This window comes from Alkalihalobacillus sp. BA299, from assembly GCF_017745675.1.
GTDB lineage: Bacteria > Bacillota > Bacilli > Bacillales > Bacillaceae_F > Alkalihalobacterium.
The window spans coordinates 173,015-230,685 of the sequence record NZ_JAFLJM010000001.1; the positions used below are offsets into that span (position 1 = coordinate 173,015).

Consider the following 57,671-nt stretch of genomic DNA (forward strand, 5'->3'; position numbering starts at 1 on the left):
AAAACACCCGTTACACCAGGATCAAAGCCACTTCCTAAAAGAGCAGTTATTCCTGCTTTTTCAAAGCGCTCACGATATTCCCATTGCCACTTATATTCAAATTTTGCCGTATCTTCCGGCTCATAATTTGCCGTATCTAAATAGTTCGTTTTCGTTGCAAGGCAAGCATCCATAATCGTTAAATCTTGATATGGTAACGCTAAGTTCATAACAACATCTGGCTTAACTTCTTCAATTAAAGCAATAAGCTCATCTACATTATCTGCATCAACTTGTGCAGTACTAATTTTTGTTTTTCCGCCATCTAGTTTCGCTTTTAGGTCGTCACATTTTGACTTTGTACGACTTGCGATACAAATTTCTTCAAATACTTCACTGTTTTGAACGCATTTGTGGATAGCTACAGAAGCTACACCACCACAACCAATAATAAGTGCTTTTCCCATTTCACATAACTCCTAACTAAATAAATTTTGCAATATTAGAGGGTTTGTCACAACCAAAAGGGGTGAATAACTACTTAAGGCAATACCCCATAAAAAAGTTTTAAAACAAACAAAAAAGCAAGTGTACACGCAGCACTCGCGCACAACACTTGCTTAAGACATAATCAATCATATTAAAAAGCATAAGTATACCATGATATAGACATATGTATGCGTTTATCTTAATAGTCCAAATAATAGTATAATAAAAAGCTTTTAATATTCAAAATATATCATAATAGGCTCAGAGTCTATATAGCAAATAATTACTTTTAGCACTCTTATTGACCGTTTCACAAGTTGTTGTGCAAATGCACTGGTTATAAAGTAACCAACTTATAAAATTTGAGCTTTTAACTCAATCAATAAGGCAACTAAGTTGCCAATCGGCATTAGACCCGGCTGTCCGTATGGCCTTAACTTCCTAAAGGAAGTGGTCAGTATTATCTGCATGGAAAGAAATGATATATTGAATATTTTGCTTTCCAATAACGCTCCTATAGAGTATCAACTAATACTAAAAATTTCAATAGGAAAATTAAAAAAAATTTTACAAACTTTGATTCAAGGAAAAATTCTTCAACTTCTCCTTCACATGTCTAGCTGTTGGTGAAGAAATTTCTGAAAGTTCTCCATTGGTCTTTTTGATCGTAGTTTAGCTAATCTTGTTCTAGTAAGAGCCTTGTTTCATTAGTCAGGGACAGGGTTTTACTAATTTTGTTTCTTGTTTGATGTAACCAGCCGTACGAAACGGCTGGTTTAAATCTTACTATGGCTTTATTTTAAAATCGATTAGGAGGCATTACCGTTACACGCTCATTTTTTCAAAACTCCAATAGTTTGAGTGAATCTTAATTACGTCATCAACTAGTTTCTTTTGTCCTTCTGTTACAATATAGGAAGTAGGAGGAGTGTTAATTTGATAAGGATCTTCTACAGGAGTATTAATCTCACTCATTGCTTCTACTATTCGTAATGTGCAAAATGGTACGTAATCTGCACTGTAACCACCTTCATGACAAGCGATTAATTTTCCATCACAATGCTTTTCAGCTAACTTCTTCATGAATTCGGCAAGTTGATAGTATCCTTCTGCATCGACCATCATTCTGCCAAGGGGATCATAATTGCTAGCATCTTGGCCAGCTGAAATATAAATTAACTCAGGTTGAAATTCATCGGCAATCGGACCTATGATTTGTTCAAACGCGTGCATATAACCAGCATTTCCAGTCCCTGCAGGAAGTGGAATATTGATGTTGTATCCTTCTCCTTTTCCTTCACCTATATGTTCTATAAGGCCACTGTTAGCAGGGTAATTTAACTCTTGATGCAAGGAGACAAAAAGTACGTCAGGATCATCATAGAACGCTTGCTCTGTTCCATTCCCGTGATGAACGTCCCAATCTACAATGAGTATACGTTTTAGGTTGTATTTCTTTTTTGCATATTTTGCTGCGATTGCGACATGATTGAAGATACAAAATCCCATCCCGCGATCACGTTCAGCATGATGACCACATGGGCGGATCAGCGCATATACATTTTCAACATCTCCATTCATTACAGCGTCTGTTGCTGTAATAGCACCACCCGTTGCTAACTTGGCAATTTCAAAAGATCCTTTCCCAAAAAGAGCTAATTCACCAGCATCTCCACCTGTTAGGTCACTTAATTCCTTAATTTTATCGATGTATCGAGGGGTGTGGAAATATTCCAGTTCTTCTCTTGTAGCTATTCTCGGGGAGATTTTTTCTAACTGATCGTATAAACCGCTTAGTTCTAATAAGTTTTTAAATCTTCTCTTCGTTGCTGGATTTTCAGCGTGGATATTGGGTTCAACCCAACCTCCTGGTGGAAGAAATAAAGAACCATTCCCTGTGTTATGCCAAAAAAAGCTTTCATGACTTATGAATCCAGTTTTTTTCATGCTTTTTCCCTCCAGAAAAGAAATTTTAAGTGTAACAAAAATAAAGATGCATGCTACTTGATGATCAAAAATGTAACGCAACCTTACTGTTTGACTTCTTCTGATGGAAACCTATGAAACCTATTTACACTTTTTATCCGACCATCAGTGAAGGAAGAGGAATACCCTCACTGATGGAAGTTTCATTGTATCCTCCTTTTCCAAGTATTTGAAACTTATTCCGAATGATAATTGTTGTTTTTATATTTGTAAATAGACTTGTTCCGTTTCTTACAATAGTTCTTAATATAGAATTCTTTCAATACCGAACCTAAATTCAACACCACTTTAACCGTCAAAAAATAGTGTCGAGTAGAACGTTTTAAGAAAGAGAGTGAGAATTTCTGACTAGTTTATTGTAAAAATGGTAGGATTGGGATAATTTTGGTTAAGACAAGCTATCAAGTAAAGGAGGTTCTAAATTTGATTAAACTTCTTAATTGCAAAAGAGATTTTTTGCCTTCTCAACCCTTACTTATAGTTGATAGAGAGTGTTATAAAGAAATTAAGCCTATTAGTAGTGATATAGCATTGTTTTATCAATTTAAAACGAATAGACACTCTACTAAAAGCCTTTCAATTGTTCCTGATGGATGTTTTGACGTGTTATTTTGTTGCAATCCTGCAGCTCCTTCTGCGATCGTTTGGACTAGTCCGTTAAAGCACAGTAAACATGATCAGCCTAATTTCTATTTGAATTGTGAATACTTTGGGGTGAGATTTTTACCTGAACAGAATTTTATGAAATTAAATTACTCAATGAAAGAGATCCTTAATAAACAAATTCCGTTATGTGATGCTGTATCTATTGACGAAAGGATTATTGAGGTAATTGCGGCTGCTACATCGTTTGAAGAAAGAATTAGACTTTTTAAAAAACATATGACAGTCCCAAGGGTTAGCGCTAGGTATGACCAGAATATCATTAACTTTACATTGCATGAAATCTATTCATCCAAGCGTCAATTAAACATGAAAAGATTGTCAGAGCAATCAGGCTACTCTGACCGTTATTTACGAAAGAAGTTTGAAGAATACATTGGTTTTTCACCGAAACAATTTAGTCAGATCGTAAAGTTTCAAAGTGCGATGAAAAAAATACTATTGTCGGAAGATTTTGTTCTTTTGGAGGTCGTTCATGAAAATGATTACTATGATCAATCTCATTTAATTAAAAAGTTTAAGAAATATACTAATTTGACTCCGTATCAATTCAAAGAACTATACGAAACAAAGATACGTAATAAAATAATGTCTCACTCAGTGAGATAAAGACAACTTCTAAAAGATGAATGAATTAAAAAGAAGGGTGGTAAGATTAAATGGAGCTTAATAAACTTATTAACGGAACCGAGGATCGTTCATTTACTATTGAGGAAGCTACAATTGTTGAATTACAGGAAGCGTTGGAAAAAGGAAAACTGACTTCCGAAGAGTTAGTAACATACTATCTTAAAAGGATTGAGATGTATGATAAAAAAGGGCCTGCTCTTAAATCTATTATTTATATTAATGATCAAGCATTGGAAACAGCTCGTTCATTAGATGAAGAAAGAAAAAGAAAAGGAAAAAGGGGTTTATTGCACGGGATACCAATCATCTTAAAAGATAATTATGATACGTTTGATATGCCAACATCGGCTGGTTCTAAAGTTCTAAAGGATTCCATTCCATTAGAGGACTCTTTTATAGTTAAGCAATTGCGGGAAGCGGGGGCTATTATTATAGCTAAATCTAATTTACATGAATTTGCTTTCGGACTGTCAACAAACAGTTCACTTGGAGGTCAAACATTAAACCCATATGATCTGAGAAAGCATGCAGGTGGTTCTAGTGGAGGAACAGGTGCTGCTATCGCAGCGAATTTCGCAGCTGTTGGGATGGGGACAGATACAGGTTGTTCCATTCGCTACCCTGCCTCTCAAAATAACTTAGTAGGTTTACGTGCAACATATGGATTAACGAGTCGTTCTGGAATTGTTCCTATTTCAACTACACAAGATGTGGGAGGACCTATTGGCAGAACGGTTTCAGATGTCGCAGCTATAATGGATGTGATTTCTGGAAAACTAGATTCTCGTGATCCTATTACGGAATTTGGTGTTGGTGAAAAACCTAAAAGCTTTCTTGCCCACTTAAAAGAAGATGCATTACAAGGGACAAAAATTGGTGTGTTCAGAGACTACTTTGGGCAAGGTGAAGAAGCCGCGGGTACTAATTCACTGCTAGAATCGGTCATCGAAATGATGGAAACACTAGGTGCTGAAATGATTGATATCACAATACCAGAGATATTTGATTTCGACGCATCTGTTTATCCTTGGGAATTTGAATCCGCATTAAATGACTATTTTCATTCATTGGGAGAAAATCGTCCTGTCGCTACATTAAAAGAGTTAATTGAAAAAGCACAGCATATTGAGGGAATAGATGGACAATTAAAAGAAGCGGTCGGTAAATCATTAGAGGATCTTGAATATAAATCTGCATTAGAAAATAGAGGGAAATTGCGTAAGGGAATATTAGAACAAATGAAGGTACATGGTCTTGATGCTATTTTTTATCCAACTTTTAAAACGTCTACCTCGTTGGTTGATGAACAACGTTGGGAAGACAACAATGGTTTCTTGAGTGCAAACTCAGGATTACCAGCAATTAGTTTTCCAATTGGGTTTACAGATGATGGATTTCCGGTTGGAGCAGAATTTTTAGCAGGAGCTTTTGAAGAAGCGAAATTAATTGAACTTGCTTATTCTTACGAAAATGTAACTAAACATAGGACACCTCCATCCCTAACTCCTTAATGTTACTAATTATTGTAGTATTTTGTTAACATAGTAGAAGACATAATATAACAAAGGAAAGGAGCAATTAGGGCTTCCTTTCCTTTGTTAATGTTGATGTCCATCCAAATGCTGTTCTATGTGTTCCATATGAATATGATCTAAATCACCTGTCTCAAGTACTGCAGAAAACAAAATGATGAGCAAGGATAGAGTGGTTGTGATAATTTTCGGAAAAGGAATGCTATTGCTTGGTTGGGGGCTGTGTGAGCTCAATTCTTGATCAATAAGATGAAAGACCACTAGGACGGACATGATAAAAATAAGAACCATAAAAGTTACCATTAGAATAAAATTTGTAGTTGGGAGCATATCACCGAGCATAGCTCCCATCATCCCTCCCATAATACCAGCACCAGCCCCTTCAATCATGGTTAAAAAACTTATTGGTAGTCCAATAGCCATGGCAATGAGGATCCCAAACGTGACACTAATTATAGTAGAGAAAGTCAAGTCTCTTATGATGACACCTAATATGACACCGACTGTCACACTAGACATCATACTAATTACCATTGCAGATATTAGTCCTTTCATATTTTCAAGGCTTTTACGATGACGATAAACTTTTCTAATACTTACAAGTGTATATATGAAGACGATTGAAGTCATGATCCCAAAAAACATAGATAAGCCCTCCTAATCCTATAGAGAATAATCAAAATGCCTGCCCATCATTAGGACAGGCATTTCGTTTGTCATTTAACCTTCGTTTACGATGAACATGAGGTATGACAACTTGAACCGTGTTTTGGTACAGAAGGGGGGACATCTAAAGCTGGATTACGGTCAAAAAATCCTACAGGCTTTAACATGAAGCCCATATATGCAGTCGGCATGACAGGCCAATCTTCAGGACGGGTAATATGATGGTGGCCCATCGTATACCAAACAACGATATCCGTGTTATCAATCGAGCGATTAGCTTTCGTATAAGCAGGTAATCCATCGCCGCCAGGATGTTGGTTAGGGTATCTTCCAGAAGCATATTTTTCTTCAGGATCATACGGTGTACAGACAAAATGATTTTTGAGAAAACCTGCACGTTTCAGTAAGCTAGAGTCTTCATGGGCAAAAGGTAGGCAATTTTCTCCTGTAAATAATTTATAGCCGACTGGCTCATTGACGAAATTATTACTTGATTCATTGACAATCTTCCAATACCGAGCAGTTTCAATGTTCAAATTTCTTATGGAGTCTTGTTCCGTTTTAAATTTAGTAGATACTGGATAAAATGCATTGTTAAACGGATTATCAGGACCAGGTGGCGCGCCTTCTGTATTGACCTCGTGTACTGAGTTATTTACACCATCCACCATCATATCGAGACGAACATTAAAGAAATGTTGATGGTGAGGTGCATATAATTGTGGAGCGATGAGATTACCATATTTTGATTTTTCTCCTGGATACATCGCACCTGTATGTAAAATACCAGTCAGCTTCACTTCATACTCGATAGAACCATCTTGGTAAAAGTACCAGAAAAATCCATACTCATAGTTTCCAACGGTTGAAATGCTAGAAAGAACTAATCTTCTTGAGCGCCGCACTTCGACTTTGTCTGTACGCCAGTCAGTATGTTTCCAGCCAATTCCATAATCTTCTTCATGCAAACAAATCGCATTTGGAATCGTTACAACATTTCCGCTACTATCTACTAAATTGGCATCAAAATATTTTATTTCACCAAGGCAGTCGCAACCTAAAGTTAATGGATTGGCAACCATTCCGATCCCATACTCTCCTGCGTCAAAGGCATTATTGCGATTGTAAGGTTCATTCGGGTCCCCATAAGGAACGACCATCTCTGAAAGGGAAGCACGGTATAGTATTGGACGGTCCTCGCCTTTATCATGGTATGTAACAGTATGAAGAACAAGTCCTTCCCGTGAAGTAAAACCAAAGCGGATTTTCCATTTCTGCCACTCAATTTGGTGTCCTTTGACTACAAAACTTGGGCCCTCTGGCTGAATAATATCTAGAGGTTTAATATCCGTTCGTAATTCCCCCACTAAATCTGGAGTGTAATTCCCGTCTAAAGGCGGAAGAGGTACAATTCCATTGTCAATTATTTTCATAACTTCCATTTTGCCTAAATCCACAAGAGCATATAAGCCTGAGATTGGTCGTGCATATCCATTATCATCGGCAAATGATCTTAACCAACAAATGGCACGAGCGAGTCTCAAGCCATTTTCTTCTTCTATACCGAAATTCCCTGCAGACCAAGGATCGACCATAACTAAGTCAAAATCTTTTATTCCACGTTTTAGTAGAGCTGATTGAAATTCGGGGTTTCCTTTTATCGTTTGTTCACATTCTAAAAATTCATCAAGCATAATTGACGGTTGCACATCAGGAATGCATGTCCATGAACTGATCGTTTTTTCATTTAACGAAACGACAGCCTCATATGTTTTGCCCACAGAACAATCTAATAGAATACAAAACGCTTCACGGTTAATTAAATCACCTTCCTTAAATTTCAAAACTACTTCTTTTGGAGGTTCTAGTAAAGTAACGGATACATAGCGAAAAACAGAAGTTGTTTTTTCTTTCTTTAATATATCAATAGCTAGAGATAATTCTTCTGAAGTTAATGGTTCAAGCGGGTGATTAACAATTACACTTTCTTTAACATCTTTTGACATTTCAAAACCTCCTATGTTTGATAGTTTAAGAATATAAGATTGAGTTTGCTCAGTATTGTAAAAATTGGAACTTTGTTATCATTTCTGACAATGAATTTAAATTAATCTTTTGAAAATGGTATTAACACTTCGTTAAAAGAGCAAGGCTATACATTTCTAACAGTTAAAGAGCTATTAGAATACGCAAATCAAGAATGATGCTAGGATAACGTCATAGTAGGACGGAGTATTATCCTCAAATAACAAGTGGCTTCCTCAAGTAACGTTTAAGTTATTTGAGGAAGCCAACAATTAATTAAAACTAGGTAAGGGATCGGTGCCTTTTAGGGAACAATCATCTGAATTAATCATCTCTATCTTCTTTATCAATTTTAAACATGTAATCATTTTCAAGGCCATCAGGTAGGATTTCAAATTCACCTAATTTTTTTTGATCTTCTAATTTATTCATCCCTTCATCGTGTAGATTATAATTATATTGAGAACGGTCAACTGGAATAAAATTCTTAGGAGTATAGAAACGCAACAAATCTCCATTCACAACCATATCTGAAAATGCTAGTTTTTGTACCGCTTTTTTCTGTAATCTTTTTGCTTCCTCTAATCGGTCTTCTTCTAGCAGAACCCCAGTCTTTGAATCATAAAATTTTCCCTCAGTAAAAGTGATCGTCGAACTCACGAAGTCGCCATTTCTAAATGGAATAAGATCATCATGCCGTTCAGACAAAAGGTCTGTTCCAAAATGCAAGTATTTTTTAGTATTGATGCCTAGTAAGTGAAGAAGTGTAGGAAGAAGATCAACTTGACCCGAGTATTCATCATTAACTCCACCTTCCATTCCAGGCACACGGATGAATAAAGGAGTCCGCTGTAAGCCAGCACTTTCAAAAGGTGTAACCTCTTTTCCAATCACTTCTTTCATTGCTTTATTATGAGTTTTTGAAATTCCATAATGGTCACCGTACATAATAATAATTGATTGATCATATAATCCAGATTGCTTTAGATAAGAAAAGAATTGTTCTAGCGCTTCATCCGCATAGCGGGCTGTCTGAAAGTAATGATCTACTGTTTTATTGCCTGTTGAATGAGGTGCAATTGAAGCCTCATCTTCATCAATTGTAAATGGATAATGATGAGTAACCGTAATAAAATTGGCATAAAACGGCTGAGGCAATGACTTTAAATAAGGCATAGATTGTTTAAAGAACGGTTTGTCCATTAAGCCATAATCGGCCAAATCTTCTAGTTTCATATCATAATAATTAGAATCGTAAAACTTGTCATAACCCAATGATTTATATATTTCATTACGGTTCCAAAAGCTGCCTGTATTCCCATGAAATACAGCTGAAGTATATCCTTTTTGGCCTAAAATTGCAGGGGCAGCCTGATATGTGTTTAAACCCTTTGTTGTAAATGCGGACCCTTGAGGTAATCCATAAAGAGAGTTTGTTATTAAAAATTCAGCATCAGCTGTTTTCCCTTGTGCTGTTTGATGAAAGAAATTGTTAAAGTAAAGCGTATTTTCTTCACTCGTTAAAGAATTTAAAAACGGTGTTACTTCTTCACCGTGCAGTTCGTAATCAATAAGGAAATTTTGAATGGATTCCATGTGTACATAAATGACATTCAACCCTTTTCCCGCACCAAAGTATTTTGGATTTGGTTCAGCGTAATTTGATCTTGTAAAATTGAGAACCTCTGTAATATCATTGCTGTCTGCAAAAACCCTTTGTGTAGATGCTCTTGTACTTTGAACAGCATCATAAATCGTATAATTGTACATACCTAAATATTTTACAATGTAATTACGGTCAAATCCCTTTGTTAATAATTCAGGATGTTCTGATTCTGCGATTGCCAGGTTTATGCCTGAGATAATTAAAGCAGTTAAGAACAGGGCTTTAACTTTTTGTGGAGAGATTTCCTTCATTTCAATTCTTTTAAAATTAAACGTTAGAATGACTAGAAGGATAATAACATCAACAAAAAATAAAACATCCCAAGGCTTTAAAAGAGTCGTAATACTGCTATTCACATCTCCAAAGTTTTGGGTCTGTGCTAAATTCGGCAAAGTTATAAAATCATTAAAAAAACGATAATATAATACATTGGCATATAAAAGAGAAGTCATTAGAAAACCAATGATGATAAGTGAGATATATTTTTTATGACCAGTAAATAATAAAGAAAGGCCTAATAATAATAAACACGAACCAAGTGGATTTAAAAATAATAAAACTTGTTGAGATGTATTTTCGGCCCCTAAATTAAATTGTGTTAATTGAATAAAATAGGTCTTCAACCATAGAAGACCAACAGAACTGAAGAAATAAAATGCATGTTTATTAGTTATATTTTGGCTTCTTTGAAGTGTTTTCATTTTTATCCTTCCTTTTGATTAATTGCTAGAAGTTTCTTCTTCGTTTTAATAGAGTTCGAGAGTTTGACCATAATAAGAAGCTATTGTTATCCAAGTTGCATAAACAATAAAGTGAGTTTATCATGAACAGTCCTTAAAAGGAACAATATTGAACACTAAATCTATTATATGCCAACCTAGTATCCTCTAGAATATCAATCCATAAAATTTCGTAAAAGTTGTTTCATTTTTTCTCCTTATAAATTCTCGAAGTCATCTATAGAAAGTGTTGTTGATATAAATACTAATCGTATATGATAAAAGAAATAATAAAATTGGATAATATTGTGGAGTGAAGAAAGTGATTAGGGATACATTTCCATATATAGATAGTGAAGGTCGTTTCGGTGAATCATTACCAGAACAAATCGCCAAACATATATTAAAAAAAATAATGAAGGGTGATCTAGTACCTGGGGATAAAATAGTTGAAGAATATATCGCCTCAGAGCTTAATACCAGTCGAGCCCCGGTACGGGAGGCTTTGTATTTATTACAAGTAGATCAAATCGTGGAAAGAATACCGAGAAAGGGGACCATTGTTAAGTCTTTCACTAACTATTAGGACGTGATAGTTTATTCTCTAATTGCTGGTAGGTTTTGCTTCATAAGGAATGTAAGTGATTTTTTTAGCTACTAATTTCAACATGCCAAACACTTCTTGTTGCTGTGCACCTTCAATACGACCAAGCTGCCCTTTGATTGTGATAATATCTAGCTTCATGTCTTTAATGTCACGACATTCGGTGTAGTCTAAGGGTGGTCAGTATTTCCCTATTTTTTACAGATGCTTTCTCCTCGTTTATGCTAAAATAATGAAGTCTAATCATCAATTAAGAAATAGAGGAGTATGTAAATGAGTGTAAGTCGTAATGAACCATGTCCATGTGGTAGTGGAAAAAAATATAAAAAATGCTGTATGCAAAAACAAAATGTCATTCAAATGCATGAAGTGATAGAAGAACGCTTTAGGCAACAAAAACATAACTTAGTGAAAAAACTAGAGGCATTTGTTGATAATAACATACCTTATCAACAACGGGTTCGGTTGGAAGCAGAGTTTAATCAACGAAGTAACTATCAAATCGACCCGAATGTTAAGCATTCAGTCTTTCGTTTCTGGTTGTATTTCTTTTATATATGTGAAAATGGACTTCGGACGATCGAATGGTTTTACAATGAAAGTCAATCTGCTGATCTCCAAATGATCAAAACTTGGGTAGAATTAGAGCCGAAATTAGTACAAGCCGTGGAGTGGAAAGAAGACGTTGTCATTTTTGAAGATATGTTAACGAAGGAACGCTATCAGGTTTCTGCACATTCTGAAAACATTTCAACGCCGATTCCCTGGTATGGTACATTAGGTTTACTTGAATTATTTAATGATACATATTATTTCAATGGCGTTAAAATATTTGTTGGCCCAACGCAACTAAGTCAAGTAGCAACTAAAATAAAAGACCTTTGCAAGCACACAAAGCTTTCGCATAAAAAAGTGATGATGTCTTATTATCCTGAGCTATTAGGTGAATTGCTATCAGCTCCTAACATAACAGGTGAACGGCAAGAAAAAGAACTCACTCAATATAAGGCACATTATCAAATTGAAAATAATGAAAAGGAAGTTATTTCGTATTTGTCGGAACAGTTCGAGGTGGATCATCACAAACCAAATGATCATCAATTCAGTTGGGTTGGGGAATGGCAAGTTTACGAGGATAGTGAATTAGTTCAGCCGATTCGTCTTGGTAAAGTCTATGGAATGATAACCTTAAAAAATCGAAAACTGACCTTTGAAAGTTTGTTACGAGATCGTGTGTCTGAATTTCAATCGTTACTTGAGAAAAATGTAGTCGTAAAGCTTATAAATGTGGAAGAAACCACGATGAAAATTCCATTTCATGCAGAAGTATTAAACATGGTCGTATCGATGGACAAGAGTGTACCACCCTACTTTTCAGTTTACGCACAAAATTGTGTGTTGACTGATGTCGATGCACCCATTCCAATGTATGATCATCATTCGTTACGTTCCTTAATGGAAACAGGTCAGGAGCATGTAGCCAATGTTTGGTTAAAGCAATCAGAATATGATTTGTATAAAACTGTATATCGCCAAATGGGTGAGGTAGACGTTACAGCTGATTTTAATACGGTTCGAAAACAACTCAATTTACCTTTATCCCCGTTTGTGGCTGGTGGCATAAGCAGGAGCTCATCGATTAAAAAAATAAACACCCTTGTTCAAGAAGAAGACATTCCGTTTTTAGAAGAGCTTGGCTTCACGCCAACTAGCGTAAATAGCTTTTTTGCAAAGGACTTTCTGAAGTTTTATAAGGAAAAAACGGTAGGTAAAAGTGATTCGACTGTTCGAAAATATCGGAGTAGTTTATATGATTTACGGTATCTATTTGAACAATCGTCTGTAACAAGCTGGGAAGAGTGTAGTCCTACTTTTTGGGACGAATTAATATCGGTTCGTTACGTGCAAATATATGAAACAATGAGTAAAACCCAAGTAAAAGATTTATTTAGCACATTAAAAGCATTTGCTAAATGGTTAAATGAGCGTTACGAAACCGATCCAGGAAAAAATATCGTGACCGCTATTCAAAGAAAAGAACCAGACGACCTGTTAGCAGTAGGAGCAAGTCATTCCTAATGACAGGAACCAATGATATCAGAATCATTCCTCAAGTAGAGGGATGGCAAATCGTTATCTTAATCAGCCTACGGAACCCATGGAACAGAACGAAAGAGACGAAAGGCAGTTTAAATATGGAATAAGGATTATGCCACCGCAGTTGGTTGCTTAGGCGAATAAGGTGGTTTAAATACATTTAATCAAATATTTGTGAAATAATAATGGGTGTATGAATAGAAAGGAGAATGAACAATGGAAAAGAATGATTTTATTGGAAAAATGAAAAGTAATGAAACGAATTCAAAACCTTTTACTAAGGTAAAACAGCCAGAAAATGTTGTTGATTCTAAAATAGAAAATAATCCGAATCAAACCGATTATATCAACATTTATTGGGACGAATGGCAAAATTAATATTAAGGATGTAGGGTCTGTTACGCAATTTGTTAAAATATTAACTTATTGGGGGACAGACCTCTTTTGCTGTGAAAACAAGGTTTGTCGGGAAACACTATGACAATAAAAAAGACCACCAATTTACTTTGGGACTCTGATATTTTAATATAGCAATTATTGATCATATTTCAACTTAATTAATTGAGATCGTCTTGAGTTTTTCGATTTCAGCAGAAGTAAGCCCCGTTAATTCACAAATATCCTGTATAGAAAAACCTTTCAAGAGCATCTGTTTTGCTACTTTCTCGATTCCTTTCTCAAACCCTTTTTCTCCCAGGAAATCATCAGTTCCATAATATGAGGTAACCATTGACATGAAAGGCCTTTCATAATGTACACTATACAAATAACTGGAAGGAAGGAGAGTAGGTATCCTTTTCTTTATGATTTATTAGTATCTTAAATTTTTGAAAGGTACAATAGGAACGATCCAAATATACCAAACAAAATATACTTCGAAAGTAGGAATGAAAATGACAAACCAAAGCGTTATTTTTTTTGATATTGACGGAACATTGCTTACTCATGAAAAGAAATTACCCCCTTCAACAAAAGAAGCAATTTTTAAACTAAAGGAAAATGGACATATGGTAGCCATTGCGACAGGACGAGCTCCGTTTATGTTTGAGGAGTTGCGAGAAGAATTGGATATTCGTACATTTGTTAGCTATAACGGTCAATTCGTCGTGTTAAATGGGAAAGTATTACATACAAATTCATTAAATGTTTCAATGCTTGAAAAATTAACAGAAACTGCTCTTCAGAATAACCATCCTGTTGTCTTCATGGACCATGAAGATATGAAAGCGAATGTCCCGGAACATGATTACATTAAAGAAAGTATTGCTACCTTAAAGATTAGTCGTTTTCCTGCACACGATCCACATTATTACAAAGGGCGTGAATTGTATCAATCTCTACTATTTTGTCCAAATGGGGAAGAGCAACAATACGAACGGGATTTCCATGACTTTGATTTTGTGAGATGGCATCCTGTTTCTGTCGATGTTCTTCCAAAGGGTGGATCAAAAGCAAGAGGAATTGAAAAAATAGTGAAAAACCTTGGTTTTCCTGATGAACGTATATATGCATTTGGAGATGGGCTCAATGATATTGAAATGCTCTCAACAGTAAAAAATAGTGTGGCAATGGGAAATGCGGAAGATAAGGTAAAAGAAGTTGCAAAATATGTCACAAAATCAGTTGAAGACAATGGGATTATTCATGGTTTAGAAATGGTAGGTTTGTTGTAAATAAAATAGAGTAAGGATAGAGCTGTCGTTTTGGAAGCTCTTACTTCTATTTAATAGCAAGTTTGTACCAAAAGCGATGCTATTTGAAATACACGAAAGTGAAGTACGCTATAAAAAGAAGAGCTTTAATTGGTATAAGGATGTTATTGCTACAAATGGGGAAAAATTAGACTAATTCTATTCTATCGAGCCCAAAGAATTAGGATGATACCTTGTTCTTTTGGGCTTTTTTACCGAAGTGGAGGGAGAAAATGAAGCTCATTGCATCAGATTTAGACGGAACTCTATTAAATGAAGTTGGTGAAGTTAGTTCTGAAAATACGGCAGCCATTAGAAGAGTACAACAACAAGGGAAAACATTCGTTGTTGTATCAGGAAGATCGTATGAGTATGCCCGGAAGCCTCTACAGGATGTCGGCATCACCTGTCCGATCATTTGCTTAAACGGCGCAGAGATTTATTCGAAAGAGGGCAAGCTGGTTAAAAAATCTCCCTTAGCGAAAAGTATTTCAAAGCAGGTACTCTCTACTTGTTTAGGAGAGGATCTCTATATTGAAATTTTCACCAATAAGGGTGGCTATTCCACAAGCTATGAACGATATTTACAAGTGGTATTCGATATTTTTCAAACAGCGAATCCTAATATAGACAAAGGAACGATCCTTCAATTTGCTAGGAAACGCTTTGTGGAGGAAAAAGTACATTTGATAAATGATTTTCAAGAAGTTATCGATAACGAAGAAGTTGAAGTTTATAAAATGCTTGCGTTTTCAAGAATACACGAGCTGCTTGAGTCCATTAAAGCTACTTTAACACCTATTGAAGGACTAGTCATTACCTCTTCTGCAAGCGGGAATCTTGAGTTCAATGACCTAGAAGCCCAAAAAGGAATAGCATTAAGCTACTTTGCAGATTATTTAGGAATCGAAATGGGGGACGTCATGGCTTTAGGGGACAATTATAATGATGTTACGATGTTAAAAATGGCTGGCATCGGTGTTGCAATGGGAAATGCAGATGAGGAAATTAAAGCGTTAGCTGACTTTACGACAAAAACAAATATTGATCACGGCGTAGCATTCATTATAGATAAAATGGTAAAAAGATAAAAATAAAAACACCATCATAGCAATCAAGTATTTGCAATGATGGTGTTTGCTCATCTTGTATATTTTGCACTAAAATATAGGTTAATTAGTAATCTTTTAGATTATCTTTAGTAATGCCAAAATATATCGAATATGAGCTAGAAAGTAGGAATCGTAATGTTTAAAATCGCACTAGTTGGCCCAAAACCTTCCGTTAATAGGATTTTAAAGCAAACAGAAGATTATAAAGGAGATGTTGAATTTCTTCCTTTACCTTATACCGAGATATATGAAATTGAGGAGATCGTCAAAAAACATGAGTTCCATGTAGACGCATGGTTATTCTCGGGTGCAGTACCATACGAAGTCGCGATGAGAAATGTTAAAATAAATAAGGATAATATTTTCATTCCGGTTTCCGATTCTGCTTTTTATAAAGCTTTCTTAGAATTGACTTATGAAAAAAAGACAATGATTAACAGGGTAAGTATAGATATCATTGGGGAACATAAAGATTTAAACGAATTATTACAACAGTCTAATGTTGTTTTAGATGAATGCTTCATAAAGGAATTTGATGCGGATATTACACCAGAAGAATTATTTCATTATCATGTTGATTTGTGGAATAAAGGAAAAACGGAAGGGGCATTAACTTGTTTGCCAACTGTATGTGAACAACTTAAGAAAGCTGGAGTACCAGCTGCTTGGATGACCCCTACCCCTATTCAAATTCGAGAAACTCTCAAGATCTTAATGGAAAAGTTAAGAGCTTCCTACTTTAAAGAAACCCAAATTTGTACAGTGATTATTGATATTATCAATTTTGATACAAGTAATGGAAATATAAAAACTCCTTATCGTTTACAATATTTAGAACTGCAATTAAAAGAACTAATCATTAAATTTTGTGAAAAAGTAAAAGGAACAATCGTGGAAGAAGGTAATGGAAGGTATCTGATCTTTAATACTCGTGGAGAAGTCGAACGAGAACTTGTTTCATTACAAGAAACCATTACCCATTTATCACTGTTATCTACTTGTAAAGTGGCAGCAGGAATCGGGTTTGGAAAAAACGTGTATTCAGCAGAAGAAAATGCGCGATTAGCGAATCATCAATCGAAAGAAAACGGTTCAAACAAGATGATCATCATTCAAGATAATGGAGAAGCAATCGAATATGATGAGAATCAGAACGAATTAAAATATTCAGTTCGAACGATCGATGAGTCATTGATTTATAAATTAAAAAAGGGAAATTTAAGTGTTAAGACTTTTAGCAAAATCATCTCACAAATACAAAGAATGGGGTGGACTTCCTTTACTACTAAGGACATCGCCATACACATGAATATGTCAGAACGTAATGCCCGTAGAATTGTGACGGATCTACATGAAGCCGAACTGATTAAATGTATAGGTGAACAGTCGCAATACCGCGGAAGACCAACGAAAATATATCAATTACGTTAAAAACTTGATTTAACTAACAAACAAAAACTTTTACATAGTTAATTATCCGAATACTTGCCTTGTTTTAATCAACCGTAATCCGATGATCATTGGGTTACGGTCTTTTTTATTAGGCTCTTTTCTAAAAGATTGTTGCTTTTAGCTATTGGACCGTTAACCAAGCGAAAGCTTGGTTCTTCACGCTTTGGCGTGAACCCTTTGAACATAAATCAGCCAGATGGACAAATGAATTTGTCCATTAGGGCTGATTTATGTTCAAAAAACGGTCCAATAGCAACAAAGTTTACGAAAATAGCTTTTTATTATTAAAAAATCTCACGCATTTTGTGAAAATTTTCTGAAAAAAACATTGCAGAGATAAATAAATTAATATAAACTCTTTTTAAGGAAATATATCCTTAATATTGCCTTAAATAAGATTAGCAAAAAATGGAGGGGTAAAGATGTTTGAAAATCAAGGAAAACTGTGGAAGGATTGGCGTTTGTATAGTGTTATTTTGTGCGTAGTTTTGCTAGCAGATTTCATTGGTAGAAAAGAGTTTTCAATTGGAATAGGAGTTATTTTACTATTACCGATGGTCTTCGCATTTGTGCTTGGATTAGGTCTATTTTTCACTCCCCTTATCAAAGAAAAACAGGCGAAAAATGCAGAGTCGCTTGTCTTTATATCCATAAGTTTATTAGCAGCTAAACTCTCTTTGACGATGGGGCCATCGTTAAGCTTGCTCGTTGATATAGGCCCAGCACTGATACTTCAAGAAATTGGTAATTTAGGAACGATCCTTTTCGCACTTCCGGTTGCAATATTTTTAGGATTAAAACGGGAAGCAATAGGAATGACTCATTCGATAGGACGTGAAGGGAATGTCGCTTTAATAACGGAGAAATTTGGTTTTAACTCTCCTGAAGCACGTGGCGTAATGGCGATGTACATCTTTGGAACTGTTTTAGGTGCTGTTTTCCTTGGAATTATATCTGGATTTTTAGCATCCATTACGCCGCTCAATCCTCTATCTTTAGCGATGGCTTCAGGAGTCGGTAGTGGCAGTATGATGTCAGCTGCAAGTGGGTCTTTAATCGGTTTATATCCAAATCTTGAAAATGATATTATCGCTCTTGCGGGTATGAGTAATTTAATTTCCTCTATGATTGGATTGTACTTTGCTATTTTTATAGCCTTACCATTATGTGAAAAGTTATATAAAGTAATAATGAAATTTAAAGAAAAGCAGGTTATATCGAAAATGGATGTGGAGGGCTAAGATGATGTTGCGAAATATTCAAGAATGGTTACTCGTGTTACTTATTGTCGGAGTTATCGTAATATTCGGAAACTGGATAGGGTACAGTGTTTTACCATTGGAATCTACTCCAGGAATGATCATTATTGTTTTAATTGTTTTATTTGGTTTTATACTTGAGAAGATTTTGCCAATCAAGATCCCAAGCATTATCTATATTGTAATAGTAGGTATTATCGCTTCCTTACCTGGTCTTCCATGGTCAGAATATGTTATAAGCTCAACTAGTTCCATTAATTTTCTTGCGTTTACAACAGCGACATTAGCGTTTGCTGGAGTTGGAATTGGCCGTAGCTGGGCTGATTTTACTAAGCTAGGATGGAAAATGATAGTGGTTGGGTTATGCGTTTTAATTGGAACTTTTCTTGGTTCAGCGCTAATTGCTGAAGTTGTCTTAAGATTTCAAGGGATTATTTAAAATAGTTTTAGTTTATTTCGATCTATGGTAGTTAAAGGTAATATAGCTGAGGTTTAACAGGAGTGATAATGATGAAGTATAGGAGTGTGTTTGACATCATAGGGCCGATTATGATTGGACCGTCGAGTTCTCACACGGCTGGGGCTGCGAGAATTGGGAGAGTTGCCAGATCTATATTTGGCAGGGAACCTGAATGTGTACATATTTTTTTGTACGGATCATTTGCAAAAACCTATAAAGGCCATGGGACAGATGTTGCTCTTGTTGGCGGGATATTAGATTTTGATACTTTTGATCAGCGCATTGTAGAAGCCCTTTCCATTGCTGAAAAAAAGGGTATAAAAATTTCCTTTTTTCAAGAAGATGCCCTTACAGAACATCCAAACACAGTAAAAGTAGTGCTTGGGGACAAAAATAATGTCCTAGAACTTGTTGGGATTTCAATTGGGGGAGGAAAGATTGAGATTATTGAGTTGGATGGTTTTCAACTAGACCTTTCTGGAAATAGTCCAGCCCTCCTTATCGTTCACAATGATCGATTTGGTGCGATCGCAGGTGTTTCTAATATAGTTGCAAAATATGAAATTAATATTGGTCAAATGAAAGTGGCGCGAAAAGAAAAGGGGCAGAAAGCTCTTATGTCCATGGAAGTTGATCAGAATATTAGCAAGGAATTATTGGATGAAATCACAAAGCTTCCAAACGTTTTGCAGGTGACTAAAATCAATGATTAAACAAACAGTGATGATGGGGGTCTAATAGTGTTTCGAAATGTCAGTGAGCTAATCGAATTAGCAGAAAGTCAGGAGATGGCCATTTCCGAAGTCATGATTACGCAAGAGATGGAAGTGCAAGAAAAAACAAGGGAAGAAGTTCTTGCTGCAATGAAACAAAATCTTCAAGTGATGGAAGTTGCTGTTGAACGTGGGATAACTCAAGATGTCCGTTCCCATTCTGGATTAACAGGAGGTGACGCCATATTACTACAAAAATATATTCAGTCTGGTAATAATTTATCAGGAGACACTTTACTCGATGCAGTGAGTAAAGCTGTTGCCACAAATGAAGTCAATGCCGCAATGGGAACGATTTGTGCCACACCTACAGCCGGTTCTGCTGGCGTAGTTCCAGGAACTCTCTTTGCTTTAACAAAGAAGCTTGCTTTGACTGAGGAGCAAAAATTAAAGTATTTATTCACGGCTGGGGCATTTGGGTTTGTTGTAGCGAACAATTCCTCCATTTCAGGAGCTGCTGGAGGATGCCAAGCAGAAGTCGGCACCTCTACAGGGATGGCTGCAGCGGCGATCGTTGAAGTGATGGGGGGCATGCCGGAACAATCTGCTCATGCCATGGCGATTGCCTTAAAAAATATGCTTGGTCTTGTCTGTGACCCTGTTGCTGGTTTAGTAGAAGTACCTTGTGTAAAACGAAATGCAATGGGGGCAGCCAATGCGTTAGTTGCAGCAGATATGGCTTTAGCAGGTATAGAAAGTCGAATCCCATGCGATGAGGTCATTCATGCGATGTTTCTCGTAGGCCAATCGATGCCGATTACGCTTAAAGGAACAGCATTAGGTGGATTAGCTGCAACGCCGACTGGTAAAAAATTAGAAAAAATGATTTTTGGTTGATTTATACATGTATCCAACCCATATCCAAAAAAAGTTTAAAAAATAGAAGGGAGAGTGAGAGTTATGAGTTTAACAGAAAAAGTATCGCTTTTAGTAGAAAACAAAAAAGAGCAGATCATAAAATTAAGTGACCAGGTTTGGGAATTTGCCGAGACTCGGTTTGAAGAGTTTCAGTCCGCTCAATTATTTATTGAGACGCTTGAACGAGAAGGGTTTGCAGTAGAAAAAGAAGTTGCTGGGCTTGAAACGGGTTTTATCGGAAGCTTTGGGAATGGACATCCTATTATTGCAGTGCTGGGCGAATTTGATGCATTAGCAGGGCTCAGCCAAAAAGAAGGGATTGCAAACTATGAACCTATTACACAAGGAGGAAGTGGACACGGGTGCGGACATAATTTATTAGGTGCAGGGGCTTTGGCAGCAGCGATTGCCGTTAAGGATTATATGGAAGAAAATCACCTTCCAGGAACGATTCGCTTTTACGGTTGTCCTGCCGAAGAAAGTGGGTATGGGAAAACTTTTATGGCAAGGGAAGGACTTTTTCAAGATGTCGATACTGCATTTTGTTGGCACCCAGCAACGATAAATGCAGTCATGCATACGTCTTCCAATGCTGTGATTCATGGCCATTTTTCCTTTAAAGGCCGCAGCTCTCATGCTGCAGCTTCTCCCCATTTAGGAAGAAGTGCCTTAGATGCGGTTGAACTTATGAATGTTGGTGTGAACTATATGCGAGAGCATATGATTGATGAAGCTAGAGTTCATTATGCGATTACGAATACAGGGGGATTAGCACCAAATGTAGTCCAGCCTGAAGCAGAGGTAACCTATTTGATACGTGCTCCACACCCAGATCAAGTGCGAGATTTGTTGGATCGCGTGATTAACATTGCTAAAGGTGCTGCACTAATGACAGAGACAAAGATGAATTATCGTATTGAAGGGGCTTGTGCTAATCTTATTCCTAATGCGACGCTGGAAAAAGTAATGCATAAACATATGATTTCTTTAGGGTTTCCTGCGGTGACTGATGAGGAAATCAGCTTTGCAAAAGCTATATACGAATCAACATCAAAAGAGGATAAAATCAGTGCTTCAAAAGAATTAGGCAAAGCTTTAACAGCTCAATTAGAAGAACAACCAATTGCAGATTTTATTTTACCTTACTCTGAGAAACAAACTTTTATGGCTGGATCTACTGATGTGGCTGATGTAAGTTGGAATGTTCCTACTGCACAATGTGTAACATCTACATGGGCATTTTCGACACCGTTCCATACTTGGCAGGCGGTTGCCCAAGGCAAGACATCCTATGCCCATAAAGCAATGCTTCTAGCCGCAAAAACGATGGCATGTACGGCGATCGATATGTTAAAAAATCCAGAATTAGTAATGAAGGCAAAAGAAGAACTGCAAGAAAGATTAGCTGGGGATGCATATAGATGCCTTGTACCAAAAGAAGTAAGTCCTCCAAAAAAGGTTCTCAGTCCTCAATTAACAAATGGATAACAATAACTATTTTAGCCCTTTTTGCATCCGTTGCAAAAAGGGTTTTTTATTCATTGAAGGAAGGAAAATAGATGTACTCCACTGCTTGAGGATTTTCCCCCATGTACCTTGGCCTAAACTAGGTAAAGAAGTACCATCAGGTAGGATTACTACTCGTTTGGCTAGAGCATCTTTACTGTTCGTTATTTTCTTTCATCCATCAGGCTCGACCCTTCTTTTATTGATTTGTGTATTATAGAAGGTGAATTTTTACATTATAGTAAATCATTTAATTCAGTATCTGAGTAAATCGAGATTAATACTACAGCTTTCTCATCTCCAATGTTTTTGACAAAGTGTGGAACACTTGCATTCCAGCTAAAGGAGTCTCCCTGCTCAACAATAACAGAGTCTTCTCCTTGTTCAGCAAGGATTTTTCCTTCCAATACTAGATGGCACTCTTCACCCTCGTGGGAATGGGGCTCTCCTATTGTTGCTCCAGGGGGAAATTCTACAATCATCATTCTTAATCCCCCCTTTGAAGTTAAATGCTCGATCTTAAGGTTATTAAAAGTTGAGTTAGTTCTTAAGTCTTTGCGGACTACACGCATGTGCTGCTTTTTTTCCAACAGTAAGTAAGGTAAGGGAACCCCAAGAAATGTAGCAATTGTATTTAATGTACTAATTGAAGGGGAAGTGTTATTGTTTTCAATATTGCTAATGAATCCTTTCGAAAGACCGGTTCCTTCACACATTTGTGCAATAGTAATTTTTTTTCTCTGACGAATCGCACGAATTTTAGTTCCAATATCCAGTTTAATCACCTCTAAATGTTTACTAATAAAAAACATATTTATATATTAGCAAAAAAATTATTGACAATCTATAACCTATATTGTTATCTTATAAATAACAAATATTCATATTTAAAAACAAAAAAGTAATCTCTTTCTTTTTTTTATCTGTTTGTTTCTCAATAAGAATATTTTGTTTCTATATAAATCTTTTTGGTTTTTTTATGAAGGAAAACCTTTAATAAGTAGAGTTTTTTAGGAAAATATACGATGAAGGGATGATTAGCTGTGAATTCACCAATGATTTATGAACTTCGTAAACCAACTCAGATGGAACCAAATAAAAAATACCCAGCCTTATTTCTCATGCATGGGATCGGTAGTAATGAACAAAATATGCTGTCCTTAATTGATGGCCTGAAAGATCGTTGCTTCATTTTCAGCGTTCGAGGTCAGTTATCGCAACCACCGGGCTACGCTTATTTTACAATTCAGGGATATGGGAAACCGCATAGAGAAGTGTTTGACCATGGAATCAGTCAGCTTAATAGCTTTATTGATTATGCAGTGGGACAGTATCAAGTGGATAGTGACCGTTTGTACCTATTAGGGTTTAGTCAAGGTGCGATTGTATCTATGACGCTAGGGCTTACGTTAGGGAATCGAATTAAGGGAATTGTAGCCCTAAGTGGATATATTCCTGGCTTCGTCAAGGAAGAATATAATATTAAACCAGTCGATCAGCTTTCTTTGTTTATCTCACATGGAGAATTTGATAACATTCTACCTTATGAGTGGGGAGTAGAAAGTAATGAGTATTTTAAAAGCTTAAATGCTCAGGTTACCTTTAAATCCTACCCAGAGGGACATACCGTTTCATTAGAAAATAAACAAGATTTTACGAATTGGCTGCTTGAAGATTTAGCTAAACAATAAATAAGGGAGGAATGAAATGATGCTACCATCATTATTTGTTGCACACGGAGCACCATTACTAGCAATTGAGAATAATGAGTATACCCAGTTTTTAGAGCAATTAGGTACGAAATTACCGAAGCCAAAAGCGGTTGTATTGTTTTCAGCACACTGGGAATCACATACTCAAAAAGTGAGTAAGGTTGATGAATTTGAAACGATCTATGATTTTGGAGGTTTTCCAGAGGCGTTATACCGTATTAAGTATCCAGCCAAAGGGGATCATTCCGTAACAAGGGAGATAGAAGAATTATTCTTAGCACAAGGTATACCTTATGATGTGGATACGAAACGCGGTTTAGATCATGGAGCTTGGGTCGTTCTTAAAATGATGTATCCAAGTGCCGATATCCCGGTCATTTCAATGTCTGTAAACCCGAACATTTCACCAATGGAGCAATATAATCTTGGGAAATCTCTATTACAGTTAAGACAACAAGACATTTTAATTATTGCAAGTGGGGGTACGGTTCATAACTTAGGAGCATTAAGAATGACTAGCGATGATGGAACGGTAGATCAATGGGCGTTAGAGTTTGATACATGGTTAGAACATCATCTAACTAAATGGGATTTAGATGCTCTTTTCAAGTATAACTCCTTAGTTCCAAGTGCTGAATTGGCCGTACCACCCTATGGAACTGAACACTTTATTCCAATATTTTATGCAATGGGTGCAGCAGACGATGAAAAGAGTGCGAAATTATTGCACCGAAGTTATCGATACGGCAATCTTAGTCACAGTGTTTGGCAATTTGGAGAATCGAAGTAATTAAGCTTGAATCAAATTATCTCATAGATAAACATATTAGGAGGAAAATGAAATGATAAATAAACATGAAATTGGAACATTAATTTTAAGAGTTGTATTAGGTTTGACATTCTTTGTTCATGGATTAGTGAAATTTCAAGGTGGAATCGAAAATATAGTTGGCTGGTTTGACAGCATTGGATTACCAGGATTCTTAGCTTATGGTGTGGCATTATTAGAACTCATTGGTGGAATCGCGTTAGTTCTTGGTTTATTTAGCAGAGTTGTATCTGGTTTATTAGCCCTATTAATGGTTGGAGCTATCGTAAAAGCAAAACTGGCTGTTGGCTTTTTAGGAAATGGTCAAATGGCTGGATACGAACTAGATTTAGCATTTTTGGCCATGGCAGTATTTATTGTGATCAATGGCTCAAAGGCATATGCTCTTGATCATGTAATTTTTAAAAGAAAAGAAACCGGAAACGCAACTATTCTAAACTAATGTTTCCTAATATGTCTGTATCCGTTTCTGAAGTTATAAATGTAAATCCCAAAGTTCATTTAATTAATCACGGATTATATTTACTCCAACGAAGAGAGGCCGTTTGGTAACTTCAATTTCCGATTAATAAATTACTTCTCACAAACAAGAACATATTTAAACTAATATGTTCTCGTTTGTGTAATCAGTGTTTTTAAAAGGCTCAGCTTTTTACTTGCATTTAGGATAGTAAGAAGCACCTACAATGATTAATAAGATAAACAACACAACAATTAACACAAAGCTATCGGTTCTAGGTGCGGGACAACCGTATCCATAACTAGGAGCCATATAAGTTGGGTGTGGCGGAATATTCGCTCCCATATAAGGTGCCGCGTTTACGTTAGCTCCCATATAAGGTGCTGCATTAACATTTGCCTCCATGTTCATACTTCCTTTCTATATTGTATATATTCACTACATTATACTCACCTAGTTTCAAAATGTCCCGTTCCGCCATGAAAATGGGTGAATGTCACAAGTTTATGGACTAATCATTTTTTGCAGATAAGTAAGATAGAGTAGAAAGGAAATGGAGTTTTTATTATGGTGGGCGACGATATGTTGTTTTTTATAAGGTGCGTGACCTCTTTGATAAGTTGATAAATTAGATAAACGCTGAAAGGAAGGGTTGGTGACCAATCTCGTTAAATAAGCAGATTGATCACTCTCTGGACGTCTTTGTGTATTCAAAAATTCAATCATTTCTTTAGCAGTCTTTATTCCAAAACCATGGCCAAAAAATTTTCCGTCGCTCATCTCGACAGCGTTTACACCCCTATACCAAGAGGTTTTTGGATTAAAGTCTGGATTAATGAAATAAACAACATCCCCAGGTAAAAAATGATTCGCATAATAGGTATAAATCCCGAGGTCAGGGTCAGCGTGCCAGCTATATAAATAGATTTCTTGAAAGAGGGAGTTAAAAAGAGGTTTTCCAATACTCTTTAGTACGGCATGGTAAAACACGATGATACAAGCTGTTGCACATTCAAATGCATACTGTGAACTATTTTGATAAATGTCCAGAATGGCATCCGATGGACTTACGTTAGGCTTTAACAGGAAGCCACCTGCTTTTGTTAATTTCCAGTAGGTATCATTACACTGAGCATACTGAAAAGTTGTAAACACAGCTTGACTATTATTCATTAGTCTTGCACTTTCTATAATGTTTTTTCGAAGGTTGAGCTCAAACAAAAGTTCATGGATAGAAGGATAGGAATATAAGACACGGGTGTCTGACATTCGTTGAATAATCAATTTTTCCATACTTCCAAAGTTCAATTCATTTGGTTGAAAAGACATCCCAGATACTTGAATCATGAAATTCTCCCTTCCAGAATGGTATTGTTCTTATCATATTCGAGTACATTCATTCGTATTGCTATTTATGTAGGCGCTTTTTTTGTTATTTTATTTGCAGGTTATTTGGTTGGAGGGTTTATTGGAAGACTGACATAAAAAATATTTTACTAATGGGTGCTGTAGTTTAATAGAAAAATATGATGACATCACAAAAATGCTCAGATAATGTACGATTATTTGAGCATTTTTGTGTGCGATTTAAACTGTTAATTCTTGAAAGAAAATCCTCGTTCCTATCGTTACTAAAAATCATATATATAGAGTAAAAGCCTAACAGGAGTAGATATCATTGGATAAACAAAATAGTCGATTTAGATGGGTTGTATTTACTTCTGTATTGTTTACTTATTTATTCATGTCGAGCCAACGAACCGCTCCGGGATTGATTACGGACCAAATATTGTTGGATTTTAATGTAACAGCGACAACGATTGGGTTACTGACAAGTATCCAATTTTTTGTGTACACTGGGCTGCAAATTCCGATGGGCTTTTTGGCAGATCGTTATGGACCCAATTTTTTTCTAATTATGGGTGCCATCCTGACAGGTCTAGGTACCATCATTTATAGTCTTGGCACGCATGAATTTATCTTATTCTTTGCAAGAATATTGATAGGCACGGGGGATGCGACCATCTGGGTCAATATGGTGTTAATATTGAGCCAATGGTTTAATGCTAAGGAATTTACACGGTTAATTGGTATTACCGCAATGACAGGAAGCCTCGGCTTTCTTTTGGCGACAGTTCCTTTCTCCTTATTAATTGACTTCCTTGGTTGGAGGGCAGCATTTTTTTCAGCAGGTCTAATGCTATGTTTATGTGCTATTCTCCTTTATTTTGTTCTCTTAAAAAAACCAAAACAAACTTTATTTATAAGAAAAGAGGTACAACGGGAAAAAATATTGGTTTTACTGCGAAGAATTTTTTCGAATCGGCAAGCTTGGGCTTTATTCTTTTGCCACTTTGGGATTGTCGGAACGTATGTTGGATTTATCAGTTCGTGGGGAGTGCTCTATGGAATGAATGTATATGGAATGGCACGTTCAGATGCCAGTCAGCTTATTATGATTGGTCTGATCGGGGCACTTATAGGTGCTCCTCTGGCTAGTTGGATTTCCAGCCGTTTAGAAACAATTAAAAAGCCATATGTTATTGTTCACCTCATTCTTTTATTGAGTTGGTCCATCTTTCTTTTCTTTAATGGGAACCCGCCTTTTTCCTTGTTAACTCCCCTTTTCTTTATTATAGGTCTTGCATATGGGGCAAATGCGTTAACATTTGCTGCCGTTCGGCAATCTTTTCCGATAAAAGAATCGGGCATTGTCTCTGGGTTTGCAAATACAGGTGGTTTTTTAAGTGCCGTTTTGCTGCCAAGCATTTTTGGAAAAGTATTGGATCATTTTCAGGCGGTTTCGGGTAGTATAATTGATGGATATTACTACGGTTTCATCACTCCAGTTGTTTTCTCCATGATCGGCCTAATTGGCGTGACACTGATTAAGGAAAACAGTTTACACTTAACCTGTCAAGGAGACAATAAAATATGAGTATATTAAGCAACGGCCTTTTCCTTGTTATTCTTTTGGGAAAGGCCGTTAATTTTTTTCTTTGACGAACACATTCACCCCTTTTGCTCTGAAGTCTATATATACGGAGTGAAAGGAGGTGATAACGATGCTAACGAACTCCCGCTTAATCATTGTGTTCGAAACGGGTGTCAACGAAATCGGGGAGCCGATCTTAAAAACGAAGAGCTTTAATAACATTAAAACAGCGTCAACAGACGAACAGTTGAAAGCTGTAGCCGATGCGTTAACACCACTTCAGGCTTGGACACCGTATAAGATTGAACGAAATAATGTGTATTCTCTTGAAGCTTAAATTCTATGAAAAATAAAGGAAAGGAGGGCTTAGGATGACGAAAAAGCTAGAGCTCATTTTTGAAAACGAGCAAGCTAAAACAGTAACACTTTCACTGGACACCCCTGTTTACCCAGTCGATCCAGCTGCGGTTAGTGCAGCGAAGGATGCGATTATTGCCCAAAACGCGTTTACGTCTTCGGGTGGGAAGCAAGGGGACGGAGCTCTTGCTTCTTTCGTTTGGCTAAACAAAAGAAGCGGCAGTACCGTCCCTGTGCTTTAAAACGGACCTGCAAGAGTATGGTAACTACAACAAAAAATTTTTAAATCCTAAAAAGTGAGTAATTACTTACTTTTTTAATGATTTGATGTATTATATTAAAAAGAGTACTCCGTAATTACTCACTTTAAAATGAGGAGGACATTTATGAAAGAGACTGTTACGATGAAAAATGTAAGTAAAAGTTTTGGTAATAAAGTTGTACTAGATAACATCAATTTTAGTGCTGAAGAAGGAAGAATTTACGGTTTAATTGGACCTTCTGGAGCTGGGAAAACAACTTTAGTAAAGATGATTGTCGGTATGGATATTCCAGATAAAGGTTCAGTTCAAGTTTTAGATAAAAAAATACCTAATTTGAAACTTTTACAAGAAATAGGATATATGGCTCAATCGGATGCCTTATACACAGAACTAACTGGAAAAGAAAACCTTATGTTTTTTGCATCGCTTTATAAACTGAATAAAACAGAGAAGCAGCAACGATTAAACTATGCGGCAGATTTGGTTAACCTTACAGAACATCTTAATATAAAAGTTGGAGCTTATTCTGGAGGAATGAAACGCCGACTGTCCCTTGCGATTGCTCTATTACAAAATCCGAAAATCCTAATTTTAGATGAACCTACTGTTGGCATTGATCCTGAATTAAGATTTAACATTTGGAATGAACTATTCAGGTTAAAAAATAAAGAAAGAAAAACTATTATTGTCACCACACATGTTATGGATGAAGCTGAAAGATGTGATTTTATCGCAATGGTTAGGGATGGGGTACTTATTGCGACTGGTACGCCTAATGAATTGAAAGAACAATATAAAGCTAATAATTTTGATGAAGTATTCTTGTATGCTGGGAGGAAAGATCTATGAGAACAGTTGCAGTTATCAAAAGGATTTTCCAACAAATGTTAAGGGACAAACGAGCAATGGCTCTATTATTCATAGTACCATTGTTAGTTCTTACCCTTATGAATTTAGTTTTTAACGGGAAAACAGTTGACCCAATTATTGGTGTGGAAAATGTTAATCAAGAAGTAATAAATCAGTTTGAAAAATCAGATATAATAGTTAAGGAATTTGAAAACGTTTCTGGTGCAGAAAGTATCATTAAGAATCATGGTTTAGATGCATTTTTAAAAGAAGATAATGATAAAACAACATTAACCTTGCTGAATGAAGACCCAACCGTATCAAAGGGATTACAAATGAAAATAAAACAAATATTAAGTGCAAATCTTCAGTCGCAGTTGATGCAAAAAAGTGAATTGCAAATGAAACAGTCTCCTCAAGATACACTCAAAACAAATTATTTATATGGAAGTGAAAACACTGAGTTTTTTGATGTAATGAGTCCAATACTAATCGGCTTTTTTGTATTCTTTTTCGTTTTCTTAATCTCTGGAATGGGGTTGTTGAAAGAAAAAACGACAGGTACATTAGAACGATTAATGGCTACGCCTATAAGAAGAGGAGAAATCGTTGTAGCTTACTTAATAGGCTTCGGCGTATTTGCTGTCATCCAAACCATTATTGTTGTTTTGTTTGCTATAAATGTGTTAGACATTGTATTAATCGGTTCCATATGGAATGTTATATTAATAAATTTATTACTTTCTCTTGTTGCATTGTCTCTTGGTTTATTACTATCTTCTTTTGCAGCGTCTGAATTCCAAATGGTTCAATTTATTCCAATAGTGATTATCCCACAAGTATTCTTTTCTGGAATTTTCCCATTAGAAGGTATGGCTAATTGGTTAAAAATGTTTTCAAAAATAATGCCTATATATTATGCAGGAGACGCATTAATAGGAGTTATGTACAAAGGGTTAAGTTTTTCTGATATTATTAATAATTTATATATTTTAATGGGACTTGCCGCTCTATTTATTACTATTAATTTATTTGTTCTTAAAAAATACCGCAAATTATAAATTTGGGGTAAAGGGAAGTGAGTTATTTTGTCACGAAATAAGTTGTTTGATGAAATGATTGCTCAAATAAAAAAATCAAAAAAGCAAACAGTGAAACAACAGAAGATTGTGAATGCAGCTATTACCTTATTTGCAGAGAAAGGATATTCAAATACTTCAACTTCAGAAATAGCAAAATTTGCAGAGGTATCAGAAGGGACCATTTTTAAGCATTATGGAACAAAAGAAAATTTATTGCTTTCTATAATTGTTCCGTTCATAAAGGAAAACGCACCTACTATGGCAGGTGAGGTTCTTAAACAAACATTAACTGAAAATACAACTACATTTGAACAATTTTTAAGGAATTTCTTAAAAAATCGTTTGAATTTTATTTCTGAAAATAAAGAGATCTTTCAGATTTTTTTTAAAGAAATTATTTATCAAGAAGAGTTAAAAAATGAAATAAGCAGTTTATTTTATGAAATTGCCATATTAAGATTAAGCAAAGCAATTGAGGTTTTCCAAGAACGCGGCGACTTAATCGAAAGCTCAAGTGACAAAGTTGCAAAAATGCTCTTTACTGTATTAGGAGGTTTTATTGTTTCAAATTTTGTATTAATGAATAAGGAAGATGTCGGTGACAAAGAAATTGAAGAAGTAATCAGCTTTGTAATGAATGGTATCAGAAAACCAAAATAAAAAACATAATAGTTTGTAAATTTGTACGAAAAAAATTTATTTGAATTTATTAAAAGCCATTTTCTCTTCTGGAAAGATATGTTATGTGTTTGAAAGGGGTTAGAGTGTCCCATATATATGATTCAATTATATTCTGAAGAATCAAGGGGTATTGAACTTATAATTGTCAGTTGAACAAGGATCGTAAAAAAATATATATTTTTTTCAACAATCGGACGTATTACGAGTTTCCGTTCCTATGTTTTGTTTCAATTTTAATGATCCCCTTTTTATTACATAGTACAAATATACTGGTAAAGGAATATAATTTTTAAAGGCGGTCACTTTAAAAGTGATCGTTTTGTTTAACGTCGCAGGTTAGTAAAAAAAGAGATGTTAATTTTTACAACATCTCCTTTACTTATAATTTCTTGTGATTTTAAATACTCTAATTCATACTTTAGATATAACAGAAAGGGATGCTTTAGTGGAAGAGCGGAGATTGTTTCCATATCTCATTTCCTTTTTCAACAAACGATCTAACCCAATACGAAAGTAGTATAAGAGTATTATTAGTAGGCGATACCTACACGTGATTTTATATAATCGTTTGTTTTAATCTGTCTAAATGTAAATTCTGCTGTGTCCGGTACGGATATTTCAACTCCATCCTCCGGCAAAAAATTCCGCTCTATACGATATTTGCCTATCCTTTCTCCATCCGGCAAGTAGGTAGGACAAACAATCGTCCATTCGAGGGTTGATTGTTTGAGCATATCGTAAACTTTATGATGTTCTTTCGCTGCACGGGTTGACTTACGCTTTGATTCACTTGATTGATAACGCAGAGAATTTGGCGTGGTTCTACTTTGCAGGATACCTGCAGTTCCTATAGTTATTATTCGTTTTGTACCTTCATTTTCCATTGCCTCGATAATAAGTGACATACTTTCTGATAGAGTGGTTATGCCATCAGTATTTAGTGCGCTAATAACTACATCACTACCATGCATTGCATGTACGATATCATCTTTATTTAAAACATTCCCTTGAATAATGGTTAAATTTTCATTATTTATTTGAATCTTCTCTGGAGTACGAACTAATACAGTAACATGGTGTCTGTCGTACAGGGCGTAAGTAACTATATGACTTCCAACTCGTCCAGTTGCACCTAAAAGCAAAATATTCATAAGAATGAGCCTCCTTTTGCCAATACTAATATTTTACTATAAAAGCTATATTATTGTCTTATTCAACGATGCTTACGTCGAATAAGACAGGTGAAAAAAACAGAGTCATTTACTGCACTGTACAATGATACTGGTAATGGATTAACCATCTAAGAGACGATTGCATTCAATGTGTCGTCTTTTCATATTAGACTGATACTACGCAGCAAAGATTTTATTTTTTAGTCGACTTTGTAAAGAAATATGCTTAAAGTAACGCTTCCAGTTTAGCTGAATAAGAAGGAGAAGTCATAAAAAAGACGAATTAGTGTGCAATATTTTAAAAAGGAGAGAAGAATTATGGAGATAACACCAGTAAAACTAATAGGAGAAAGAGTAATTTTACTGCCTTTGGAAGTTCATCACATTCAGGAATTGTTTGATGCGGGAAACAATCCAGATATATGGGCATACATGCCAATGAAAGTTCAATCGATTGAAGATATGAAGTATCTTGTGAATGAAGCACTTCAAGCGAGAGGGCAAGGAAGTGAATTTCCTTTTGTTATCTTGGATAAGGATTCGGAAAAAATTGTGGGAAGCACTCGTTTTCTTAACATCTCCATACCAAACCGTAACTTGGAAATTGGTTGGACATGGCTGTCTCCAACTGTTTGGCGAACTAGAATAAATACAGAATGTAAGTATCTTCTTTTGAAACACTGCTTTGAGACACTTGGTACAATTCGTGTTCAGATCAAAACAGACAGTCGAAATGTGAGGTCCCAGCAGGCGATTGAACGGATTGGTGCGGTAAAAGAAGGAGTGCATCGAAATCATATAATTATGCATGACGGTTATTTTAGAGACACTGTGTTTTACAGTGTAATTGACAAAGAATGGATGCTAGTGAAGAATAAATTGGAGAGTATGCTTAGTGAGTAGTGTGTTTATCAAAGTCTAAATTATTAAACTAAAGGATAGCATTAACAGAACAATAAGATCGCCAAAATGGCGGTCTTTTATTACTAAAGAAGCATTTACTTGACCGAGAAGTCCTTTTTATAACTCTGAAAAATATACATGTAATAATAAATGTAAATGGGGGATGTAATGGGGTTGAGAGGGAGAGCAAGTTTAATTGTTGGTTGGATTACTTTGTTTCTAATGGGGACTGATTTATTTGTAGTGTCTCCTTTGCTACCGTTCATTTCGGAAGCGTATAATGTTAGTTCAGCGATGACAGGGTGGATGGTAACTGTTTTTGCTGTAACATATGCTATTGCAGCACCCTTCTTTGGTTGGGCTTCAGACAAAAAAGGAAGAGGGATTTTTATTACGTTTGGGTTAATATTATTTACTTTCTCTAATGCCTTAACTGCTTTTTCACCTTCTTTTGCCTGGTTAATCATTAGTCGTATTTTAGCTGGTTTGTCCGTTGCTGCGATCACCCCTTTGATTTATGCAATTATTGGTGATATTGCACCATCAAATCGGAGAGGAACTTGGCTTTCTATTGTTGTTTCGGGACATTTAACAGCTCTTTGGGCAGGAGCTCCATTCGGTACGTTACTAGAGCTTATTCTTGGTTGGCGTTCAGTATTTGTTGTAATGGCTATTATAGGAACAATATTGGCAGTAGTGAATTTCAAAACATGGAAATCTGTTCCTAAAAGCGATTTAACAAGAAATCGCTTAGAAGGAAATCTGCTAAGAATACTCGGTTCGGTAAGTGTTACAACCATTTGGGCGATTTCAATGTATGCTCTATATGTTTACTTAGGTGCGGCTCTTTATTCCGAAAATAGATTCTCATCATCAGAAATTGCATTAGCTGTTACTTTTTATGGTATCGGTGCTGTATTAGGAAGTCTTATAAGTGGACAATTCACAGATAGGTTTGGAGAAAGTAAGATTTCGAAAGCTACGCTAATTTTTTTGACTCTAATACTCGTTTGTTTAGGTATATTCTTCTCATCTGGCGATTGGATTTATTTCTTTCTATTCATATGGGCTTTGGTTGGGTATGCAGGATTTACATCATACCAAGCACGATTAGCAGTCGAATATCCAAAGGAACGAGGAATTGTTATGGCGTGGAATAATACTGCTCTGTATATTGGTATTACCATTGGTTCAATGATTGGTGGTTATGTCATATCTAATTGGGGATACCCTTTCCTCCCGTATGTTTGTAGCATTGCTGCAATCATTAGTTTTGTCCTTAGTACCCAAAAGGTCCAAGAAACAAAAAAAGAATCAGCTTTTCCAGCAGATAGATGACCTCAGAAAGAAGTCTTTTTATCGAACGGGGTGCGAATGTTGAAGAAGAAAGATGAAAAACAACAGAGTCATTTGCTGCGTAGTACAATCATACTATTCATTAGGATATTCAACAATCTAGGCCATATAATGGAAATGTGTAACAATAAAGTAAAATATTAATACAGCTTTCCTAGTAAAATCTTTTGAAATAATATGTTCTTCTACTGCATCTTGTACGCATCCGCGGATGTGTGCATTTGATTTCTCTACTGTTTCGAGAGACTTGTTTGTTCCAAATTTATTTAAAAATAAATGGTAGTCATGGCGCATGATTTCCTGCAGCGGCTTACTACCGAAATGTTCTTTAATTGCTTTTAGAGAATAGTCATAATGAAGTTTTGTAGTGGACAGCTTTTTTTAATGATTATTTGGATGCTTTAATTGCGATTTACTGCCACGTTTGGAGTTGTATTCCGTTCCTTTATTATTATCCCCACTTTTTCTCGGGATTTTGACTTTTAGGATTACCTGAGTTGAACCTAGCTTGGCCCATTCCATCGATAATATTTGTCATCGACATTTCACTCCTTTCGGCTTCAGTATCACCTGTTTTTATCAAAATAAAATCAAATATCGGTGGAATAATAAAGAGTGTGCAGATAGAAAGGAGAAAGACAGATGGAAAAGAATGACTATACTGAAAAAATGAGAAGAAATGAAGCGAACTTAACAGCTTTTACGATGGAAGAACAACCAGAAAGTGTGATTAATTCTAAAATAAAAAATAATTCAAATTAAACAGAATATATCAACATTTATTGGGATGAGTGGCAAAGTTAATAAAATAAACATAGGGACTGCCTTCTAAACAACTAGAGTATTACTAGTATTAGGGGACAGTCTTTTCCATTGCGATAACTAGCTTTACGAATAGTTAACCTCTCTCCTACAAATTCCGAGATGTCACTGTGACGGTTACAATGCTAAAATAATTAGTAGAATATTCAATTAAGAAATAGAGGAGTATGTAAATGAGTGTAAGTCGTAATAAACCATGTCCATGTGGTAGTGGAAAAAAATATAAAAAATGTTGTATGGCGAAAAACAATGTCATCGATTTACATAGATTAAAAGAAGATCGTTTTTATGAACAAAAACATGTCGTAGTTACAATGGTGACGGAGTTTGTATGGGGCCAGATGAATCGTCGTGATTTAGAACAATTAGAAGCAATCTTTGATAAAAGGACAAAGAATTATGTAAATGAAGATGCAAAACCGCTTATGTTTCATTTTTATAGCTTATTTATGCACCAGTATGAGAATGGTCTACGGGGAATCGAGTGGTTTTACAAGGAAAAAAGCAGCCAATTAGAACCGAACTTGAAGACGATGGCTATGACGTGGGCGAGTCTGCCGTTTTGCCTCGTTCATGCGATTGAATATACGGAAGATACCATCCTTTTTGAAGATGTAATCACGAAAAAAACGTATCCCGCTGCTAGATTGAATGAAAATGTCCCGAGTCAAATCGGACCGTATTACGGTACCGTGGGACTACTTGAACTTCATCAAGACAAGTATTATTTCAATGGTGTGAGAGTATTTATGAGCCCTATCCATGTCTCACAAGCAAAAATGAAAGTGGAGTCACTCATGAAGGAAACAGGGTGGTCTTATAAAAAAGTAATGATGGAGTATTCCGCTGAAGTGTTTGCGGCATTGCTTGAGGATCAAAATAGTCAAATTCAAGAAGAAGACATCCACACCCTTGAGGAGCTAGGTTTGGAGCATCTTCCGGCATATGCAGAGGACTTCCTAGCTTTTTATAAGGAGAAAACAGCAGGAAAAAAAGAAAATACCGTTCGAAAGTATCGCGAAAGTTTACATGACATTAATGAAGTTCTAAAAAGGAATCAAATGTTCAGTCTCCATGAACTCGATGAGAACTCATGGATAAAACTGCTCTCCAAAGAATATTTTGACATGTATGAGACGATGACGAAAACCCAAATAACCGATCTCATTAGCACTCTGAAAGCCTTTGTTCAATGGATGAAGCGAAAAAAGAAAACAGACTTGTGGCCTGGCTTAGCTCACTTTTTAAAAGAAGAAGAAAAGCAGTTCATCCATGCGGTACAATTACCAAATTCGTTTTTCCCCAATTACTTCAGAGGTTTTAATGGTCAAATGAACGAGGTGGCAAAACTGCTAAAAGGTGAAATCTTGCTTGATAGTGAAACGGTAGAAGGGTTATTTGAAATTAAAAAGGCCAACAAACAAAGCTTCCGTGTAACTCTACTCGCGTCCTTACAAAAGGGCACCAAAGCAAAGAAAAGAGCGGAATACACCATTAATGGAGCAGAGTTACAAATGGAATATGTCGAAGAAGGATTGATTTTTTCTGGAAAAATCTCCACTGGGCGAACGAATATGTGGGAATTGGTGAAAATGGAGGACACATTTCCACGGACGGCGAAGCCTTTTATTCTATAAGTGAATTTAGAAGATTTAAGGATCTCATTGCCAAATTAGGCGTCGCAGATGAATGGTAAAACTATAAGAATAATAGGTTAAAGGAAGGAACATGATCTTATGATGAAAGGATGGTTCCATGTCCGAACGGTTAATTCGACTTGTTCGCATTATCGTTGCAATTCAAGCAAGTCCAGGTATAACGGCCAAAGAATTAGCGGAAAAATGCGAAACAACGGATCGTACGATTTATCGAGACTTAGATCTATTAAGTGCAGCTCACATTCCGATCACGAACGAGGGTTACGGGAAAGGGTATAATTATCTTGGAAACTTTTCGATTTATCCACTAGACTGGACAGATGAAGAAGCAGTTGCTTTTGGGATGCTTCCACAAATTCTAGATCAATTAAGTCACTTAATACCACCTGACTTTTATACAGCCTATGAAAAAGTGATGGCAACCCACCATAAGGAAAAGAAAGACCTACATAACATTCTTCAGCAAATGGTATCTATTATTCAAATGGGAACTCCCGCCTTTCAAGAACAGCAAAATAATTTTTTATCACCAGTCATCCAAGCCATCATACATTCTCGGACATTAGAAGTCGTTTATCATACACAAAGTCGTAATGTAACGACATCTCGTACACTTGATCCGTATTATTTAATTCCACGGGATCACCGATTTTATTTGATAGCTTATTGCCATGAAAAAGAGAAATTCCTCACGTTCAGAATGAGCCGCTTTCTTGAAGTAAAACAAACTGAGCAGACGTTCAAGAAGCAAGACTTCAATATTAAAGAATACTTTAAACATACTTGGTCGATTATCCAAGGGACAGAAAAGATCCATTTTAAAGTGTTATTCCATAAAAACATTGCTCGCTACGTAAAAGAAGAAGAACTTTTTGTGAAACCGAAATTAACGGAAAAAGAAGATGGAAGTTTACTTTTTGAAGTCACGCTCAATCATGACCGTGAGTTTTTACAGTGGATCATGCAATACGGAAGCGATGCAGAAATTCTTGAACCTGTAGAATATCGTAAAAAAATGAAACAAACGCTCTTAAACTGGCTAGAAACATACCAAAATGAAAAATTGTAAAAAAAAGTATGTAAAACATTTGTTCGCTGACAATTATATGTCAATTATGGTTGTTATCCTATCATTGTAAATAAAATTCATGGAGGGATAACAAATGAAGAAATTATCATTTTTATTTATTTCTTTAGTTACAGCGACATTAATAGTTACGGGATGTGGCGAGGAAGCCAAGATCGAAAAGGTAGATAATGAAACACAAGCAAGTGAAGAAAAAGAAACGAATTGGCTAGAAGAAAAAGAAAGCCTTACTGCTGAAGAACAAATGATTAAAAGCTTTGTTCAAGATTTCTTTTCTGCGGATGCTGACTTGCGTGAGCAGGCGGTTGACAATTACATTCACCCAGATGTACAGGACTTTTTTTACCTTATGAGCGGATTTTCAGATGAGAATGACATTACAACGATTGATATGAATCAGTTTTCCGTTATCGAATCGGTTCAGCATGAAGAAGACGGTGAAAAAGGCATCATCACACTAACAAGAGAACAAAGTGAAGCAGGATCGATTCATGAACGAATCTTCTTTGTTTTAGATGATAAAATCGGCTGGTTTTTCAGCCCGATAACAGAAGATGAAGACATGCGCCAAGCCTTTTACGACATGAGAGCATTATTAAGTTCAGAAACGCCGCCAGAGGAAATACTAGAAACATTTGAACCTGAACAAGAAGTTGAAGCAGACAGTTCAGATAATAAAGAAAAAGATATCGGGACGCGTGCGAATCCACTTACAATTGGAGAACGCATTACATTGAACTACTACGACTGGTTACATGGGCAAGTTCATTTAGAAATGGAATTTCAAGAAGTCATTAGCGGCGATGAAGCTTGGAATATGGTCCGCGAAGGCAACCAATTTAACGAAGAGCCAGCTGATGATCAGGAATATATATTAGCTAAATTTTATGTAAAAGTACTAGAAGTTGAAGAAGAGCCATTCGATCTGCACCAGGCTTTATTTGATGCAGTGAGCAGTGCTGGCAATACGTATGACGACTTTATTTCCGTTTCTGGAGTAGAGCCGTCGCTAAGTAATGAAATGTATGCAGGAGCTGAGCGCGAAGGCTATACGTATTTCCTTGTCGACAAAAATGACGACAATCCACTCGCAGCCTTCCAACGACGAACCGATGCGGAAGTGTGGTTTAAGTTGAGGGATTAGTTTTTTGCCACCATACTCATTTACTTTACAATTTTTGTGTAGTCTGAGGGATTGAACTTGAGGTGAGATGAATGGAAAAATAATTGACGATTGAGAATTATAATAGGGTTTTAGTATATACAGAATATTTTAATTCAGCAAAACCCAAATATTATATTGAAAAACCTGGTTCAGTTGACCCATATATTTATTCAGAAGAAGTAAACAGTTTTATAGAATTGTTATACTCTGAAGACTTTATAATGTCAGGATTCGATTGGCCCGTTTGGCAGACGGAAGGAGAAAAATATATAATAGATCCCCATTTAATTACAAAGGCATCTATCGATGAAATTCGAAAACTGTGAACAACAATTATTAGAAAAGAAAGGTTTTCCTCAGGTACCATCGCAAGACTAATTGATATAGGATTTTTCGTAGTGGTATTAAATAGACTAAAGGCCCTTAAGAATAATATAAAAAAGTAGTAAAGGATTGGATACTTGATCAATTAGTAGAATGGGTAAAGAAAGATATTGAAACTTTTTCATATTATATACTTTCAAGTAGAGTAGGCCTTTTTTGGTCTACTCTATTCACTTATACAGTTTTAGTTTCTGTGACATCAACGAACCTCCAAGTTGTATTCAGACGAGTCTACAAGCTTTTTGTTTTGTAAAAAGTAAAAGGAGGGTTTTGAGTGTACACAAACATAGGTAATGCTATAACTCCGCCTTCACGCTACTAAACCACTATGCTAAACTGTAAATATCTACATAAAAAGGAAGGTTTTCTTATGCCAATTTATAACAAACTCGTTCGCGATAAAATACCTGAAATCATTCAAGCTACGGGAAAAGGCTACCACACAAAGCAGTTGGATGATGTGGAATACATAAAAGAATTAAAAATGAAGTTAAATGAAGAAATCGCCGAATACCAAGAAGCGCAAACCGATGGACAAGCCATCGAAGAGCTGGCCGATGTGCTTGAAATTATACATAGTCTTGCGAAAGTTCATGGATCCGCCATGGAGGAAGTGGAGTCAATACGAAAAAAGAAAGCAGATGATAGAGGAGGCTTTCAGAAGAGGGTTTTCCTAATTGATGTGGATGATGAGTAAAATCATCTTCTTTTTATAATTGGTGGTCCGTTTAGGAGGGGTGTAATGAGTCATAAATTAAAGGTCGGTGAGTTAAAAGAATTCTATTTGACGGACGAAGAGATTTGGCGAATATTTACAGTCGTCCTATCTAGTAAATCGGTGAAATCCTCTACATATAAATATGCTTTAGTAAAATCTCTAATTGAAAACCTGTACCAGGTGAATGATCAATTTGAATTGACATATGACCAATTAGCGTTCTCCTTTACTAAGATTTATTGGAACTTAATTGTGCATCACCAATTGATCCATCAAAATAGAGGGAAAACTGCAAGAGTAGTGACGATCATTAAAGAGGAACAAACTAAGCATTCAATTCCGTCAGAAATGATCTTCGATAAAATCGATGAAACTTTACAGGTGAGACTAGTAAGACAAGTTAAAACAACAATGAAAGAAAATGTTTACGGTGCACTCTATGGAGACACAAGGGGGAAATTCTACGCATTTGATCATAAACAAGAGGTCTTAAAGTTAAATGCAGCTGTTCATAGTTTCATGCTAAATTATCAAAGGCTTATTGTGAACCTTACGAACTATCATATGGCGACAATGATTGAAGAATTAAATGAAGTCCCAAGTATTAATTATCTACTTGGAAAGGTAGAAAGCATTGCAAGGCGTTCCTCATTACGTCCATTTGAAAAAGTATTACTACATTACTTTAATGCAGATTGCTTTTATTGTAGTAAGACTCTTACTGGAGCGAAGAGAGAAACACATGTCGATCACTTTATTCCATGGTCGTTTGTCCAGTCGGATCATATCTGGAACCTTGTTTTATCCTGTAACAAATGTAACAGTTCCAAAAGTGATAAGTTACCAAAGAGGAACTACCTGGAGTACATCATCGAACGGAATGACGAGTTAAATGATAAAAAAGAGGACGCTACTATCACAAATTTAATGAAAAACTACAAGCACAAGAAAATCATTATGCTTTATGATTATTCCATTAAAAATGGGTTTGATACGGTATGGACTCCATGATGGATTGAATTAATGGGGTTATTTCACAGGAAGTTTTTCGTTGGGCAAAGAGTTCCACAAATGCTCAAATAAAATCTTTGGATCATTTAAGAAGGTGAGTCGAGTTATTTACTTATTTCTAGATGAATAAGTATAAGTTAAGCAGGTAATTGAAGAATTCTTTTGCATCTTTTATAGGGATTATCGAATTGCCATTTAGTATAATTTGTAAAAAGGGCGTTGTTTGTGGGTATAATATAATAGTATATTTATATCTGTTACTATAGGTTTATTGGGGGGAGTATAATGCCGATAACCAAAAACGAAATAGATGCAAAAAAGAGTAATATTACAACTATATTTTCAGACTTTTGGTTTGTAGTCCCTGAGTATCAAAGGGCCTATGTTTGGGATAGTGACCAAGTAAATGAACTATTGGATGATTTATGGTTTGCTTTTGAAAATAAGAAGGACAGTGAATATTTTTTAGGTTCACTTGTATTGAAAAATTTAAATAATACTAATTTTGATGAATATGAGATATTGGATGGTCAACAACGCCTAACAACTTTGTTTTTATTAATGGGGGTTATTCGCGACAATGTTTCGAATAATTTACTAATCGAATTTTGTTCAAAAAATATTTATCAAGAAGAAAATCCATTTGCTGGTGTCCCTGCAAGAAAGCGAATTGTATATAAAATTCGTGGTGAAGTCGATGAATTTGTGAATACATATATCAAAAAGGTTGATGGTACAAAAAAGGTAAATGAACTAGAAGACATTTTAAAAGAATCAGAGCAGCTTACTATTAAGAATATGGCTAATACTATTTTAGTTTTATCGGAATTTTTTGGGACAAAATCCGAAGAAGAGATTACTGATTTTGCTCAGTTTCTATTTAAGAAAGTGGTTTTTATATATGTTTCTACAGAAAATCGTGAAGATGCATTTCGACTTTTTACTATCTTAAACAATCGAGGATTACCATTAACTAGTTCCGATATTCTAAAGTCAATTAATATCGGTGCGATTGAAGATGAAAATGAGAGTAAGTTGTATGCCAAAGCATGGGAAGAGATGGAAGGGCAACTAGATGATGAATTTGATAGGTTTATTTCTTTTGTAAGAACAATTATTGTCAAAGATAAGGCAAGGTCTAATTTATTAGATGAATTTGAAGAGAAAATTTATGGAAAGCAAGTGTTGAAAAAGGGTAAACCAACGATTGACTTATTCAAAAAATATAAGCTGTATTATGATAAATTATTAAATTTCGAGACAAGCGAGATTACGAATGAATACAAAAATTTAGTGACTATAATGCTTATAGGTCTCCCCTCAAGAGATTGGATTCCACCACTCTTTTATTTTTACTCTAAATATGGAAAGGAACATCTTACTACATTTCTAAAACGGTTAGAGAATAAATTTACTGGTGATTGGATCTCACAATTAACTCCAACACAACGTATTGATAATATGAACAAAATTTTAAAACAAATAGAGGCAACTACAGATTCCGAAGAATTAATTCGAAATGAAGAATTGTTTACTATCGATAAAGTGTATCTACGTCAAGTTTTAAGTAGGAATGTATACGGTAGACGTTTTGCGAGATATATTTTGCTTAAGTATGAATTTTTAATTAGCGATCATACCGTCCATCTGTCTGATTATAAAACAATTAGTGTAGAGCATATACTGCCACAAAATCCAAAGGCTGATTCTAAATGGGTACAAGTGTTTAGTGAAGAAGATAGAAAAGAATGGGTACATAAATTAGGGAATTTAACATTGATAAGTATGAGAAAAAATACACAGTTAAATAACCTTGATTTTGTAGAGAAGAAGAAACGGTATCTAAAGAAACGAATTGATGTCTTTAGCGGCAGTAAAATCTTTATTCAAACAAGTGATGACTGGACAATTGATACAATTAAAGATCGTCAAGATGAAATGCTTAATAAGCTTGTAAATGATGGATTTTAATGTTTAACAGCTTTTAAAACTAACTTGATCAATCTTTATAAAAATTTATTCCACAGTAGGAACAGTAGATGAAGAAACAATAAGAAACTATATTGCTAACCAATTCAATGAAGAAAAGAACGACATATTCACGGGTGAAGATTAAGTTTAGTCAATATTTAATGTGCTTAAGGCAATTATACGGATACCCAGGTGCAGTGGTTCTTCAATACGAGGAGTTATCTATGGACCAAGTTCCTAAAATTCAAAATGACCTTGTACACAAGATTCGGAGAACTTCCCCAAGGAACAGTCGAACAACTCATGCATCATTTGTTAGAAGAAAAACGAGAACTCGCGTTAAATGTCATTGTGCCATTTAACGAAAATGAGTTGAAAAAATTGGTCGTTGAACAAATGAAGAGTAACGTTAACGTATAATGTAAATTTTTCTCAAGGGGGAGGAGAATTAATTGGGAGCGGAAAAAGTAAAAGCCAACTTTCGTGTGACCGATGAAGGTGTCGTTCATCAAATTAAAGTAACCGAAATAAATATAAGTGAGTTAAAGAAAATCGATCAATTCTATCAAATCAATCAAAAAAAGAAGAGTAAAAGCGGAAGTGAAATAGAGGTTATTGCCCGTATAAGTAAAGGCTTAATAGAAAATAGGAAAAATAAAAAGGTAGATTATGCAAAAATAATGTTTGAAAAAGGCCACTTAGCCATTGAATTACAAAAAACCATTTCCGTTAAAAAACAAAAATTAAAAAGAAAAGATAATTATTATATTATATCACATGAACTGAAATCAGCTCTTTTCGAAGTAACAGTAAATCATAAAGTTGCAGTAAATCGTTTATATGAAAATGTAATTTTGAAATTTGAAAAAAAAATGAGCCCCCAGAAAAAGGTAAAAGCAAAAAAAGAACCTAATAAGCCTATTAAAGCGCCCGCTGCCAAACCAAGCTCAATTGAAGTTAAAATCTGGACCGCAAAGGATACATCCTATAGAAGATGCGAGCATTGCCATTATTATAATTTCCGTCAAAAAATGTGTGGCTTATTTTCCAAAAGAGTCGAGGCAAACAACGCCTGCAAGCGGTTTTATGCTCCGAGGTTTAAAACATATTCTGGGGGAGGGTTTTCGCCGAGGTAAGCGATTTTTTTTAGGTTTGAAGAATGAAAATAAAAGAAAATATTAAATTTACTCTCTGACTATGTTGTAACTATATTTTATTAATCCATTGTAATTGGGGTGTCGCTATTGATTGATCAAATTAGGAATTGGAAAAAACGTGAAGGTTCTATAAAGGAATCGGTATGGCTATCTGAAGGTGTTAAAATCTTTCGAAGGTTAGTGGATGAAAATCCTAGAAATATAGAATACAAGACTGATCTGGCAAGGCTTTTAATTCGTAGTGGAACCGATGAAAAACTGAAGTATGTCAACTTAATGAATGCAAAGCGTTTATTTAATGAAGTATTAGAGCTTTTCCCTAACAATGGGGAGGCATTATATCGATTAGGACACATATATTACGAAAGTGATGAATTTAAAAAATCTATCGCATATTTTACAAGTGCAGTCAGACAGTCTTTGTCTGATATACGATTGTTTCGAGCATATTGTGCCATTTCTAAAGCCTATTATCACCTTGGAGAAGACGAAAAATCCAAAAACTATTTGCAACAGGCTATTGAGGTGGATAAGGAAAAAAATTTCACCAGTGAAATTAATGAGGTTAGAAGTTTAACTACGCAAAATGGCCTTCTTAGAAGACTTGTTCGATATTCAGACGGAATCAATCAATTTCTTACAGTAGAACAGGCAGAAAGGTTGCGTAATGATGCTGATTCTGATGGAGAAGCCGTATTAGACCTAAGTCATTTTCGTCCCTCATTTATTGGTCCTATAGATGTAGCTTCACTAGAAAGAAAAGAAGCGGAAATATTAAGTTACTTAATAGAGAGGGATTATAAATTTGTTAGTACAGACGAGCTATTAAATGTTTGGGAAGAGGGAGAGCAACCAGAAATCGGCACAATCAGAGCCAATATTTCAACGCTTAGGAGAAAGTTAAGAGGTTGCTTAACAGACGATAATAACGAAATTATTTTATCCAAGAGAGGGAGTGGCTATCGTTGGATATGTTCTATTCCTACGAAAATTATAAAACAATTATAAATCAAGACATTTAAAGGTTGGGGGAATCCCAACCTTTTCTGTTTATAATCAAGTTATCAAAATTGAAGGAGTGAAGAATGATGATTAAAGTATTTGTTTATGGAACTTTGCGTAAAGGAGAAGCAAATGACAAACTTTTAAAAAGTGCGACATGCATCGCTGAGCAGTGTTGGACAAATGGATTACTGTATGACACAGGATATGGCTACCCAGCTATGAAACAAACACAATTTTCTCGACTTTATGGAGAATTATACGCATTAACAGAAGCTGATTTAAAAAGACTTGACCAACTAGAAGGATATACAGCAGGCGGTACTAATAACTTATATGAAAGAATTGAACAAACCGTTTATACAGACAAAGGTTCTTCTATTGCTTACATGTATGTGGCTAGTAAAGCCAATTTATTAAAAAGGAAAATACCAAATGGTGATTGGAAGGAGTACAACCTTTTGTTAAAGCAAAGTGAAAATGTACTTTATTTTGCATATGGAAGCTGCATGGATCAAAAACGAATTTGTGAGGCTGGGTTCGCCCATCATTTCCGAAACATGCTTGGAGTAGGTATATTAAATAACTATACTCTTAGGTTTACTAGGAAATCAACAGAAGACGGAATGGGGCGTGCTGATATCGTAGAAGAAGGTGGAAGAGTTGAAGGAAAAGTATATGACATTCCTATTAAAGTTTTAGAAGAATACTTGTATGGTCGTGAAGGCGCACCAAAAGCATACCGCCCTACTTTTGTATCGATTGAAATGAACGGAAAAAATGTTCAGGCACTAACCTTTGTAGTAACAAACAAAATGGAAGAAATAGCTCCTCCTCAATGGTACGAAGAGGAAATTCTTCTAGGTGCAAATGGTTATTTATCAGTAGATTATATTTCTAAACTAAAAGGTCATATGAACTCTTTAAAAAAATCAAATTTTAAAATTGGAGGTATGTAAGATGGCTACTTTTACTTGTCAAATTCTAATTGGACAGAAGCATTCGTATGATAGTGGAATTATAAATATATCCCATACTCTTTATTTATCAGAAAATAGCAGACCTGCATGGATACTATCACCAATAGATGAGCTCAATGCGAACAAGCAAATTCAACAAAAAATAACTTGGATTCCGACACTAGAAAACATGCTAGAAGATGCATTAGTCATGATTGGACTGAATGTATTAAAAGATAAGCAGCTTATTTCATTGGCGAATCAGCATTTTAAGCATCCGAATAAGAACTTTATTGAATTGTATAATGATGTAAATTCTGTAGGCTTACAAGAACTATATAAGCAAGCCAGGAAAATAGAAAGCCCCCATAAAGTAATAATATCTGTATTTCAAGGTTCATCAATAGTAAAGCAACTCCCTGTTTTGAAACATTATGAAAATGATATTGAGGTATGCAAATCTATTTTCACGAAAGAGTTCTCACTTTGGACTAGGAAATTTGAGGAAATTGGAAGCTTAAATGAATGAAATTTAGTGGTATTGACCTGCTACCCGATTGCCATTCTGACCAGATGCACAGAGAATAACTATGACAGCTTAGAAAAAGCTAAAAAAATATACTATGGAGAAAAATTAATTAACTTCTCCATAGTTTTTTTCTATATATAAGTTCTATATTAAATTACTTAAAATTTGATCTAGGCAGTAGTAAATTAAGATGATGAAATTTTCGAAAAATGCCTTTTTTTGTCAATCAATGAACGGTATAATTGATATAATCAAACTAGGTCGAAGCTACTAGTAAACGTTGAATGTGTTGTAGAAGAGGTGAGAATATGGCTCTATCTGTTCCAGAAACGATCCGACAAACCGCGACAGCAGGAGAACGACTATTATTTCATACTTTAAAAACTGCTTGCCTGATGATTATATCGTATACTACGAGCCTGAAGTCCATGGAAGACGTCCTGATTTTGTTATATTGGGTCCGGATTTAGGCTTATTAGTACTTGAAGTAAAAGACTATACAAAAAATACGCTATTTCAATTAAACCAAGACGAATGGACGATCCAAACGTCAGCTGGAATGCAGCAAACAGTAAAAAGTCCACTCAAGCAAGCGCGTGATTATATCTACCATATTGCAGATGTGTTAAAAAAAGATAAAAACCTGATTCAGCTCGATGGAAAGTATAAATTTAATTTGAAATTCCCATATGGTTACGGGGCCGTTTTTACACGGTTGTATCAAAAAGATTTAGTAGGAGAAGGGTTATATACGGTGCTAGATCCGAATTTAGTGCTGACTCGTGATGAAATTGACCAAGAAAAAGAATCGTTTTCAGAAGAGAATTTAATCGAAAAAATTATGAACATGTTTGTTGTCCCGTTTCGCTTACAAGAACCTCTTTCTCATGAGGACATTCAATCGATACGGTATCACCTGTTTCCAGAAGTACGAATTAGTGCGGAATTTAAGCAGCCTGTTCCGTATCAAGATCAATTACTTTTATCATTACATGATATTAAAATTATGGATCTTCATCAAGAAAACCTCGCCAAACAGCTTGGGGATAAAAACCGCCTGATTCGTAGTGTAGCGGGTAGTGGAAAAACGCTTATATTAGCCAGTCGTGCCAAGCTTTTATCCAAAGATCATCCAGACTGGAAAATTCTCATTTTGTGCTACAACATTTCACTTGCACAAAATATTAGGCAAATGATCTCCCTTATGTTAAAAGAGCCAGATTCGTTGTTTGACTTTGATTTTAGTACAGACTCTAGCGGCCATTCAGGTGGCAATCAAAAAAATATTACCGTCCGAAACTTTCACGAGTGGCTCAAACACGATTTAAAAATTACCGAGGGCATGATCCCGACGGTTCTTGATAAACTTGAAAACAATGAAGCGATTTTACCAAAGTATGATGCGATATTAATAGATGAAGGCCAAGATTTTCAAACGGAGTGGCTTTCTTTAGTAAGCAAGCTGCTTAACCCTTCAACTCAATCACTCCTTCTAGTAGAAGATCGCGCACAAGTCATTTACCCGAGAAAGCGTTCATACATCCAAGATACTGGTTTGAGCTTTCAAGGACGCTCGAAAATTTTGAATATCAACTATCGAAACACAGCACAAATTGTAAAGTTTGCCTGGGATTTTTACCGGACTCATTCTTCGTTACAAAACAAAGTGGTCAATCGAACCATTGATGGAGTAGAAATTATCTCACCGCAAAGTACGAGAAGAAAAGGACCAGATCCAGGAATATTAAAAGCCGAGAATTTTGGAATGGAAATGAAAATCGTCGCAAAACAAATCAAAGTACTGCATGAACAAAAGGCAGTTCCATATTCAGATATGCTAATACTTTATCGTGTCAAACGAACACACAAACTGAATGTTATCGATACGATCAAACGGGCTTTAAATAAAGAAAATCTGCCTTATTATTGGATTACAGAAGACGACCGGAGCAAACGTAATTTCAAAAAAGATGAAGATACCATTAAAATTAGCACTATCGACAGCAGTAAAGGACTTGATTTCCAAGCTGTGTTTGTCGTGAATCTAGAAAACATGCCATTTGCATTAGAAGAAAACAAAGAACGGGAAGTTTCCTTATTATATATAGCAATGACAAGAGCGATCGAATACTTATGCGTATCCTACAGCGGTGAATCTGAGTTCACCAATTACTTTGAAAACGTAAAATCAGAAAGACAACAACTAAAAGAAAAGCAGAGTGAGAAGAAAGGGGGATGATGTTAAATGCCTAACCAAACTGAAGCAATTAATGAAGGGAAATACATCAAGCAACAAGATTCAATTATTATAAAAGATAACAAAAGTAGCAACGATATCAGTGACTCAATAGATAATAATGACTGGATCCATTCGAATACTTTAGGTGGAAAAGCGAAGGCATTTTGGTGGAAGGTGGATCGTGAAGGTTCGCTTATAATCAAAAGAAAATTTAAAAGTGACTCTATCACACAAAAGAAGATTAGCAAGATGGAGCTAGAACAGATTAATAATTACATGAAACAAAAAGATTGGGTGGATCTCGCTAACAGTGTAGACAAATTAAGCAACGGAACGGAAAAAGAAGGACTAGGAAAATTCCTGTATAATGATCTCGGATGGAAAGTTATTGATGCGCAATTAGCTAGTCACATTGGAGTTATTTTTACTTTTATCGATTGTTGGGAATACAATCGGCGAAAAAGAGGGATTCAATTTAAATTGAAAAGATTTGACTGGGAGCACTTATTAGAAGATTACATTTAAAAAAGTTAGTAACCAAGCACTGGGGGACAGGCACCATTTTTAGATAAACATTACAGCTTTTACTTATGCTATATTAGATTTTTCCTTCTTTCTTTTTGGCACTTACTATACTGCTGCTTTTTTCGTGTACTAAAAGAAAACCATGAGGTGACGTGTTTATTATCTATGGTTTCTGAAAAAGATGCTCGAAATCACGCACATGGTATAAAATTGGATATATTGAAATTACAAGCTAAAGCATTAGGACTACCTTTAATTTTGATAGACTCAGAAGAGGAATATGAGGTTTCGCTAAAAAGGTCACTTTCCAACTTAAAAGAGACATATGGAGTAGAAGCTATTGTATTTGGGAGTTTATATTCAAATGAGGATAGAGAGTGGAATGAGCAAGTAGCACAAGATTCAGGAATTGAACCGCTATTCCCTGTATGGATATCGCAAAACTAATCTTCCAACCTTCTTCATGATTTTATATCCTGAGGTTTTCGTTCTGTCGTTTGTCGCGCTTCTACTAAGTTCTTTGACCAAACATGGGCTGGAAGATACCTGGATTGGAGTTTTTATGATGAGATCCATCAAACAGATAGTTGCGTTATGGGCGAAATAGGGGAATATCATACTTTTGTTTTAGACGGTCCCATTTTTCATAAAAAAATTGAAATAACTAAATCAGAAGTTGTATTGAATGCTGGATTGTGGTCATTAGATATCCAGACGTGTCAGGTATTGGACAAAGCATAGTTGTAAATGAGTGTTCAATAAGAGTAATAGAGGACTAACGAGTAGATGTTTAAAACAGAAGATTATAATCGCATAATGTTGAGATTTTTATATTGATAAAACTATATTTATTTGTTAAAGTTATAGCAGTTAATTTAATAGTCCTCTAAAGGGGAGTAGCTTTTACAATATTTGTCGTCATTACAGAGCAGGTGCTCTCGGCAGTATTGGCAACATAGAGTTGTTAGCAAGACCTTTACTATTGGTAAAGGTTATTAATATTTAATTTAGGACCTTTACCGATTGAGGTAAAGGTCTTTTGTATAAAGTGGAGAAAGTATAAAATTCGAAGATGTTGTAGGGGGAATAATAATTGAAAAAGGTATTTGCAGTTTTAATAGCAGCAGTGCTTCTCGTCACACCCGTTGGAAATATTGTTTTTCACGATCAATCAACGGTAGTAGAAGCGAAAAAATATAAGTCAAATAAGAAAAGCTATAATGATACCAGTACGAATAGTACGAATAGTACAAACAACCAATCTAATATTCAAAATAAACAACAAGACACGAATGCTACTAACAATTCTACTAAACCGTCTAATTCAAAAGGAGGATTTTTCTCCGGAAGTCTTATGAAAGGTTTAATGTTAGGTGGACTTGCTGGGTTACTATTTGGAAGTTTATTTGCCAATATGGGTATATTAGGATCTATTCTGGGTTTAATGGTTAATATTTTGGCCATTGTCCTATTAGTTGTCATTATACGTAAAATATACGTTTTGATTCAATCTAAAAAGAAAAAAGAGGAAACACATTCATGGAGAAATTAATTCTTTCTGAACAAGAGATTGTTAATGCAGTATGTGTCTATGTATCTAGTAAAAAACAAGTCAAGCCACAAGAGGTTGAAGTCGAACTAATGTATGATGATGACTATGGTTTTTCTGCTGAAGCCTATGTAGCAGGCAGAAGTCAAATATTAGTTAAAGCTAATTTGATAGAGGCTCTACGTTTATGGCTTGAAAAATATACAAACTATAATCCTTATGCTGGAATTAAGTTAATTCTTGATGATGAAGAGGGGATTATTGCTCATATTAATTAACTCGAAATTTAGTTTTTTAGAAACGGTTGTATTAAATGCTTCAGAGCAATATGGCACAATGATTGAAACAGAGGTAGATATGGAAACCAGTGTTCCAAATGGCGAACGTGTCGTACTCGTTATCCATCCCTTTCAGACGATCTTGAACGGTAGACTAGAAAGCATTCAGTTCTCACCCGTAAAGACGCAAATTTTAGAAACGATCATGTTAAGTGAGACCGGTGTATCGATCCCAGTGATTGCAGAAGTTCTTTGGGGCTATAATGCAGTGGAAATGTCTGATTCTTATGTGCCAAGAATGATAAAAGCGATTCGCATAGATATTAAAGTGACAACAGGAATTGATGGAAAAGAGCTTCTTAAGACGGTCGCAGGAAAATACTTCTGGAACCATCAATTATTAAAAGGAAGCGTTCATTACAAAAAATTGAATAATAGACGTGCAAGCATTAGTGAGGGGATTACAATTATGTAATCCTCTTTTTTTATACTTAAGTTAATAAATGAGGAGGCGGTCCACACTTTTAAACGAAACCAACAAATGAAAGAAGCGGCAGAATCCTTTAGAAAGAGCGAAAATTATGAGAAATTGATAGAGTGGATGGAAGAAATGAGTGCAGTAAAAGAGTGAAAATCAGGATTACAGGATTGTAATCTCCTCGAGTCTATAATAAAGGTATGAAATAAATGGAAGAAAAGGGAGCGATATGACATGGCAATGATAACTTGGGAGCGTATGTTAATAAGAATGGGATTTGTAGTAGAAAAGACAGGAGAAAAGACATTTTCTTTTGTTCATGAAAACGAAGATAATATTCATTTCTTTAAAAAGATACTCAATCACTTAAATATAGAGGGTTCGTTATTTGAATTAGAGTTTAAACCTAAAGAAAACGAGATCAATGAAGAAGAGTTTCTTACAGCATATGAAACCATCCAGGGAGGTGATATCTACTTTAAAGGGGTGGCCAATGTGGAACTGGCAGTACTTGATACGTATATTTCAGGCTTAATCCGTTGGTTAAATTCGGTTGGCTTTAGGACCACGATTTGCTGTGACGGACACGACCGAAGACCTGCACTTATCGGCTTTAAAAATAGAGAACTAGAACCATTATTATTAAACAGCTGCTTAAACCTAATAACGAAAAATGAGTGGGGATGTTCTCCGCGTGGAAACTTAACCGTTAAAGAAAAAGAAGGGAACCGCGTACGAATGGTAAAGTCGAGTCGTTATCGTTTATTAGACTTAGCCGAGTTAATCTATGAAAATCGCACAGTTATAAAAGAATTTGTTCATGCAGGGTTAGTACTTGGAGGCGTTAATATTACGAATGACCACTACAAAATCACACAAAGAGCAGCAAAAATCGGCGAAAGAATCCAATTAAAAAAGAAACGATTGAAACCTAGAGTATATACACGTTTTTAACAGTGAAAGAATTAGTCGATCCTATTCAATGTATTGCAGAAGATGAGGATGGGGAGTTTTTCTATCTATATCATGACGATTATTATGTTGTGGAGGGGGTGTGATTCATTTATTGAATGTTACTTTAAAAAGTTGGTACCCAAGCTTAATAAAATAAACAATCAAGAGTTGAACCATTCCAGCATAAAGGAGTGGTTCTTTTTAACTACTCTCTTCACGCTCTAAATTCCCTATGGTAAACTGTTAAAAAATACATAAAAAGGAAGGTTTCTATATGCCAGTCTATAATAAACTTGTTCGTGATAAAATTCCTGCAATTATTGAATCTGCAGGAAAAGGTTACCGTACTAAACAATTGGATGAGGTTGAATACATAAAAGAGCTCAAGATTAAATTAACGGAAGAGATTGCTGAATACCAAGAGGCAACAACAGATGGACAAGCGATTGAGGAGCTTGCGGATGTTCTCGAAATTATGCATAGTCTTGCTAAGGTTCATGGAGCAAACTTTGAAGAAGTCGAAGCGATCCGCCAGAAAAAAGCCGAGAAACAGGGAGGGTTTCAGGATAAGATTTTCCTGATTGATGTGGACGATGAGTAAAATTAATCTAGTAACTGATAGTTTAATAACACAATTAATTGAAGCAATTGATACATCCTCATCGATTTATATCTTAACGTCTTTTGTAATGAAATCAGGTGTTGAGTTGTTAGAGGATTCGCTCAAACGTGCACTAGAACGTGGTGCTGAAGTAAAGGTCTGTACCGGTGACTATTTATTTGTGACTCAACCAGATGCACTTAGAAAGTTGATCAAGATTAATCCTGAAATCGAAGTTCGCTTATGGAAAAGTAACGGCCGTGCGTTTCATCCTAAAGCTTACTTGTTTCAGTATAAAGAAAATGAAGGTACGTTAATTATCGGTTCGTCGAATATGTCACGGTCCGCATTCACCCATGGAGTAGAATGGAATGTATCAATGGATGCTACCGTATCGAAGGAAACATTTCAAAAAGCGTTAGATGAGTTCATGAAGTTATTTTTGAATGAACAAACCGTTACTGTGAACAACGAAACCGTAGATGAATATGAAAAGTTGTATGAAGATTACCATCGTGAACATCCCGAATTTAGTTCGTACTTGGACTAAAACAGTAGAAGTAGAGTTAATGCTGAATCAAACGGCTGAAGATGAGGAACCAGCGATCATTATAGAAGATACAGCACCGTACGGAACCATTTCACCAAGATATTCACAAATTGAGGCACTTGAGTCTTTGGAAAATGTTGTTGAAGAAGGCTATGATAAAGCGATGGTTGTAATGGCAACAGGACTAGGTAAAACGTATTTAGCTGGCTTTTTTGCGAGAGGGTACAAGCGAGTTTTATTTGTTGCGCATCGTGAAGAAATCTTAAAACAAGCTCAAACATCGTTTGAACATATTATGCCTGAGCGTACGTTAGGTATTTATAGCGGGACCGAAAAAGAAGGCGAAGCGGATTGTGTATTTGCGTCCATTTTTACATTAGCAAACGAACGTCACCTGGAGAAATTTGAGCCTAACAGCTTTGATCTCATTGTTATTGATGAATTCCATCATGCAGCAGCAAAAACGTATCAACGGGTCCTTGATTATTTCAAGCCTGAATTTTTACTTGGAATTACCGCAACACCAGATCGGATGGATGGAAAAGATGTTTACGGGATTTGTGATGGAAATGTCGCTTATCAAATTGATTTTATTGAAGCGATCCAAAGACAATGGCTGGCTCCGTTTAACTATGTGGGTGTTTACGATGATACGGATTATTCACAAATTACGTGGCTTGGAACAAGGTATGATGACGAAGAACTACTAGCAGCTCAGCTAAGAGAAGATATGGCTCAAAAAATCCTTGATGCGTGGAAGAAGCATAAGAAGACTCGAACGTTAGCATTTTGCTCATCTATTAAACAGGCTATGTTTTTAGCAGATTATTTTAAGAGAAATGCTGTTAAGGCAACAAGCCTTCATTCGAACGGAAATGAATTTGGTCGTGCAAAAGCCATTCAAATGATCGAAACGGGTGATCTAGAAGTTATATTTACAGTTAATCTTTTTAATGAAGGTACGGATATTCCTTCGTTAGATACCCTTTTATTTGTTCGCCCAACAGAGTCGTTAACTGTTTTTACTCAACAAGTCGGCAGGGGACTACGTTTATTTGAGGGGAAAGACCACTGTACAATTATCGATTTAATAGGTAACTATCGGAACGCTGATAACAAGCTTCGGTTACTTGATACAAGACAGGGAGAAGAACGAGTAAAGGCACCATCTAGCGTTCCACAAGTTCCAGAAAACTGCTTTATTGATTTTGAAATGGAAGTTATACAACTATTAGATGAACTCCGCAAAAAGAGGCAGCCTCGAAAAGAACAACTTAGACATGCATATTTTGTTTTAAAACAAGAATTAGGAAAGCGCCCAACCTACTTAGAGTTACATTTATACGGGAACGCCGACAGCAAAAACTACAAACAAGATTTCAAATCATTTGCTGGTTTCCTATTCTGGGCAAACGAACTAACAGATTTTGAAAAAGAGGTTTTCAAAACCTATGAAACTTGGCTCCAAGAAGTTGAACGAACTGTGATGAACAAAAGCTATAAAATGGTTGTGTTATCTTACATGTTAAGTCGAGCTCGAGATCAATGGACCAATCCTGTAACACCTGAAGAAGTAGCACCATTCTTCCACCAATATTTAACCGAAAAAGAGTATCGCAAACGCATCGATTTTTCGGATAAACAAGGAAAAAATCTATGGGACTACGACGAAACAAAAGTAGCGAAACTCATAGCCGATATGCCAATGACCAAATGGAGTGGCAGCTCAAAAGGGTTGCTTTCATTCGAAGATGGAGTATTCAAAATGGAATTTGATGTGGCCGAAGAGCATAACGAAGTGTTGTATGAATGGACGAAGGAGATTTGTGAGTATAGATTGCATGCTTATTTTGAGAGGAAAGAAGCAAACTAAACAGGATAAGTAGTTTATAAAAAACGATAATCTTAGTTGGGTAAGCATAATGCAATAGCACAAATAGAAAAAAACGGGGGCGACCATGCTAATTCCAATAAACATCACTCATAATGGAATAATTGAAAGCGATGCGGAGTTACAAAAGCTCACTTTTAAAGAGTTAGGAATAAAAGAAAATGATATTGAAAATTTCTTAAAACACAATTTAGATTTACTCGTAGGTGATGAAGAAAGTCTGCTAATTGTTGGTCAACAAGTACGCAACAAACAAAATGGAAGAAGTGACTTAGTAGCAGTGGATGAGAAAGGGAATTTGGTTTTAATTGAAATTAAACGAGATATTGAGGATATTAGAAACCGAAAAGAACCTTTTGAGATGCAGGCGATTCGTTATGCAGCCAATTACGCTAAAATACAATCTAAGGAGCAACTAGTCAATGATGTATTTGTTCCCTACCTTGAAAAGCAAAAAACGAATGATCCTGTATTAACCACTTCTGAAAGAGCGAGGAGAATTTTAACCAATTTCCTTGTCCAAAATGAAGCTAGTCAAACGTTTAATCGAAAGCAACGAATGATTCTCGTAGCATCCGATTTCGATAAGCAAACCTTGTCTGCTTGTGCTTGGTTGATCAGCAATGGTGTTGACATTAGTTGTTTTACGATCGAGCCAGTTAAGCTAAATGAGCAATACCTATTAGACATAACAAAAGTGTTGCCAGTACCTGAACTTGAAGATTTTTACGTTGAAGTTCAAGAACACCACAAAATCTTAACTACTTCAAATTCAGGTACAAATCATTCACCGAAACAATCATTACCACGAATGGGTAAATTATTTGAATGGGGCCTTCTTCGCGTAGGAGATGAACTCAACATCAAAAATTATGAAGGTTCAACTGCTACGGCACTAAATGAAAAAGAAGTCGATTACCAAGGTCAAATCATGTCTTACAATCAGTGGGGACAAACTGTAACGAGCTGGAGTTCAATAAATATCTATGAATGGACAATTCCGGTTGGACAAACGAAAACGTTACATGAACTTAGGTTAGCTAAAATGGAGGAAGAGATAGAATAGCCCTTCTTCCTTTTATATATGTATTGGGAATAAGATAAATTATCCTCTATGTCATACATATTAAAATCTACGACGCCGCTTTTTAAGGATGTAAAAGTATTGTATGGATTTCCGGAGTACAAGGTCTCTTTGCCAGGAGGAAACGCAAGCTCGCAAAATGATCTGTATGTCCTTGCGAAGGCAAATAACGAGCTTTTACCCATTATGGTGGAAGGAAAAGTGGCTGAACCCTTTGGAGAAACGACGGCCTCCTGGTTTGGAGATAATCCCAGTGACGGTAAGCAAGAAAGATTGGATTTCTTACTCAATCT

Annotated in this window: 54 protein-coding genes and 4 pseudogenes (2 of these 58 running past the window's edge); 46 read left to right on the forward strand and 12 right to left on the reverse strand. The window is 35.7% G+C overall.

Features of this window, described 5'->3' with window-relative positions:
* Positions 1-446: the 5' portion of a saccharopine dehydrogenase family protein gene (locus J0N78_RS00820; RefSeq protein ID WP_209121108.1), read on the reverse strand. It extends 793 nt beyond the left edge of the window; 446 of the gene's 1,239 nt are visible here — the first part of the coding sequence; the start codon lies at positions 444-446; its stop codon lies off the left edge, out of view.
* Positions 447-1,293: 847 nt separating this feature from the next.
* On the reverse strand, positions 1,294-2,415 hold the full coding sequence (locus J0N78_RS00825) for a class II histone deacetylase (protein ID WP_209121109.1): 1,122 nt from the start codon (positions 2,413-2,415) through the stop codon (positions 1,294-1,296).
* Between the two features lie 462 nt (positions 2,416-2,877).
* Between J0N78_RS00825 and J0N78_RS00830 the strand changes: the two genes are divergently transcribed.
* Together J0N78_RS00830 and J0N78_RS00835 are read left to right on the forward strand one after the other, a co-directional pair.
* Entirely contained in the window at positions 2,878-3,726 is an 849-nt protein-coding gene (locus J0N78_RS00830; protein WP_209121110.1) for a helix-turn-helix domain-containing protein, read from the forward strand.
* A gap of 50 nt (positions 3,727-3,776) precedes the next feature.
* Positions 3,777-5,258, forward strand: a complete 1,482-nt coding sequence (locus J0N78_RS00835) for an amidase family protein (RefSeq protein WP_209121111.1) — start codon at positions 3,777-3,779, stop codon at positions 5,256-5,258.
* Positions 5,259-5,345: 87 nt separating this feature from the next.
* On the opposite strand, the gene J0N78_RS00840 is transcribed toward J0N78_RS00835, so the two are convergent.
* From J0N78_RS00840 to ltaS, 3 genes are all read right to left on the reverse strand, one after another.
* On the reverse strand, positions 5,346-5,924 hold the full coding sequence (locus J0N78_RS00840; protein WP_209121112.1) for a hypothetical protein: 579 nt from the start codon (positions 5,922-5,924) through the stop codon (positions 5,346-5,348).
* 86 nt (positions 5,925-6,010) lie between these two features.
* Positions 6,011-7,951 carry a primary-amine oxidase gene (locus J0N78_RS00845; RefSeq protein ID WP_209121113.1) on the reverse strand — a complete coding sequence of 647 codons (1,941 nt, stop codon included), beginning with the start codon at positions 7,949-7,951 and terminating at the stop codon, positions 6,011-6,013.
* Between the two features lie 343 nt (positions 7,952-8,294).
* Positions 8,295-10,337, reverse strand: a complete 2,043-nt coding sequence (ltaS, locus tag J0N78_RS00850; protein ID WP_209121114.1) for a lipoteichoic acid synthase — start codon at positions 10,335-10,337, stop codon at positions 8,295-8,297.
* A 340-nt stretch (positions 10,338-10,677) separates the two neighbouring features.
* Here ltaS and J0N78_RS25595 point away from each other — a divergent pair, with 340 nt between their 5' ends.
* A complete protein-coding gene (locus tag J0N78_RS25595; RefSeq protein WP_209121115.1) occupies positions 10,678-10,941 on the forward strand; it encodes a GntR family transcriptional regulator in 264 nt (87 codons plus the stop codon).
* A gap of 18 nt (positions 10,942-10,959) precedes the next feature.
* On the opposite strand, the gene J0N78_RS00860 is transcribed toward J0N78_RS25595, so the two are convergent.
* Complete coding sequence (locus J0N78_RS00860) at positions 10,960-11,100, reverse strand: hypothetical protein (protein ID WP_209121116.1); 141 nt, start codon at positions 11,098-11,100, stop codon at positions 10,960-10,962.
* Positions 11,101-11,232: 132 nt separating this feature from the next.
* On the opposite strand from J0N78_RS00860, the gene J0N78_RS00865 reads away from it, so the two are divergent.
* Together J0N78_RS00865 and J0N78_RS00870 are read left to right on the forward strand one after the other, a co-directional pair.
* Positions 11,233-13,038: an SEC-C domain-containing protein gene (locus J0N78_RS00865; protein ID WP_209121117.1), complete on the forward strand. Its 1,806-nt coding sequence runs from the start codon at positions 11,233-11,235 to the stop codon at positions 13,036-13,038.
* Positions 13,039-13,272: 234 nt separating this feature from the next.
* On the forward strand, positions 13,273-13,434 hold the full coding sequence (locus J0N78_RS00870) for a hypothetical protein (protein WP_209121118.1): 162 nt from the start codon (positions 13,273-13,275) through the stop codon (positions 13,432-13,434).
* A 175-nt stretch (positions 13,435-13,609) separates the two neighbouring features.
* On the opposite strand, the gene J0N78_RS00875 is transcribed toward J0N78_RS00870, so the two are convergent.
* The gene (locus tag J0N78_RS00875) at positions 13,610-13,792 is read right to left on the reverse strand and encodes a hypothetical protein (RefSeq protein ID WP_209121119.1); all 183 of its coding nucleotides are present in this window, start codon (positions 13,790-13,792) and stop codon (positions 13,610-13,612) included.
* A 157-nt stretch (positions 13,793-13,949) separates the two neighbouring features.
* On the opposite strand from J0N78_RS00875, the gene J0N78_RS00880 reads away from it, so the two are divergent.
* The 8 genes from J0N78_RS00880 (at position 13,950) to J0N78_RS00915 (ending at position 22,149) form a co-directional block, all read left to right on the forward strand.
* A complete protein-coding gene (locus tag J0N78_RS00880; RefSeq protein ID WP_209121120.1) occupies positions 13,950-14,729 on the forward strand; it encodes a Cof-type HAD-IIB family hydrolase in 780 nt (259 codons plus the stop codon).
* A 251-nt stretch (positions 14,730-14,980) separates the two neighbouring features.
* Positions 14,981-15,838: a Cof-type HAD-IIB family hydrolase gene (locus J0N78_RS00885; RefSeq protein WP_209121121.1), complete on the forward strand. Its 858-nt coding sequence runs from the start codon at positions 14,981-14,983 to the stop codon at positions 15,836-15,838.
* A gap of 156 nt (positions 15,839-15,994) precedes the next feature.
* Positions 15,995-17,290 (forward strand): hypothetical protein, encoded by a 1,296-nt coding sequence (locus J0N78_RS00890; RefSeq protein ID WP_209121122.1) that lies wholly within the window; start codon positions 15,995-15,997, stop codon positions 17,288-17,290.
* Between the two features lie 443 nt (positions 17,291-17,733).
* On the forward strand, positions 17,734-18,552 hold the full coding sequence (locus J0N78_RS00895; protein WP_209121123.1) for a DUF3100 domain-containing protein: 819 nt from the start codon (positions 17,734-17,736) through the stop codon (positions 18,550-18,552).
* 1 nt (position 18,553) lies between these two features.
* On the forward strand, positions 18,554-19,009 hold the full coding sequence (locus J0N78_RS00900; protein WP_307794874.1) for a hypothetical protein: 456 nt from the start codon (positions 18,554-18,556) through the stop codon (positions 19,007-19,009).
* A gap of 71 nt (positions 19,010-19,080) precedes the next feature.
* Positions 19,081-19,743, forward strand: a complete 663-nt coding sequence (gene sdaAB, locus J0N78_RS00905) for an L-serine ammonia-lyase, iron-sulfur-dependent subunit beta (RefSeq protein WP_209121124.1) — start codon at positions 19,081-19,083, stop codon at positions 19,741-19,743.
* A 27-nt stretch (positions 19,744-19,770) separates the two neighbouring features.
* Entirely contained in the window at positions 19,771-20,640 is an 870-nt protein-coding gene (gene sdaAA, locus J0N78_RS00910; protein ID WP_209121125.1) for an L-serine ammonia-lyase, iron-sulfur-dependent, subunit alpha, read from the forward strand.
* Positions 20,641-20,703: 63 nt separating this feature from the next.
* The gene (locus tag J0N78_RS00915; protein WP_209121126.1) at positions 20,704-22,149 is read left to right on the forward strand and encodes a M20 family metallopeptidase; all 1,446 of its coding nucleotides are present in this window, start codon (positions 20,704-20,706) and stop codon (positions 22,147-22,149) included.
* 254 nt (positions 22,150-22,403) lie between these two features.
* Here J0N78_RS00915 and J0N78_RS00920 read toward each other — a convergent pair whose 3' ends face one another.
* Complete coding sequence (locus J0N78_RS00920) at positions 22,404-22,943, reverse strand: helix-turn-helix domain-containing protein (RefSeq protein ID WP_209121391.1); 540 nt, start codon at positions 22,941-22,943, stop codon at positions 22,404-22,406.
* Positions 22,944-23,210: 267 nt separating this feature from the next.
* Here J0N78_RS00920 and J0N78_RS00925 point away from each other — a divergent pair, with 267 nt between their 5' ends.
* From J0N78_RS00925 to J0N78_RS00935, 3 genes are read left to right on the forward strand one after another with little or no spacing between them, the layout of a single operon-like run.
* Complete coding sequence (locus J0N78_RS00925) at positions 23,211-23,858, forward strand: alpha/beta hydrolase (RefSeq protein ID WP_209121127.1); 648 nt, start codon at positions 23,211-23,213, stop codon at positions 23,856-23,858.
* Positions 23,859-23,877: 19 nt separating this feature from the next.
* Positions 23,878-24,669, forward strand: coding sequence for a dioxygenase family protein (locus J0N78_RS00930; RefSeq protein WP_209121392.1), 792 nt, complete (start codon positions 23,878-23,880; stop codon positions 24,667-24,669).
* A gap of 52 nt (positions 24,670-24,721) precedes the next feature.
* Positions 24,722-25,150, forward strand: a complete 429-nt coding sequence (locus J0N78_RS00935; protein ID WP_209121128.1) for a DoxX family protein — start codon at positions 24,722-24,724, stop codon at positions 25,148-25,150.
* A 210-nt stretch (positions 25,151-25,360) separates the two neighbouring features.
* Here the strand turns inward: J0N78_RS00935 and J0N78_RS26050 are convergent, their stop codons facing one another.
* Positions 25,361-25,513: a YjcZ family sporulation protein gene (locus tag J0N78_RS26050; protein ID WP_374193847.1), complete on the reverse strand. Its 153-nt coding sequence runs from the start codon at positions 25,511-25,513 to the stop codon at positions 25,361-25,363.
* 159 nt (positions 25,514-25,672) lie between these two features.
* Complete coding sequence (locus J0N78_RS00945; protein WP_209121129.1) at positions 25,673-26,515, reverse strand: protein-glutamine gamma-glutamyltransferase; 843 nt, start codon at positions 26,513-26,515, stop codon at positions 25,673-25,675.
* Between the two features lie 331 nt (positions 26,516-26,846).
* Between J0N78_RS00945 and J0N78_RS00950 the strand changes: the two genes are divergently transcribed.
* The 6 genes from J0N78_RS00950 to J0N78_RS00975 all read left to right on the forward strand — a co-directional run bounded on the left by J0N78_RS00950 (position 26,847) and on the right by J0N78_RS00975 (position 31,314).
* The gene (locus tag J0N78_RS00950) at positions 26,847-28,106 is read left to right on the forward strand and encodes an MFS transporter (protein ID WP_209121130.1); all 1,260 of its coding nucleotides are present in this window, start codon (positions 26,847-26,849) and stop codon (positions 28,104-28,106) included.
* A gap of 127 nt (positions 28,107-28,233) precedes the next feature.
* The gene (locus J0N78_RS00955) at positions 28,234-28,440 is read left to right on the forward strand and encodes a DUF1659 domain-containing protein (RefSeq protein WP_209121131.1); all 207 of its coding nucleotides are present in this window, start codon (positions 28,234-28,236) and stop codon (positions 28,438-28,440) included.
* Positions 28,441-28,474: 34 nt separating this feature from the next.
* The gene (locus J0N78_RS00960) at positions 28,475-28,702 is read left to right on the forward strand and encodes a DUF2922 domain-containing protein (RefSeq protein WP_209121132.1); all 228 of its coding nucleotides are present in this window, start codon (positions 28,475-28,477) and stop codon (positions 28,700-28,702) included.
* A 144-nt stretch (positions 28,703-28,846) separates the two neighbouring features.
* Entirely contained in the window at positions 28,847-29,572 is a 726-nt protein-coding gene (locus J0N78_RS00965) for an ABC transporter ATP-binding protein (protein WP_209121133.1), read from the forward strand.
* On the forward strand, positions 29,569-30,633 hold the full coding sequence (locus tag J0N78_RS00970) for an ABC transporter permease (protein ID WP_209121134.1): 1,065 nt from the start codon (positions 29,569-29,571) through the stop codon (positions 30,631-30,633). The genes J0N78_RS00965 and J0N78_RS00970 overlap by 4 nt, the downstream gene beginning before the upstream one ends.
* Before the next feature lie 27 nt (positions 30,634-30,660).
* On the forward strand, positions 30,661-31,314 hold the full coding sequence (locus J0N78_RS00975) for a TetR/AcrR family transcriptional regulator (protein WP_209121135.1): 654 nt from the start codon (positions 30,661-30,663) through the stop codon (positions 31,312-31,314).
* Positions 31,315-31,865: 551 nt separating this feature from the next.
* Here the strand turns inward: J0N78_RS00975 and J0N78_RS00980 are convergent.
* Positions 31,866-32,486: an NAD(P)-dependent oxidoreductase gene (locus J0N78_RS00980; protein ID WP_209121136.1), complete on the reverse strand. Its 621-nt coding sequence runs from the start codon at positions 32,484-32,486 to the stop codon at positions 31,866-31,868.
* A gap of 339 nt (positions 32,487-32,825) precedes the next feature.
* Between J0N78_RS00980 and J0N78_RS00985 the strand changes: the two genes are divergently transcribed.
* Both J0N78_RS00985 and J0N78_RS00990 read left to right on the forward strand, forming a co-directional pair.
* Positions 32,826-33,410 (forward strand): GNAT family N-acetyltransferase, encoded by a 585-nt coding sequence (locus J0N78_RS00985; protein ID WP_209121137.1) that lies wholly within the window; start codon positions 32,826-32,828, stop codon positions 33,408-33,410.
* A 168-nt stretch (positions 33,411-33,578) separates the two neighbouring features.
* Positions 33,579-34,748 (forward strand): MFS transporter, encoded by a 1,170-nt coding sequence (locus J0N78_RS00990; RefSeq protein ID WP_209121138.1) that lies wholly within the window; start codon positions 33,579-33,581, stop codon positions 34,746-34,748.
* A gap of 117 nt (positions 34,749-34,865) precedes the next feature.
* Here the strand turns inward: J0N78_RS00990 and J0N78_RS00995 are convergent, their stop codons facing one another.
* Positions 34,866-35,060, reverse strand: coding sequence for a hypothetical protein (locus tag J0N78_RS00995; RefSeq protein ID WP_209121139.1), 195 nt, complete (start codon positions 35,058-35,060; stop codon positions 34,866-34,868).
* Positions 35,061-35,761: 701 nt separating this feature from the next.
* Between J0N78_RS00995 and J0N78_RS01000 the strand changes: the two genes are divergently transcribed.
* From J0N78_RS01000 to J0N78_RS25605, 22 genes and pseudogenes are all read left to right on the forward strand, one after another.
* Positions 35,762-37,225 carry an SEC-C domain-containing protein gene (locus tag J0N78_RS01000; RefSeq protein WP_209121140.1) on the forward strand — a complete coding sequence of 488 codons (1,464 nt, stop codon included), beginning with the start codon at positions 35,762-35,764 and terminating at the stop codon, positions 37,223-37,225.
* Between the two features lie 118 nt (positions 37,226-37,343).
* The gene (locus J0N78_RS01005) at positions 37,344-38,315 is read left to right on the forward strand and encodes a helix-turn-helix transcriptional regulator (RefSeq protein ID WP_209121141.1); all 972 of its coding nucleotides are present in this window, start codon (positions 37,344-37,346) and stop codon (positions 38,313-38,315) included.
* A gap of 94 nt (positions 38,316-38,409) precedes the next feature.
* Entirely contained in the window at positions 38,410-39,477 is a 1,068-nt protein-coding gene (locus J0N78_RS01010) for a hypothetical protein (RefSeq protein ID WP_209121142.1), read from the forward strand.
* A gap of 83 nt (positions 39,478-39,560) precedes the next feature.
* Positions 39,561-39,944: pseudogene (locus J0N78_RS01015) on the forward strand (DUF6508 domain-containing protein).
* A gap of 308 nt (positions 39,945-40,252) precedes the next feature.
* A complete protein-coding gene (locus J0N78_RS01020) occupies positions 40,253-40,579 on the forward strand; it encodes a nucleoside triphosphate pyrophosphohydrolase (RefSeq protein WP_209121144.1) in 327 nt (108 codons plus the stop codon).
* 45 nt (positions 40,580-40,624) lie between these two features.
* On the forward strand, positions 40,625-41,611 hold the full coding sequence (locus tag J0N78_RS01025; protein WP_209121145.1) for an HNH endonuclease: 987 nt from the start codon (positions 40,625-40,627) through the stop codon (positions 41,609-41,611).
* A 285-nt stretch (positions 41,612-41,896) separates the two neighbouring features.
* Complete coding sequence (locus J0N78_RS01030) at positions 41,897-43,582, forward strand: DUF262 domain-containing protein (protein ID WP_247747044.1); 1,686 nt, start codon at positions 41,897-41,899, stop codon at positions 43,580-43,582.
* 452 nt (positions 43,583-44,034) lie between these two features.
* Positions 44,035-44,718: a hypothetical protein gene (locus J0N78_RS01035; protein ID WP_209121146.1), complete on the forward strand. Its 684-nt coding sequence runs from the start codon at positions 44,035-44,037 to the stop codon at positions 44,716-44,718.
* 108 nt (positions 44,719-44,826) lie between these two features.
* Positions 44,827-45,747, forward strand: coding sequence for a winged helix-turn-helix domain-containing protein (locus J0N78_RS01040; RefSeq protein ID WP_209121147.1), 921 nt, complete (start codon positions 44,827-44,829; stop codon positions 45,745-45,747).
* 80 nt (positions 45,748-45,827) lie between these two features.
* Positions 45,828-46,700 (forward strand): gamma-glutamylcyclotransferase family protein, encoded by an 873-nt coding sequence (locus tag J0N78_RS01045; protein WP_209121148.1) that lies wholly within the window; start codon positions 45,828-45,830, stop codon positions 46,698-46,700.
* 1 nt (position 46,701) lies between these two features.
* Positions 46,702-47,229 (forward strand): hypothetical protein, encoded by a 528-nt coding sequence (locus J0N78_RS01050; protein WP_209121149.1) that lies wholly within the window; start codon positions 46,702-46,704, stop codon positions 47,227-47,229.
* A 308-nt stretch (positions 47,230-47,537) separates the two neighbouring features.
* Positions 47,538-49,468 (forward strand): annotated as a pseudogene (locus J0N78_RS01055) (3'-5' exonuclease).
* 6 nt (positions 49,469-49,474) lie between these two features.
* A complete protein-coding gene (locus J0N78_RS01060) occupies positions 49,475-49,993 on the forward strand; it encodes a hypothetical protein (protein ID WP_209121150.1) in 519 nt (172 codons plus the stop codon).
* A 72-nt stretch (positions 49,994-50,065) separates the two neighbouring features.
* A pseudogene (locus J0N78_RS25600) lies at positions 50,066-50,734 on the forward strand (Dph6-related ATP pyrophosphatase).
* A gap of 352 nt (positions 50,735-51,086) precedes the next feature.
* On the forward strand, positions 51,087-51,545 hold the full coding sequence (locus J0N78_RS01075) for a hypothetical protein (RefSeq protein WP_209121152.1): 459 nt from the start codon (positions 51,087-51,089) through the stop codon (positions 51,543-51,545).
* On the forward strand, positions 51,533-51,820 hold the full coding sequence (locus J0N78_RS01080) for a YxcD family protein (RefSeq protein WP_209121153.1): 288 nt from the start codon (positions 51,533-51,535) through the stop codon (positions 51,818-51,820). The genes J0N78_RS01075 and J0N78_RS01080 overlap by 13 nt, the downstream gene beginning before the upstream one ends.
* Positions 51,804-52,295: a hypothetical protein gene (locus J0N78_RS01085; RefSeq protein ID WP_209121154.1), complete on the forward strand. Its 492-nt coding sequence runs from the start codon at positions 51,804-51,806 to the stop codon at positions 52,293-52,295. The genes J0N78_RS01080 and J0N78_RS01085 overlap by 17 nt, the downstream gene beginning before the upstream one ends.
* Before the next feature lie 237 nt (positions 52,296-52,532).
* Positions 52,533-53,252, forward strand: coding sequence for a hypothetical protein (locus J0N78_RS01090; protein WP_209121155.1), 720 nt, complete (start codon positions 52,533-52,535; stop codon positions 53,250-53,252).
* Between the two features lie 274 nt (positions 53,253-53,526).
* Entirely contained in the window at positions 53,527-53,853 is a 327-nt protein-coding gene (locus J0N78_RS01095) for a nucleoside triphosphate pyrophosphohydrolase (protein ID WP_209121156.1), read from the forward strand.
* Positions 53,846-56,276 (forward strand): annotated as a pseudogene (locus tag J0N78_RS01100) (DEAD/DEAH box helicase family protein). The gene J0N78_RS01095 and the pseudogene J0N78_RS01100 overlap by 8 nt, the downstream one beginning before the upstream one ends.
* Before the next feature lie 85 nt (positions 56,277-56,361).
* The gene (locus J0N78_RS01105; protein WP_209121157.1) at positions 56,362-57,360 is read left to right on the forward strand and encodes a PDDEXK family nuclease; all 999 of its coding nucleotides are present in this window, start codon (positions 56,362-56,364) and stop codon (positions 57,358-57,360) included.
* Positions 57,361-57,408: 48 nt separating this feature from the next.
* Positions 57,409-57,671, forward strand: partial view of a DUF6946 family protein gene (locus J0N78_RS25605; protein ID WP_374193837.1) — the beginning only. It continues 700 nt past the right edge of the window; only the first 263 of its 963 coding nucleotides appear in the window; its start codon is at positions 57,409-57,411; the stop codon falls past the right edge of the window.

What these genes read in the sequence shown, in the direction of transcription:
- J0N78_RS00825 (WP_209121109.1), bottom strand. Translation starts at nt 2,415, where the DNA reads ATGAAAAAAACTGGATTCATAAGTCATGAAAGCTTTTTTTGGCATAAC.
- J0N78_RS00835 (WP_209121111.1), top strand. Translation starts at nt 3,777, where the DNA reads ATGGAGCTTAATAAACTTATTAACGGAACCGAGGATCGTTCATTTACT.
- J0N78_RS00840 (WP_209121112.1), bottom strand. Translation starts at nt 5,924, where the DNA reads ATGTTTTTTGGGATCATGACTTCAATCGTCTTCATATATACACTTGTA.
- J0N78_RS00845 (WP_209121113.1), bottom strand. Translation starts at nt 7,951, where the DNA reads ATGTCAAAAGATGTTAAAGAAAGTGTAATTGTTAATCACCCGCTTGAA.
- ltaS (WP_209121114.1), bottom strand. Translation starts at nt 10,337, where the DNA reads ATGAAAACACTTCAAAGAAGCCAAAATATAACTAATAAACATGCATTT.
- J0N78_RS00860 (WP_209121116.1), bottom strand. Translation starts at nt 11,100, where the DNA reads ATGAAGCTAGATATTATCACAATCAAAGGGCAGCTTGGTCGTATTGAA.
- J0N78_RS00865 (WP_209121117.1), top strand. Translation starts at nt 11,233, where the DNA reads ATGAGTGTAAGTCGTAATGAACCATGTCCATGTGGTAGTGGAAAAAAA.
- J0N78_RS00870 (WP_209121118.1), top strand. Translation starts at nt 13,273, where the DNA reads ATGGAAAAGAATGATTTTATTGGAAAAATGAAAAGTAATGAAACGAAT.
- J0N78_RS00875 (WP_209121119.1), bottom strand. Translation starts at nt 13,792, where the DNA reads ATGTCAATGGTTACCTCATATTATGGAACTGATGATTTCCTGGGAGAA.
- J0N78_RS00880 (WP_209121120.1), top strand. Translation starts at nt 13,950, where the DNA reads ATGACAAACCAAAGCGTTATTTTTTTTGATATTGACGGAACATTGCTT.
- J0N78_RS00885 (WP_209121121.1), top strand. Translation starts at nt 14,981, where the DNA reads ATGAAGCTCATTGCATCAGATTTAGACGGAACTCTATTAAATGAAGTT.
- J0N78_RS00890 (WP_209121122.1), top strand. Translation starts at nt 15,995, where the DNA reads ATGTTTAAAATCGCACTAGTTGGCCCAAAACCTTCCGTTAATAGGATT.
- J0N78_RS00895 (WP_209121123.1), top strand. Translation starts at nt 17,734, where the DNA reads ATGTTTGAAAATCAAGGAAAACTGTGGAAGGATTGGCGTTTGTATAGT.
- J0N78_RS00900 (WP_307794874.1), top strand. Translation starts at nt 18,554, where the DNA reads ATGATGTTGCGAAATATTCAAGAATGGTTACTCGTGTTACTTATTGTC.
- sdaAB (WP_209121124.1), top strand. Translation starts at nt 19,081, where the DNA reads ATGAAGTATAGGAGTGTGTTTGACATCATAGGGCCGATTATGATTGGA.
- J0N78_RS00915 (WP_209121126.1), top strand. Translation starts at nt 20,704, where the DNA reads ATGAGTTTAACAGAAAAAGTATCGCTTTTAGTAGAAAACAAAAAAGAG.
- J0N78_RS00930 (WP_209121392.1), top strand. Translation starts at nt 23,878, where the DNA reads ATGCTACCATCATTATTTGTTGCACACGGAGCACCATTACTAGCAATT.
- J0N78_RS00935 (WP_209121128.1), top strand. Translation starts at nt 24,722, where the DNA reads ATGATAAATAAACATGAAATTGGAACATTAATTTTAAGAGTTGTATTA.
- J0N78_RS26050 (WP_374193847.1), bottom strand. Translation starts at nt 25,513, where the DNA reads ATGGGAGCGAATATTCCGCCACACCCAACTTATATGGCTCCTAGTTAT.
- J0N78_RS00945 (WP_209121129.1), bottom strand. Translation starts at nt 26,515, where the DNA reads ATGATTCAAGTATCTGGGATGTCTTTTCAACCAAATGAATTGAACTTT.
- J0N78_RS00955 (WP_209121131.1), top strand. Translation starts at nt 28,234, where the DNA reads ATGCTAACGAACTCCCGCTTAATCATTGTGTTCGAAACGGGTGTCAAC.
- J0N78_RS00960 (WP_209121132.1), top strand. Translation starts at nt 28,475, where the DNA reads ATGACGAAAAAGCTAGAGCTCATTTTTGAAAACGAGCAAGCTAAAACA.
- J0N78_RS00965 (WP_209121133.1), top strand. Translation starts at nt 28,847, where the DNA reads ATGAAAGAGACTGTTACGATGAAAAATGTAAGTAAAAGTTTTGGTAAT.
- J0N78_RS00970 (WP_209121134.1), top strand. Translation starts at nt 29,569, where the DNA reads ATGAGAACAGTTGCAGTTATCAAAAGGATTTTCCAACAAATGTTAAGG.
- J0N78_RS00980 (WP_209121136.1), bottom strand. Translation starts at nt 32,486, where the DNA reads ATGAATATTTTGCTTTTAGGTGCAACTGGACGAGTTGGAAGTCATATA.
- J0N78_RS00985 (WP_209121137.1), top strand. Translation starts at nt 32,826, where the DNA reads ATGGAGATAACACCAGTAAAACTAATAGGAGAAAGAGTAATTTTACTG.
- J0N78_RS00990 (WP_209121138.1), top strand. Translation starts at nt 33,579, where the DNA reads ATGGGGTTGAGAGGGAGAGCAAGTTTAATTGTTGGTTGGATTACTTTG.
- J0N78_RS00995 (WP_209121139.1), bottom strand. Translation starts at nt 35,060, where the DNA reads ATGCGCCATGACTACCATTTATTTTTAAATAAATTTGGAACAAACAAG.
- J0N78_RS01000 (WP_209121140.1), top strand. Translation starts at nt 35,762, where the DNA reads ATGAGTGTAAGTCGTAATAAACCATGTCCATGTGGTAGTGGAAAAAAA.
- J0N78_RS01005 (WP_209121141.1), top strand. Translation starts at nt 37,344, where the DNA reads ATGTCCGAACGGTTAATTCGACTTGTTCGCATTATCGTTGCAATTCAA.
- J0N78_RS01010 (WP_209121142.1), top strand. Translation starts at nt 38,410, where the DNA reads ATGAAGAAATTATCATTTTTATTTATTTCTTTAGTTACAGCGACATTA.
- J0N78_RS01020 (WP_209121144.1), top strand. Translation starts at nt 40,253, where the DNA reads ATGCCAATTTATAACAAACTCGTTCGCGATAAAATACCTGAAATCATT.
- J0N78_RS01025 (WP_209121145.1), top strand. Translation starts at nt 40,625, where the DNA reads ATGAGTCATAAATTAAAGGTCGGTGAGTTAAAAGAATTCTATTTGACG.
- J0N78_RS01030 (WP_247747044.1), top strand. Translation starts at nt 41,897, where the DNA reads ATGCCGATAACCAAAAACGAAATAGATGCAAAAAAGAGTAATATTACA.
- J0N78_RS01045 (WP_209121148.1), top strand. Translation starts at nt 45,828, where the DNA reads ATGATTAAAGTATTTGTTTATGGAACTTTGCGTAAAGGAGAAGCAAAT.
- J0N78_RS01050 (WP_209121149.1), top strand. Translation starts at nt 46,702, where the DNA reads ATGGCTACTTTTACTTGTCAAATTCTAATTGGACAGAAGCATTCGTAT.
- J0N78_RS01060 (WP_209121150.1), top strand. Translation starts at nt 49,475, where the DNA reads ATGCCTAACCAAACTGAAGCAATTAATGAAGGGAAATACATCAAGCAA.
- J0N78_RS01080 (WP_209121153.1), top strand. Translation starts at nt 51,533, where the DNA reads ATGGAGAAATTAATTCTTTCTGAACAAGAGATTGTTAATGCAGTATGT.
- J0N78_RS01090 (WP_209121155.1), top strand. Translation starts at nt 52,533, where the DNA reads ATGGCAATGATAACTTGGGAGCGTATGTTAATAAGAATGGGATTTGTA.
- J0N78_RS01095 (WP_209121156.1), top strand. Translation starts at nt 53,527, where the DNA reads ATGCCAGTCTATAATAAACTTGTTCGTGATAAAATTCCTGCAATTATT.
- J0N78_RS01105 (WP_209121157.1), top strand. Translation starts at nt 56,362, where the DNA reads ATGCTAATTCCAATAAACATCACTCATAATGGAATAATTGAAAGCGAT.